Here is a 54,881-nt window from a genome sequence, read left to right on the forward strand (position 1 = left end):
CATCAGCGCGCCCGCCAGCACTTCCTCGACCTCGCCGCACTCGACCCCGACCGGTACCTCGTCCTCGACGCGACCGCGCCACCCGACCAGATAGCGGCCCGGATCAGAGAACGGGTCGAGCCGCTGCTGGTCGATCTCCGCGTACGAGAGACCACCGGTTCGGCCACGGCCGAGGGCGCGGGCGTGCCCGAGGTGAGTGCGACAGCGGCCGGCGACGCGCGTACGACCGGTTCGAACGGCGGGTCCGCTGCAGATGGTGCACAGCCCGAGGATGGCGCGCCGGCTGAGGGCGGTGCCCCCGCCCAGGATGGTGCGCCGGCCGAGGCCGGCGGAGAGGGTGGTACGGAGGGCGAGGGTTCGCCCGGCAAGCGCAACGACCTGCTTCGTACCCGCAGCCGGATCGCTCAGGAGCGCGCGTCGAGCGGCCGAGAGGCACAGACATGACCGAACCACGTGCGGTCACCCAACAGTCAGCCGGTCTAGCCTGCTCGGTGTCCGGGTCCGAGGATCCGCACTGCACCTTGGGCATGAAGCCGACGAAGGAGGTCCCATGAGCGGGCCGGTGCCCGAAGCAGGCCCGCTGACCGACGCTGCCGACGTGGTGGCTGCCGGTGAGGGAGTGTGGGCCGACCTCGTGGGCCAGGAGCCGACGATCGCCGCGCTACGCGCCGCCACGCAGGCGGCCGCTGCCCGGATCGCCGGCCGTTCGGCGGATTCCGACACGGGCCGGGCTGGCTCGGCGGCGGGGATGTCACACGCGTGGCTCATCACCGGCCCGCCAGGATCCGGCCGGTCCAACGCCGCGCGGGCGTTCGCGGCAGCCCTTGAGTGTGAACGCCAGGGGTGCGGCGAGTGTTCTGCCTGTCGTACGGCCCTGGCTGGTACGCATCCCGACGTCACCCTGATTCGCACCGACCAGCTGTCGCTGCGGGTCGACGAGATCCGCGAGCTGGTCCGCAAGTCGGCGATGTCTCCGGTCGGGCGGCGTTGGCAGATCCTCGTCGTCGAGGATGCCGACCGGCTCACCGAACAGGCGGCCGACGCCCTGCTCAAGAGCCTCGAGGAGCCGGCCGCGCGTACCGTCTGGCTGCTGTGCGCCCCCACCGTCGAGGACGCCGTACCCACCATCCGCTCGCGGTGCCGGCTGCTCGTCCTGCGTACTCCTCCGACCGAGGCGGTCGCCGAGGTCCTGCGGCGTCGGTATGACGTCGACGCCGAGCTCGCCAGCTTTGCCGCCCGCGCCTCCCAGGGCCACATCGGCCGCGCCAGGGCGCTCGCCACCAAGCCGGAGGTTCGCGAACTCCGGGCCCAGGTCCTCGCCGTTCCCCGCCAACTCGGCGACCTCGCCGGCTGCATGAACGCGGCCGCGAGCCTGGTGCGGCTGGCCGCCGACGAGGCCCGCGCAGCGACCACCGAGCTCGACGCCGCCGAGAAGGCCGAGCGGGAACATGCGTACGGCATGTCCACAGGAAACCGCGGCGGGCGGGGCAGGTCGCGCCAGTTGCAGTCGGTGCAGAAGGAGCTGGACGACCAGCAGAAGGTACGCGCCAAACGGTTCCAGCGCGACTCGCTCGACCGGGCGCTGCTCGACCTCGTGGCGTACTACCGCGACGTCCTGGTCGTGGCGATGCAGGCCGGTGCCCCGCTCGTCAACGAGGAGTTGCGCGCCGAGATCGAGGCGCGCGCTGCCACGACGCCGCCGGAGGAGGTCCTCCGGCACATCGACGCGATCCTCGCGTGTCGAGAGGCGATCACGGCCAACGTCGCACCTCTCCTCGCCATGGAGTCGATGCTCATCTCCCTCCGGCAGAGTTCCCTCCGGCAGAGTTCAAGCCGGCAGAGTTCAAGCCGGCAGGGCCCGTAGGGTTGCCGGCAGACAGACCAGCCGACCAGGGCGACACATGCCGTCGACCAGGGGCGACAATGCAGCCGACCAGGCAGCCGCCAGCCGCGGCAGAAGGGTGACGTGAGTGCGACGTACGCGGAGTGCAGGTGCCGTCGCGGCTCTGGTGGGCTTGATCGTCTACGCGCTGTTGGCAGGATGCGCCCTGGCACCCAAGGCGGCAGACGCCGGACGTGAAGGGTCAGCGGGCTCGGGCGCGGGACCCGCGGAGCCCACGGTTGCTCCCCGCGACGACCAGCCCGCGCCGGTGCCGTCGGGCGTACCCGCTGATCTGATGCGCTTCTACGAACAGCGGCTCGACTGGCAGTCGTGTGCTTCCGGCGAGTCGTTCGAGTGCGCGACGCTCGAGGTCCCACTCGACTACGCCGAGCCGGAGGGCGACTCGATCGAGTTGGCGGTCCTGCGGGTCCGAGCCCGGGACAACGACAACCGGCTCGGCTCCCTGGTCGTGAACCCCGGCGGCCCGGGCGGGTCGGGGATCGAGTACGCAGCGGCGGCGCCGTTCGTGATCAGCCGCCCCGTGCTCGACCGCTACGACATCGTGGGCTTCGATCCGCGCGGCGTCGGACAGAGCACGCCGGTCGACTGCGTGAGCGACAAGGAGATGGACACCTACCTCGCCGCTGACGGTTCGCCCGACACCGCCGCGGAGCAGCAGAACCTGCTCTCCATCGCCCGCCGCTTCGCCGCCGGGTGCGAGACCCGCAGTGGAGAACTCCTGCCGCACGTGTCGACCGTCGACGCCGCCCGCGACATGGACATCCTGCGCAGCGCCCTCGGCGACGAGGAGCTCACCTATCTCGGCAAGTCCTACGGCACGTTCCTCGGCGCGACCTACGCCGGGCTGTTCCCGTCGCGGGCCGGGCGGCTGGTGCTGGACGGCGCCATCGACCCCACGCTGACCGCACGCGACCTCGGACTGGAGCAGGCCAAGGGGTTCGAGGTGGCGCTGCGTGCGTTCATCACCGACTGCGTACGCCGGTCCGGCTGTCCGCTCGGCACCACGACCGAAGAGGCCTACCGCACACTCGACGACTTGCTCGCCCGGACCGATCGGTCACCGCTGCCGACGGGGGAGTCCCGCCAGCTCACCCAGGCGCTCGCGACCACCGGGATCGTGATGCCGTTGTACGTGAAGGAGTACTGGCCCCGGCTGCGTACCGCCCTCGGCTCCGCCCTCGACGGCGACGGCAGCCGGCTCCTCGCGCTGGCAGACGAGTACGCCGAACGTGGGCCAGACGGTCGATACCGGTCCAACTCCGGCGAGGCGATCCTCGCGGTCAACTGCCTCGACCGGCCCGACCTGACATCCGTCGCGGAGGCCCGGGCCGAGGAGCCGGCGTTCGAGAAGGCGTCGCCCCGGTTTGGTTCGTTCATCCTGTGGGGCTCCCTGACCTGCGCCGAATGGCCCGTCAAGCCGACGGGCAAACCCGCGGCGATCAAGGCGACCGGGACCCGCCCCATCCTGGTGGTGGGCACGACCCGAGACCCGGCCACGCCGTACGAATGGTCCGAACGCCTGGCTGAGCAGCTCGACGCCGGCGTCCTGCTGAGCCGCGACGGCGACGGGCACACCGCGTACATGCAGGGCAACACCTGCATCGACCGGGCCGTGGAGGCGTTCCTCCTCGACGGTAAGCCGCCCAGGAACGGCACCCACTGCCCGGCCTGACCAGGCGGCACGGCGGGGTGAATCCGTGATCACTTCGCCCGCCAGGTATGCTCAACGGCCGTGCCTTCGGGTGCAAGCCGCCTTAGCTCAGTCGGCCAGAGCGACGCACTCGTAATGCGTAGGTCGTGGGTTCGATTCCCACAGGCGGCTCCCACTATCAGCCCAGGTCAGACGGCCTAGACCCTCCCAAGTCACACGCGGTCGGCGTGTCGCGTGGCATGGTTCGTGGCATAAGTGTGCTTAGACTGCGCGCCATGGCACGGACGAACGGTCGTCAGCGACGCCAGCGGGGGAACATCGAGGAGCTCCCCAGCGGCGGCTACCGCGTGCGCGTCTACGCCGGTGTTGACCCAGTGACGAAGCGGCCGTACTACCTGCGCCGGACCATCGCAGCGGGTCGAGATGCGGCCAAGCGGGCGGAGAGGGAACGCACCAAGTTGCTCGCGCAGCTCGACGAGCGACGGAACCCCCGAACCCGGGCGACGGTCAACCAGCTTCTCGACCGCTGGCTGGAGATGGTGGAGCTCGAGCGGACGACGCGTGCCGGCTACGTCGGGAAGATAGAGAAGCACATCCGCCCAACGATCGGGAAGGTCGAGGTCGGCAAGCTCGACGCCGAGACGATCGACTCGCTGTATGCCCAGCTTCGCCGATGCCGGGAGCACTGCCACGGCCGGAAGTACACGGAGCATCGGACTAGTGGACGTCACGAGTGCGACGAGCGGTGCCGACCACATTCGTGCACGCCGTTGTCGGCCGGGAGCATTCGTGTCGTCCATTCGATTCTGAGCGGCTCTCTGAAGCGGGCCGTGCGGTGGGGCTGGATCTCGGTCAACCCCGTGGACCAGGCCGAGCCGCCCGCGGTTCCGAAGCCCGACCCGCACCCGCCGTCCGCCGAGGAAGCGGCCAGGGTCGTGAACGAGGCGTGGAAGGACCCCGACTGGGGCGTGCTCGTGTGGCTGGCCATGATGACCGGAGCACGCCGGGGAGAGATGAGCGGGCTCCGGTGGCGTGACCTTGATATGCCAGGTGCTGTGGTGACGCTGCACCGCAGCATCGCCCAGCTTGGTGGTCAGATGTACGAGAAGGACACCAAGACCCACCAACGCCGCCGTCTCGCGCTGGACTCAGCGACCGTGGAGATCCTCAAGGCACATCGGGCGCGGTGCGAGGAGCGGGCGGCGGCCCTGGACCTGTCTATCCCAGCGGACGCCTTCGTCTTCTCGCTCTCAGCAGACTGCTCGACCCAGATCCGCCCGGACAGCGTGACGCAGCGGTATGGCCGCCTGACCAAGAGGCTCGGTATCGAGACCCACTTCCATGCCCTGAGGCACTACTCGGCCACAGAGCTCATCGCTGCCGGCGTCGACCCACGGACCGTCGCCGGCCGCCTCGGTCACGCCGGCGGCGGCTCGACGACGCTGCGCTTCTACTCCGCCTGGCGAGACGAGTCCGACCAGCGCGCCGCCGAGGCTCTAGCCGCTCGCGCTCCACGCCTTACATTCGAAGAGTCGCCTCCGCCAACTGGTTTGAAGAACAAGGCTCTGCGGAGCGGAGAGTGAACAGATGCCGATGGCGAACAGCAGGCCCTGCATCGATGCGGCGAGCAAGCCGACCAACCCGACACCACACCTGCCCAGCAGCACAGCCGGCCAGCGAGGCTGGCCTTACTGAACCGGTTCGAAGCGGGAGCTGATGGGCTTGTCCAGCGCGTTGCGTATGCGCAATAATCGTACCGCGGCCGCACCGCCGCCAGCGCTTAGATGGATCGCTAGAACGGGTTGTTGATCAGATAGCTAGCTGGGCGTAACTGGCTGCTACCGTAGCCGAGCGGACCCGCCAGGCCCGGCTTCGGGGCTCGCCGTTGTCCGTCAAGTAGGACCGTCGCGGAGGAACCGATGGATGAACGGCGCTGGGTTCAGTGCACTCCCTCGGAGTTCGCTTGGGAGCGGGCCGCTCTCACATACCTCCGCACGCTCCTCCCGGACGGCGAGCCATACCGCGCCTGGGCGAACGCCGAGTTCATCGGCACTGACGGTTCGGTCAACGAGATCGACCTGCTGCTCGTCACACCCAGCCAGTTGATCGTGCTTGAGGTCAAGTCGTGGTCGGGCATCCTGATCGGCGACGCCGGCACGTGGCAACAGACCCACCGCTCCCCGGTCGACAACCCCGTCATCCTCGCGACCCGGAAGGCGAAGAAGCTCAAGTCCCTCCTCGCCTCCCAGCGCGCGCTCCGGGGGAAGCGAGTGCCGTGGATCGAGGGGGCGGTATTCCTCTCCGAGGCAGGCCTCGATGTAAGCAGACTGACGTCGGAGGGTCGCGCACACGTCTACGGCCGACACGGCGACAAGGCGTTGCCGAGCATCTTCGAGCACGTCAAGCGCCCAGGCAGCGTGGACGCCGGCTTCTCCCGCGAGATCGCCAAGGCCGTGGACCAAGCCGGCATCCGCCAGTCTCAGCGCGGACGCAAGGTCGGCAGCCTTCGGCTCGAGATGCCAGCGTTCCAGGAGGGCCCCGGCTGGCAGGACTTCCTGGCGACCCACGAGCGCTTCCCCGATGATCCGCCGCGTCGCGTACGTATCTACCTCGCCGGCCAGGCCGAGGCAGGGGACCGACGTGCGCAACTCATCCGCGCGGCGGAGCGGGAGTACCGCGCCTTGCGCGGCATCGACTACAACGGAATCGCGAGTCCGTCGGACATTGTCGAGCATGATCTCGGCCCAGCGCTCGTGTTCCGACACGACCCGACGTTGGTCAGGCTCGATCACTTCCTCCAGCAGGAGGAGGGGCGTCTCGATCTCGAAGCCTGTCTGACTCTGCTCCGGTCCCTTGCGGAGACGATCGCCTACGCTCACCGCCGGGTGCTCACCCATCGTGGCCTGAGCCCTCAGTGTGTCTGGGTACGGCGAGATGGGGACGGCTTCGTCGTCCAGGTCACCGACTGGCAGACGGCGGGTCGCGGATCGGGGACGACGACGGGAGCCTCCGTCACCTCCACCCAGACCTTCGCCGAACTCGCCGACCAGGGCGCCACGTCCTACTTCGCGCCCGAGTGGCGGTGGGGAACCCAGAACGGCATGGCTCTGGATGTCTTCGGGCTCGGTGCAATCGCCTACCGGATCTTCGCAGGGCACTCGCCCGCTTCGTCCTACAGTGCGTTGACCAAGCGACTGGAGGCGCACGGGTGCCTGGTCCTGGCGGAGCAGGCCGACAACATCATCGAGCCTCTCAGCACGCTCGTGGCCCGTGCCACCGCCGCAGACGCGGCCACGCGTACACCGGACGTCGCCGCATTCCTCCTCGACCTCGACAGTCTGCGCGAGCAGTTGGCGGAAGCGGCCGAGCAGCAACCGGTCGCCATCGACCCGCTCACGGCCGAGGCAGGCGCTGAGCTCGAGGACGGCTTCCGCGTGGTGGGCCGTCTGGGGCGGGGATCGACGGCGCTCGCGTTGTTGGTCGAACGGGACGACAGAGAGGCGGTGCTCAAGGTCTCGCTCGATCCCGAGAAGGACGGGCGCCTTCGGGCGGAGGCGGCAGCGCTCGCACTCCTGGGCGAACATCCGGGCATCGTTCAGCTCCTCGACAGCGAGCCGCTACGGATCGGTGGGCGCACGGCGATTCTCCTGTCGTACGCCGGCCGGGGAACGCTCGCCCAGGTCCTCCAGGAGCGTGGCCGCCTTCAGCCCGAGTGGTTGCACGACTGGGGTGCCGATCTCCTGGAGATCGTCCACCACCTCGAACGCACCGGCGTCGCCCATCGCGACATCAAGCCCGACAACCTGGGCATCGCCGAACGCGGTGGCAAGGGCAAGAAGCGGCGCGTCGTTCTCTTCGACTTCTCGCTGTCGAAGGAACCGCTGGAGGCGGTCGACGCCGGCACTCCGCCCTATCTGGATCCGTTCCTCGGCCGGGGTGACCGACGTCGGTGGGACACCGCGGCCGAGCGGTACGCCGCGGCGGTAACCCTCTATGAGATGGCCACGGCGCGACGGCCCACCTATGGCGACGCGGGCGGCCACCCTGGCTTCGGCGACGCGGACGTCACCATCGACGCGGAACTCTTCGATCGGTCGCTCGCGGCAGGCCTCGCGGATTTCTTCTGCCGGGCGCTGCACCGCGACGCGGGCCAGCGGTTCGATACGGCCGAGGACATGCGCCGGGGCTGGGACGCGGTATTCGCGCAGCCCGCGACGGTGCCGGCCGAGCAGCCGACCTCCCAGCGCATCAGTCGGGCGACGCCGGTCGGCGCCGTTGGCCTGTCACCCCAGGTCCTCGCCGTCCTGGAGCGCCTTGGTGTGACGGACGTGGGCGCAGCGATCGACCTTTCACCGGCCCAGGTGACCTGGCTCCCCGGCATCGGGACCAAGACCCGCGAGCGACTTGTTCGGGAGCTCGGCGACCTCCTCGGGCGTATCGCATCGTCCTCGGAGGAACGGGCAACCGAGCCGACGCTTCTGGACAAGGTGGCAGCGGACCTGGTGCCAGTCTCGGCCGACCGCTCGGTGGCGGAGGCGTTGCTTGGGCTCGGCGACGCTGGTGGCAGCGCCTGGAAAAGCACGCGCGACGTATCCAAGGCACTTGGCCGTGATCAGCGGGTGGTCCGCAAGGCGGTCGAACGGTTGGAGGGCCACTGGGTCGAGCTGGACGGCATGCGCGTGCTCCGGGACGTCGTCGTCGAGGTCGTCGAGTCTGTCGGCGGTGTCGCTTCCGCCGCATACTGCGCGACCACCCTGCTAGACCGCCTGGGCAGTACGGTGGCCGATCCGCTGCAGTCGCGTCTGGCGGAGGCGCTTGTCCGCGCCGCGATCGATGCTGAGCTGGCGGACGAGGCTTTGGACGGCGATCCGCGGCTGGTCTACAGCCGGCAGCGGCGCGGCATTCTCGTGGCGGCCGGACCGCTCGAGCCGGGTGAGGGTGCCTCCACGGCGGACCGGCTTGACTGGGCGTCGAGGCTCGGCAAGGCGGCGGATGCGATGGCGTCCGCGGATCCGCTTCCAGTTCCCGCGCGGGTCGTCGAGACCCTGCGCGAGGTCGAGCCGCCGGATGGCACGGATCCCGGCCTGCTGCCATCGGACCGGCTGGTCGAGGTGGCGGTGCTTGCCGCTGACCGGGCGGCCGCCACGTCCCGGCTCGAGGTCTATCCTCGCGGGCTCGATGCTGGCCGGGCGGTGCGGCTGGCCGCAGGAGCCCTGTATGGCGTGAGCGAGTTGTCCCCTGCTCAGGTCGTCGAGCGGGTCATGGCGCGGTTCCCGTACTCCGCACCACTGCCCGGTCGGCCGGATCTCGACGCGCTTCTCGACGGTGCGGGTGTCCCGCTCGTGTGGAGCGAGGAGCGGTCGGTCTACGTCGCACCCAAGCCGGCCGTGGCTGGGTTGACGTCGTTCGCGACCCCTCGCTCGACTCCGCCGAGGACTACCGGCGGCACAGTGACAAAGGCCGACTGGCGTCGAGTCGAGAGCGTGGTCGTGGAGGTCGACGACCGGCTGGCGCGGTCGCTCGAGGACGGTGGCTGGATCGTGCTGTCCGTACGGCCGGGCCGGCTGGCTCGGGCCGAACGCTGCCTCTCTGCACAGGACGTGACGACGGTCGATGTGGAGCGAGAGTTCCTGGCCGGGCTGCGCAACTACTGCGGGGAACGCCGGGTGCGGTGGGATGTCGTGCTCGCTGCCGATGCGGCCGACCGGTCGTCCCAGGCGTGGGCCCGGCTGACGAGCGTCGTGCAGGCTGGTGGGTTGGCCCGCGTCCGTACGGCGATCCGGGAGGCCGGCCCCTGCGTGCTGCTCACGAATGCTGGTGTGCTCGCCCGCTACGACCCGAGCCTCACCGTGCTGGACGAACTGCGGGACGAGGTCTTCCGGGCCACGGCGGACTCGCCGGTACGCACCGTGTGGTTGGTTGTCCCGTGGGCGGACACGGAGAAGCCTCCGAAGCTCGACGGCGCTGTGGTCCCGGCGCTCGGACCGCAGTGGGTGCGGTTGCCGGAGGAGTGGATCGGCAAGCATGAGGCGGCATTGTCAGAGGGTGGGGCGGCGTGATTGATGCGAAGCGGTTGTTGGCGGATCTGCGGGAGCAGGTCCGCTTGGTGGAGGTTGACCTGCTGCGGATCGTGGACCAGGACGCAGGCGCGGCATCCAGGCTCAGACTGCGCTATCAGGCGGCGTCGAGTGGCAGTCGGACGGGTCTGCCGTTTGAGACGTGGCGTGGTCAGCAGGTGACGCAGGTCGCAGCTGGCTGGGTGCTGGCGTGCGTCTTCACTCGGTTCTGTGAGGACAATCGGCTGTTGGAGCAGGCGATGCTGGCCGGTCCTAGCGAGCGGCTTGTTGAGGCGCGGGAACGCCAGAATGCCTACTTCGGCGACAATCCGGCCGACTCCGACCTGGACTACCTGCGCACGGCGGTCTTCCGGCTGATGGATTCGGAGGTGACCCGAGCGCTAGTGGATAAGCAGAACCCGCTGCACCTGCTTGAACCATCACCGGACGTGGCCACCCAGTTGTTGGACTTCTGGCGGCGGATTGACCCCGAGACAGGTGCACTCGTCCACGACTTCACCGATCCGGAGTTGTCGACGCGGTTCCTCGGTGACCTCTACCAGGACCTGTCGGAGCAGGCCCGCAAAGACTACGCGCTGTTGCAGACGCCGGAGTTCGTGGAGGAGTTCATACTTGACCGGACGCTCGACCCGGCGGTCGAGGAGTTCGGCCTGGCGGACGTGCGCATGATCGACCCAGCGTGTGGGTCGGGCCACTTCGTGCTCGGCGCGTTCGCCCGGTTGCTGCGGCGGTGGAGGCAAGTGGAGCCGGGTGTGGACGTGCGGGTGCATGTCGAGCGTGTGTTGCGGCAGGTCAATGGTGTCGACATCAATCCGTACGCGGCGGCGATCGCCCGGTTCCGACTCCTCGTCGCCGCGCTGACGAGCTGTGGGATTGAACGGTTGAAGGACGCTCCGAACTGGCGGGTCCGGGTGGCGATCGGCGATTCGCTGCTGTTCGGTGTGCGGCACGGTCAGGCTGCGCTGGATGGTGTGACCGAGGCCGTGATGGCCGGCCAGTGTGGTGAAGGCGAGTTCGTCTATGAGTACGAAGACGCCGCCGAACTGGAAGACATCCTCGGCGACCGCTACCACGCCGTCGTCGCCAACCCGCCGTACATCACGGTCAAGGATCCGCTGCTGAACGGCCTCTACCGCAAGGCATGGAGCGCCTGCGCAGGTAGGTACGCGCTCTCGGTTCCATTCGCGCAGCGACTCTTCGACTTGGCCCAGCCCGGCGGCTTCACCGGTCAGATCACAGCCAACTCTTTCATGACTCGGGAATTCGGCAAGCGCCTCATCGAGGAATTCTTCCCGATGGTCGATCTTACTGCTGTTATAGACACATCTCGAGCATTTATACCCGGTCACGCTACGAGCACAGTGATCCTCTTTGGCCGGAACCGTCGGCCAAACAGGATGTCGCTCTTGGCAGTAATGGGCGTACGAGGCGAATCGACCGAGCCGACTAACCCTGCAAGTGGTCGAGTGTGGCGGTCAATTCTGAATGAGATAAGCCGTGGGCCAACGGATAACGACTATGTCTCGTTAGTTGACCTACCGAGAGTTCATCTTTCTTCGCATCCGTGGTCGCTTGCTGGTGGAGGCGCTTCCGCACTCACCAACACGGTGGAGCAGTCGGCGGCGGGGTTGTTGGCGGCGAGGATCGTTGGCTCTATTGGATTCGCCAGCTTCCCCGGGATCGACGACGTCTATATTCTTCCGCGCGACTGTGGGAAGAGGCATCGATTGCCGTGTTCGCTCCTTCGGCCACTTGTTGCAGGCGAGGTCGTTCGGGATTGGTCGCTCAGTATGAGCGATATCGCCCTTGCTCCTTACACGAATTTGCAGGAAGCGATGGACCTTGATAGTTCAAGCTCCTGGGCGCAGTACCTGTGGCCGTATAAGGTGACTCTGGAAAATGTTCGCGGGTTCTCGGGCGAGACGAGGTCGGAGGCTGGTGAACCATGGTGGACCTGGTATCGATGGATTTCTGAACGGTATGATGGCGGTTTGTCTGGTGTATTCGCTGAGGTTGCGACACATAATCACTTCGTAATTGATCGCGGCTGCAACGTATTCAAGCAGACTGCGCCCATGTTCAAGTTGAGGGGCAATCCTTCGGAAGAGGATTACCTTGGCGTAATTGGGTTGTTGAATTCTTCAACCGGTAATTTTTGGATAACCCAGAAGTGTCACGACAAGGGGTCCGGCGGAAATGGTCGTGGACTGGCAACCGAGCAGTGGGAGCATATGTATCAGCGTGCCGGCACGCGAGTATCGCAGTTTCCCTTGCCGGAAGGCGCACCACTCGCATTGGCCGCTAAGCTCAACTCGTTGGCCTCGGACCTCCAGTCGGTGACCCCGGGCGCCGTGGCGGAGAACGGGGTGCCCACTCGAGAGGCTCTGGCTGCCGCACGGTTTGAGTGGTCGCAAATTCGGGCCGAGATGATCTCCGCGCAGGAAGAGCTTGATTGGGAGGTCTACGGCCTCTATGGTCTGCTCGGCGAAAACGTGGGTCTGCTCGTCGGCGAGAACATCAGCAAGCCACCTATACAACTCGGTGAACGTGCATTCGAAATAGCGCTTACTCGTCAGGTTGACACAGGCGACGTCGCGACGCAGTGGTTTGCAAGGCACGGCTCGACACCGATCACTGAGCTTCCCGCGCATTGGTCGGCGGACTATCGGGCGTTGGTGGAGCGGCGGTTGGTAAAGATCGCTGAGGACCCCCACCTGCACTTGATAGAGCGTCCGGAGTGTAAGCGGCGCTGGGCCGCCAAGTCGTGGGAGGAGATGGAGTCCGAAGCGCTGCGCAGTTGGTTGCTGGACCGGTTGGAGGATCGGGCACCCTGGTTCCGTCCCCATCCGACCCTGCGCACGGTTGCGCAGCTGGCGGATGAGTTGCGGGCGGACGTGGACTTCGTGTCGGTGGCGCAGCTGTACGCCCGTGACAAGGATCTGGTGGATGTGGTCCGCGATCTGGTGCGTGACCAGCACGTTCCGGGTGTGGCTGCGTGGCGGCACACGGACACGGGGATGTGGACCCGCGCGGCGTGGGAACGGACGTGGGATCTACAGCGGCGCGAGGACGCGGGCGAGAAGGTCGGCGAGATCCCGGTGCCGCCGAAGTACAAGCAGGGCGACTTCCGCGACCAGTCCTACTGGCGGAAACGTGGCAAGCTCGACGTGCCGAAGGAGCGGTTCACCTCCTACCCGGATGCATCTCGCGACGGCACCCTGCTGCTCTCCTGGGCCGGCTTCGACCACCTGCAGCAGGCGCAGGCACTGGCCACCTACATCTCGGAACGGGTGGAGTTGGACGCCTGGGGCGTCGAGCAACTCACCCCGCTGATGGCTGGGCTGGCTGAGTTGTTGCCGTGGATCCGGCAGTGGCACACCGAGGTCGACCCGGAGTTCGGAGAACGCCCTGCCGACGCCTACGGCCGGTTCCTCGAGGAGCTACTCCTCCAGCTCGGCCTGACCCGAAACGACCTCTATGTGTGGCGACCCCCAAGTCCCACTCGCGGCCGCCGCCGACGCACAACCACCTGAGAGTAGCCGCTATGACGCTGATCTCCGAAGTCATCCAGGTTCCCGATGCCGTCCACAAGGGCGACTTCGTGTTGGACCTCGCCCAGGGTGTGGACAACGCCGAACGGACCCTTCGCGACTACGTTGTTACACCCGAGCTGGCACATCGGTTCGACCAGGCCCTGTCCCTCATCAAGAGTGGCCTCGACGACCGGAGCAGCAAGGCGGCCTACCTCGACGGCTCGTTCGGCTCCGGCAAGAGCCACTTCATGGCCGTCCTCCACGCCTTGCTGCAGAACCACCCGAAGGCCCGGGCGATCGACGACCTCGCCGTGGTGGTTCAGAAGTACGACGCCCTGATTAGCACGAAGAAGTTCCTGCTCGTGCCGTACCACCTGGTCGGCAAGGAGTCTGTCGAAGACGGCGTGCTCGGGGGATACCTCGCCCACGTCCGCACGGTGCATCCGGGGGCGCCGCTCCCTGCGGTCCTCCTCGACGCCCCGCTCCTCGACAGCGCCCGAGCACTTCGGGCGCGTATGGGCGACGAGGCGTTCTTCCCACTGCTAGGCGGCGAGGAAGGGGATGACGGCTGGGGCGACGTCGCCGCCGGATGGGATGCCGCCCGGTTCGACGCCGCTCTCCGCGCTGGCCCCGACCACCCCGACCGGACGGCACTGGTCACGACACTGCAGGCCGTGCTGCCCGGCTTCGCCGACCTCGCACGCGGTGCTCGCTCGGCGTACGTCAACATCGACGACGGGCTGGCCGCGATCAGCCAGCATGCGGCGCAGCTCGGCTACGACGGCCTGGTGCTCTTCCTCGACGAGCTCATCCTGTGGTTCGCCACCAGGATGGGCGACCACACGTGGGTCGCCCGCGAGGCGCCCAAGGTCGGCAAGCTCGTCGAGGCGGCGAATGCCAACCGCCCCGCGCCGATCATCAGCTTCATCGCCCGCCAGCGTGACCTTCGCGAACTCGTCGGCACCAACCTTCCAGGCACCGAACATCTCGCGTTCGCCGACAGCCTCAAGTGGTGGGAGGGCAGGTTCGGCAGTGTCTCGCTCTCCGACAACAACCTTCCCGTCATCGCATCCCGACGGGTCCTCAGGCCGCGCCACGACACTGCCCGCGCGCAGATCCACGCGGCGTTCGCGGCGACCGAACAGGTACGCCAGGACATCCGCTCGGCCCTGATGACGGGGAAAGCAGGGCGGGACGAGTTCCGACTCACCTATCCGTTCAGCCCGGCCTTCGTCGAGACGCTCATCGCGCTGTCAGGAGCGCTCCAGCGGGAACGTACCGCGCTGCGGGTCATGCAGCAGATCCTGGTCGAGCAGCGCGAGACCCTCGAACTCGGCCAGCTCGTTCCCATCGCCGATCTCTTCGACGTTCTCGTCGCCGGCGACGACCCGCTGACCGGAGAGCTGGGGAACCTCTGGCGCAGTGCCCAGAAGGTGTACGGCGACCTGCGCCGGCTCATTCTCGAGATTCACGGACTCAGCGAGGACGAGGTCGCGAGGCAGCCGGCGTCGCACGCGGTCTATCGCGACGACAAGATCGCCAAGACGCTGGTCCTCGCCGCTCTCATGCCTGAGGTGGAGTCGCTTCGCGACCTCACCGCGCGGAGGATCGTCGCGCTCAACCACGGCTACATTCGGTCGATGGTGCCCGGCCAGGAAGCCGGGATCGTGCTCCAGGCCGTACGCCAGTGGGCCGCCCGACTCGGCACCGTCCAGCTCACCGGTGACGCGGCGAACCCGCTGATCTCCGTCCGGCTCGAAGGCGTCGATATTGAGGGCATCCTCGACAATGCCAAGACCGCCGACTCCGCAGGCGCCCGCCGGCAGGTGCTCCGTACGCTGCTCTTTGAGATGCTCGGTGCCCGCGACAACGTTGGACTCGATGGCGTCACGGTCTACACCACCACGTGGCGCGGCACGAAGCGGAACGTTGAACTTCTCTACGGCAACGTCCGTGACCCTGCAGACCTGGGCGACAGCGCGTTCCAGCCGAGCCACGACGGGTGGCGGGCGATCTTCGATTACCCCTTCGATGAAGAGGGGCACTCGCCCGTCGAGGATCTCGAGCGGGTCCGAACGTTGCGCGACCGGCGTCCCGCGCACACCGTGTGCTGGGTGCCACGGCACCTCACGTCCCAGGCGGTGAGCGACCTAGGCCGCTACGTGCGGCTGCAGTACGCACTCGGGCCGAGCTTCGACCAGCTCGCTGGCCACCTGTCCGACAATGACCGAGCGATCGCTCGGCAACAGATGATTGCCCAACGCGACCAGCTGCGGAGCCGGCTGGAGAACGCGTTGCTCCAAGCGTACGGTCTCGGCACCGCCGACGAGACGCTCGTCGACACGGCTCACGGTGGGATCGACATGTTCGCCACTGTGGATCCCAGCTTCACGCCCAAGGTGCCGGCGGGCGCCAGCCTCCAACAGGCGTTCGAGAACCTCATCAACCAGATGCTCACCTTCGACTTCCCTGCCCACCCCATGTTCGGCACGGCGGAGGTACGGGCGGCCGAGCTGCGCAAGGTGCACGCACAGGTGCGGCGGGCGATCGAGGATCCCGGGCACCGCATCATGGTCGAGTCCACCGAACGTGCCGCCATGAATCGAGTCGCCGGCCCCCTTCGGCTTGGGGACCAGCATGCCCAGCATTTCGTGCTCGGTCACCACTGGGACCAGCACCTCACCCGCAAGATCGCCGAGGCCGACCGGGCCGGAAAGCCGGTCACTGTCGGCCAGTTGCGTGCTTGGCTCGACGAACCGAAACGGATGGGTCTGCCGCAGGAGATCGCCGATCTCGTCGTCCTCGTCTTCGCCGAGCAGACCAACCGCAGCGTCCTCGCCCACTCCCGACCGATCGACGTGGGCACGCTCCAGGCACTCCCCGCCGATGCCAGCGTCGTCGAGCAGGCGCTGCCGAGCGAGGAAGCGTGGAAGGAAGCGCGGGAACGCGCACAGGCGATCTTCGGCGTCGGCGACGTCACGGAACTACTGACCGCGCGGAACGTCAGCCTGCTTGCCGAGCGCGTCCGAGCGAAGGTTGCGTCCTACTCGTCCGCCGCCCATGAGTACCTCGCCGAGCTCACCGACAAGGGACCGACGGTGCTCGGCGGCGACGACGCAACAGCCACCGAGCGTTACCGCCTCGCAGATGGCGGGACCCGGCTCTGCGAGGAGATCACTGGTACGAGCGGCGACGTCGCCCTGGTCGAGCGCCTCGCCACTGTCACGTTGCCTGCGGCCGGACTCCACGTGGGCAAGAGCCTGGCCGCGGCGGCGGACCTCGTGACCGCGGTGCGACGAGTGGACTGGAACATGCTCACGACGGTGGCGAGCTGGGGACCGGAGCATCCATTCGGCCTGCGCGCGGCCGAGATCGTCAGGGCACTTGCCGAGGTCTGGAGAACGAACGAATTCGTCAAGCACCTCCAGCCGGCACTGGGCCTGGCGGACCGTAGCGCGCGCCAACTGGTGCTTGAAGCGACCAAGAAGGCAGACCCAACACCCCACCACCCTGTCGATGTTCCAGATGAGCCCGCGCCAACGGAGGGCGAGCTGACGGCTTCGGATCCCGCCGGTGCGCAAAGGATCGCATCGGCCATTGACGCGCTCATCCGGGACGGCAAGCGAGTACACGTGACGTGGAAGGTGATCGGGTGACGCTGCTTGCCACACCTGCGCTCGTGCGTTCGAAGGTGTCCGACGTCCTCCGGCTTGACTCCTCGGCGCGGGTGGTCGCGCTACTCGCCAACCCTTCCTGGAGTTACCCAGAGCACATCGACCTGCCCGGCGGTCGTGGCGCAGTCGTTCGTCCGTGCGTCTCCACCTTGGCGGTCCGCGACGCGCTGAGCGCGCTCGAGGATCTCGCTCCGGCCGATGTTCTCGTGCTGCTGACCGAGGAGGAGAGCGCGGCACTCGGTGACAGCATCAACGCTCGCCTCGCAGGGCAGCGGATCCTCCCGCTCGACCGCTGGCAGCATCTCATGAGTCTGTTTCGGGCCAAGGAAATCCATCCTGGCCTTACCCGGGAGTCCTGGGCGGTCGATGCGCTTCTTGCGTTGACCCCTTCTGACGGGTACCCGGCGGTCCGTAGCGGGTATCTCGACCGCGAAACTGCCCTGGGTGAACTGGCGGCGCGCTCGGCAGGGCTCGGGGAGCTCTACCTCGACCTCGCCGGACTCCTGCAGTGGACGCTCGACCCCGATAACCTCGAACGCTGGAAGACTCTCGATACCGATGTGCGGTCAGGACTGACCTCATGGCTGACCGAGCGTGGAGGTGACGGACGCGTCATCGACGCCGTCCTGCGGTGCATGGGTGGTGACTACGGCGCCGACACGGTTAGCGTGGGGCTGGCGCTCTCCGCGTTGGTAAATCCCAGTGTTCGGGACGAGGCGAAGGTGCCTCGCACGATGCTGGAGACACGCGCCGTCGGGGCGGCGCTCGATGACGATGTCTCCCGAGCGTGGGGCGAGACCGCCGACGCGCTCGTTCAGCGCAGCATCGCGGCCCAGGGGCGTACGGGCGTTGGTGCGGTGCTCCGCAGGGCGGAAGAACTTCTCGCCGAACAGAACGCGGTCGACTTCGCATGCGCGAGCAATGTCCTGGAGGTCTCGCTCGCTCAGCGCACTGTGCGTCTGGGGGAGGAGATCGACAGGCTGCTGCGCAAGCGGTCACTCGCCCCGGCGCACCTCGCTCCCCTCGAGGAAGCGCTAGCGGCCGTCGAGTCGCATGCCCTGGCCGATGATCACGCGGAACGCGTCCGCCGGGCAAGCATGGCAGTCCGGCTCGTCCGATGGGTCGTACGTCAGAAGAGGACGGCTTCGAAGCCGGCACTCGACCTGGCGGAAGCTGCCCGTCGCCAACAGGATATCGACGCCTGGGTGGACGTCGCCCGCGCGCGAGTGTGGGAAGGAGACGTCGACGCGACAGTGGGCTCGGCCTATGGCACGCTCTGCAGCATCGTCGACGGAATCCGAGCCGAGCATGAGGAACGCTTCGCTCGATTGCTAGCCGATCACGCGAAGACTGGCTCGACGCGCACGGACCTTCTCCCGGTCGAGGACGTGCTTGGTGAGATCTTGCTCCCGCTCGCGAAGGTTGAGCGCGTCCTCCTGCTGGTCCTCGACGGCATGTCGACAGGTGTCGCCCGCGAACTCTTTGCTGATTTGACCACGCGAGGCTGGGTCGAGCACGGTGTCGAGCCTGCCCGCCCGGTGCTGTCAGTCCTTCCGTCCATCACGCGGTTCTCTCGGACCAGCTTGATGACAGGTCGACTCATGGACGGGTCGGCGGCAACGGAGAAGTCGGCGTTCGCCGAACGGAAGTGGCCGCTCTTTCACAAGAGCGACCTGACCTCTGCTGGGCCAGGCGACGCACTCACGACTGCGGTGCTCAACGCGGTCAACGGGAATGCTCCGTTGGTTGGGGTCGTGGTGAACACCGTCGACGACGCCCTGGACAAGGGCGGCCGCACACCCTGGTCAGCGGAGTCGGTCGACCGGCTTCTCGACCTGCTCACAGCCGCTGAGCAGAGTCACCGAGTCGTCGTACTGGTGAGTGACCATGGCCATGTTCACGAGCGCGGATCGCGGCTCGAATCGGATGACAGTGCCGGCGCGCGCTTCCGTACGTCCATCCGGCCGATTGACAAGGATGAGGTTGAACTCACGGGTCCCCGTGTTCTCGCCGGGGAGGGCCGAATCGTCGCGGCGTGGAATGAGAAGCTCCGCTTCGGCAAGCAACGGAACGGCTATCACGGCGGCGCCAGCGCACAGGAGGTGGTCATCCCGCTCGCGCTGCTTGCGCGGAGCACACTCGACGTCGTGGGATGGCGCCCTCGTTACCACCCCCAACCCGACTGGTGGGCTGCCTCGGCGCCGGTAGAGGAGCCAAGCACTGCTCGTCCCGCGACGAAGGGGAAGCGTCCTCGCACCTCAGAGCCGGTGATCCGGGACGAAGATGCGCTGTTCGCCGCCGACGAGGTCGAGGCAGCCGGCTGGATCGACCGGGCACTTGCGAGCGACGTGATCCAGGACCAGCTACGTAGGGTCCGCCGTGGAGGCATGCCGGCTGACCGGCTCTGCATTCTGCTCGGGGTCCTGGATGCGCAAGGGGGAGCCGCCACCCGATCGGCGATCGCGCGTGCTCTGGACATCCCGGAAGGACGTGTGCCCGCTCAGGTCGCGGCAGCGCAACGAGTCGTGAACCTTGACGGGTATGAGGTCCTCAAGATGGAGGGCGAGACGATCCGGCTCAATGCCCCCATCCTCAGGACGCAGGTAGGGCAGGCATGAGTATCAGCGAGCAACGGCGACGTGAGGTGATAGACGCCCTCCGCCGCGGGACCGTCCCGAGGCAAGGGCTCGACGTCCTGGCTGTTGGGCTTAGTCGCTTCGAAGCTGCGGTCGATGATGATCTCGACCGCGTCGCCGCGGGGCAAGCCGTGTTCAAGGCCGTACGTGGTGAGTACGGTGCGGGAAAGACGTTCTTTAGCCGTTGGCTGGCCGAGCGGGCCAAACGCAAAGGGCTTGCCACGACGGAGGTGCAGATCTCGGAGAACGAGACGCCTCTCCATAGGCTGCAGACGGTCTTCCGCCGCCTTACTGAGCATCTCTCGACCGCTGAATTCGCGCCGAGCGCTTTCCGACCGGTCGTCGACTCGTGGTTCTTCGCGCTAGAAGAAGATGTGCTTGCCGCCGGGGACGTGCCCGAGGACGAGCTGGAACGGCGGGTCACCAAGCTTCTCGAGGAGCGGCTTGCGGTCGTCAGTCGGGTAGCGCCGTCGTTCGCAGCCGCGCTTCGTGGCTATCGGCGGGCAAGCGTCGATGGTGACTCTGGCGCGGCCGAAGGGTTGCTGGCCTGGCTCGGCGGACAGCCACATGTGGGCGCCTCGGTGAAGCATCGTGCCGGTATCCGAGGCGACCTAGATCACGACGGTGCGCTGGGCTTCCTCCAGGGCCTGTTGGCCGTCCTGCGCGATGGTGGACACACAGGCCTGTTGGTCGTCCTGGATGAAGTGGAGACGCTCCAACGCGTTCGTTCCGACGTACGCGACAAGGCGCTGAACGCCCTGCGGCAACTCGTGGACGACGTCGACTCCGGACGCTTTCCAGGGTTGATGCTCGTCGTTACGGGCACTCCGGCGTTCTTCGACGGTCCGCAGGGAATGCAGCGGTTGGCTCCGCTTGCACAGCGGCTACACGTTGACTTCTCCACCAGTGCCGTATTCGATAACCCCCGCGCTGTACAGATCCGACTCCCGGGCTTTGACAAGAACTCACTGTTGGAGCTCGGATCGAAAGTCCGCGACCTCTACATGCAAGGTTCACCTGACCGCCAGCGGCTCGCCGTGAGCGTAGACGACGGCTATGTCGCCGACCTGGCACGAGCGGTGACGGGCCACCTCGGAAACAAGGTTGGCGTGGCTCCACGCATCTTCGTGAAGAAGGTCGTCGATGTTCTAGACCGCGTCGATCAGCATCCCACCTTCGATCCGCGCCGGGACTACGCACTTCGCGTCACCGGAAACGAGCTGACTGAAGCCGAACGAGGCTCGATGCCAGCGCCGCCCCCACTCGCGCCGGCGGCATCTGTCGACGAGATCGATCTGCAGCTGTGACTGGCTTCGACGATCTTCACCCGGCTGTTCAGCACCACGTGGTGAACAGCCTTCGGTGGTCCTCGTTGCGACCGCTCCAGGAGGCGGCGGTCGAGCCAGTGCTTGCCGGCGATGATGCACTGCTCCTTGCCCCTACAGCCGGCGGCAAGACCGAGGCAGCGCTACTTCCTCTGCTATCGCGCATGGCCGACAAAGACTGGCGCGGCCTGAGCGTTCTATACGTCTGCCCACTTCGGGCGTTGCTGAACAACCTCGAACCGCGGGCATCCGCTATGGCGGGATGGCTGGGACGACGTGCGGCTGTCTGGCATGGAGACGTGACCGACTCCGTGAAGCGCCGGATCGCTAAGGACCCACCAGACATCCTGCTCACGACACCTGAGTCACTGGAAGCCATGCTCATGTCAGCCCGGGTGGACCATCAGTGGCTGTTTGCTGACCTGCGAGCCATCGTGATCGATGAGCTCCATGCCTTCGGGGGAGACGATCGGGGTTGGCACCTACTTGGAGTGCTGTCACGTCTCACCCGACTGGCCGGCCGGCAGGTCCAGCGGATCGGACTGTCGGCGACGGTGGGCAATCCCGAGGCGCTACTGGAGTGGTTGACGAGCGGGTCATCGACTGCACGTCAGGTAGTCAATCCGGAGGTTGACACGTCAGGGGCATCAGTGGATGTCGGTCTCGACTATGTGGGCTCGATCTCGAATGCCGCCAAGGTCATCGCCCGCCTCCACCAAGGCGAGAAGCGACTCGCGTTCTGCGACTCCCGTACGCAAGTGGAGGAGCTGGCGGTCGCGCTGCGCGCCAACGGGGTACGGACCTTTGTCTCCCACTCGTCCCTGTCCTCGGACGAGCGCCGGCAGGCGGAAGCAGGGTTTGCGTCAGAGTCCAACTGCGTCATCGTCGCAACGTCGACGCTCGAACTGGGGGTGGATATCGGCGACCTCGATCGAGTGATCCAGATCGACGCACCTACAACGGTCGCGTCGTTTCTGCAACGGATGGGCCGGACGGGACGGCGCGCCGGGACGACCCGCAACACCCTCTTTCTCGCCACGCGGACGAGCTCGCTCTGGTTGGCGGCAGCGATCCTGCTGCTGTGGGAGAGGGGGTACGTCGAGCCCGTCCAACCGCCCGTTCTTCCGCGCCATATCGTCGCTCAACAGATCCTCGGCCTGGTTCTGCAGGAGCGTCGCATCGTCCGCCACGATCTCTGGGAATGGCTCGACGGCCTTGCCGCAGTGCCAGGGGCCGAAGACGTCCTGGCACATCTCGTGGCGGAGGGGTTCGTGATCGACGATGGCGGACTGGTGTCGATCGGACCGCGCGCCGAGCAGGAGTTTGGCCGCCGCTACTTCATCGAACTCACGTCGGCCTTCACCAGTGAGCCGCTCCTCCAGGTGTTGTGGGGCCGCCAGCTGCTGGGATCGCTGTCGACCCTCTCAGTTGTGACCCGCCCGGACAAGGGGCCGACGCTGGTACTCCTTGGCGGCCGCTCTTGGGTGGTCACGCACATCGACTGGCGTAAGCGGCGGGTGTTCGTCGAACCGAGCGACCAGCGCGGACGATCGCGCTGGAGTGGCGGAGGCCGGAGCCTCTCGTATGCCTTGGCACGGGCACAGCATGATGTCGCCGCAGGTGAGACACCCGCGACTGTGTCGGTCTCTCGGCGGGCCGCCCAGGAGCTGAGCCAGATCCGGGAAGACCATGACTTCGTGTCTGCCGGCGACCGGACCTACGTCGTGCGTGATGCGGCAGGCCTCGTCCGGTGGTGGACCTTCGCCGGTCTCGCGGCCAACTCGATGCTCGCCGATGGGATAGCCGATCTAGTCGATGACCGCTCAGCTGCTGGCGATATGCGAATCAGGCTCAAGCCTCACGTCGGCTCCGCTGAAGTGCGGGAGGCCCTCGATCTGCGAGGGGAGGCAGTCCTCGCCGAGCAGCCGGCCATCGACGACGCGGCGCTTGACGGTCTGAAGTTCTCAGTGGCAGTTCCGGCGGGTCTGGGCAAGGCCACGCTGGCAGCACGTCTCAGAGATGACGCCGGAACGTACGCAACGCTGAACGCACCTTTACGTGATGCGAGCTACTGATCGGCGTACATGTTGCCAACGTAGGGGAGCGGCTACTTTGTATGCCAATGCGTGTCGGTTGAGAGCGAAAGGATGTGCCTCAAGCGTGAGAGATGATCTTCGCCAGTCGCGCCGGGTTGTGGCGACTTCCGGCAGTCGGGTGAGCGTTCAGCCATTGTGATGATCGACTCAGAGCTCGCCGAACTTGCTCGTTTGCTCAGAGGGCGCAACACCATCGATGTCCGCATTGGGCAGCTCATCAACCGACCCATGACCTCCGGGCATGCCGGCGAGTGGATCGCGTCGCGTATCTTCGACATCCAGCTTGAGCCAAGTGCCGTGGCCAGGGCCATCGACGGCCGCTTCCGCACGGGCCCGTTGGCAGGCAGGAGCGTCAACGTCAAGTGGTACCTCAAGCGCGAGAACATCCTCGACATGACCGAGTCGACCGTCGTCGACTACTATCTGGTGCTGACTGGGCCCAAGGCGTCTGCGAAGGACGCCAAGACTCTTCGACCGTGGTGCATTGACTCGGTGTACTTGTTCGATGCCCAGAAAGTGTCAGCCCACCAGCGGGTGCGCGGCGTAAAGAGCGGGATAGCCGCGAGTATCCCGGAAGCACAATGGCGAGCAGCCGAAATCTACCCCAATCCAACATGCGAATCCCTCCCGCTGACCATTGAGCAACGCAGGTGGGTCGCGCTGTTCGCCAATTGACTGTTCCATATTGATCAGCAAACATCGGCCGTTCAGTCGCACGGTGAGATACCGTCACGCCCGTCCAATGTCTCCACGGTCACCGCCCCTCGGGAGACGTCGCTGAAGCGGGCCGTGGGTGCCCCCACCGGGGAAAGATCGGTTAGCGGGCCACTACTGGCGCCACGCTTGCGGCGAGACGTGCAAAGCGGCGTCCGCGATCCGTTGCGCAGTCTTGGTCTGAAGGGCGGCTCGAGACGAGTCGATCCAAGCTTGGACATCTTGGTAGCCCGCATCGCGGTACTCGAGCGCTTGGACGAGGCACTCGAGCTTGTCGGCATCGTATGCGCAGCGCGCCTCAAGCGTCTCACGCGCTTCGTACTCCGCCACGGCGTCCTGGACGGTGCTCGCTGCTGGCCCGGGTAACGTGTCGGTCTGATCGGCTGTGATCTTCTCTGCTGCCTGAATCTGCAGGTACTTCTTCCCGGTGTGCGGGATGTCTCCCGTGCGCGTTTCCTGGGAGTCGTGCCAAACGCCGAGGTACGCGGCACGTGCGGGATCAGCGCCTTCCGCGGCTGCGATTAGGCCGGCGAGCTGAGCTACGCGCAGCGAGTGCTCTGCGACTGACTCCGGATCGCGAACTCCGACGTGCCACCAACCCGCCCGACGGAGTCGCTTGAGGACACCCATCTCGAACGCGAAGCTTGCCAGCGCACCGGCATCCTCAACGGTTGCTCTCTCGTGCCGATTCACTGTCCCTACTCTCTTTCCGCGATCCTCAGCGCATATTGTACGCTACGCAATTTTTCCTTTGTTTGGGCGCACAGGTCATCATCGACCAACTTCGATACTGCCGATTGGGCTGCATTTCGTACACTGGAGTGCTGCCGTGCCAATGTTGGCCTCACCAGTAGCAGCGTCCACAGTGAGTGAATGTTGAGTTCTTGATTGACTGGATCGTCAAGATGGGTGGCAAGGTGCGTGAACATGCGCGTGCCGCTCCATGCCGTGGCGTCCATCGAGAAAACGAATGAATCATCGGTTTGTAGCTCTTCGGATTCGCCAAGATAATAGGCCCAGTAGTTGAGGTTGGCGAGGACCTCACGATCTCCAGCCGTGTGGTAACGAATGAAGTGTTGCAGTGGCTCGGGATCGCCGGCCCTTGACAGCGCGATGGCTGACGACCTGGCGGCAAGCCACGCGGCCGGGTCGCCGAGTGCGCCCGTCACCGGACGATGCTCGTCAAGCAGCATCCGCTTGGTCGACGGTCGCCGATCGAATCCCAGCAGGAACGTAGCCTGGCGCCGTAACAGGAGGTCACCTGCGGAACGCTCTACCCCGCCCCGTAGGTTGTCGAAGAACTGGAGTTGCAACTCAGAGCTGAGGGTCGGGGCCTTGGCGACGGGTCCCCGCCGGCGACGTGCCCTGGGGAGGCTCCTGAGCTCCGGTGGCATGACGTTCGTTAGTGGCCACGCGATCAGCTTTGTAATCCTACGCTGATGTACTACACCAGCGAGCGGATGATCCGAGCCCACTCCAGAGTCGCCGCCAAGGACTGTCGCTGTGATGGCGAGGTCGGCTTCGATGGCGTCGGTCAGCAAGTGCACCGGGCCTGGCTTGGCACCAAGTCTGATGAGGCGACGCTTGAGCCTGGACAGTTCCGAGGTGCGGACGGCGGACAAGGGACGACGCCCAGTTTCCCAGCCCTGGACGGTGGCTACGTCGACGTCGAGCTGTTCGGCAAGGGAGACTTGTGTCGCCGGTAGGCTCTCGCGGACGACCTTGAGCACGTGTCCAGACACGATGCCGAGCGTGCTCGGCGAACTCCGACCGGCGTGCAGGGTTTCCAGGGAGCCCGACAAATGATCACCCCGTTGAGTCGTCGTTACCTGCGCATTGAACTTGTACTGCTGGTGAGTTCGTTCCGACGGCGTACAGCAATAGCGTCGATGACATGACTGAGAGACCGATTGGCGAAGGGGTGGACCACCAGCCCGAAGAATGTGCTGTGGGACGACTGGGCAGGAGGGTGGCGGCGCCAGCCCGCGCGGCAACTACGACAGCACGCGCCTCGGCGTTGGTCGAGGCGCGATTCCAGAACCGCGAGCACATAGTCATCGGGTTGTTGAAGTCTACTCAAGATGATGATGCTGGTAAGCCCGGCGGTGACGACTTGAGTGTCGTGTGCGCGCGGATCGACGTCATCTCAGCCCGTTTGGAGCGGGCTGAGGGGCGTGTTAGCGCGCTGATGGCCGAGGCTTCTTCGTGCCCTTCCGGAGAGCCTCAACCTGCTCCTCAAGCTGCTCGAGACGGTCAAGCATCTCGTCGAGGCGCCGCATGATTGCCGCGACATCGGACTGTTGGCTGCGGGCGGGGACTGGCTGTCGACTGCGTACGAACGTTCCGCGCCCCTGCCACGTGGTGATGAGGCCGTCCTCACGGAGTACGCGTAGAGCCTGTTGCACGGTTCCTGTCGAGACGCCGTACTCGCCTGCAAGGTCACGCACGGAGCTGAGCTGGTCGCCGACGGGGATCGAGCCCGACGTGATGGCGACCCTGATGCTGGCCGCGACCTGCTGGTACGGCTGCTGGGGGTCCTCGACATCGAGCGGCTTGCGGCTCACATCTAGAGGTTAAGGGAGCGGGCTTGTGCCTAGAGACGCGCCTCACATCACTATGTCGATAATGTCATCACTGTTGATACAGTGGCGATCGTTGACTGCCGAGTCTTCTGGAGGAGCATCGTGACTGCAGTGCTACGTGGTAAGGGAGAGGCGGCTGCCGCGGAGCCGCGCAGGTTCTTCAGCGTCGCTGAGGTGGCGCGGATGCTCGGCATGTCCGAGATGACGCTGTACCGGGCGATCCACGCTGGGGAGTTCCCGGCCATTCGGATCCGCGGCCGGCTGATCGTGCCGGCGAAGGCGCTCGACGAGATCGTCGACCAGGCGCTGAACCAGCGGGCAGTCGTCGACGCCGCGGACTGGGCTCCAGCAAGTGGTGTTGCGGGATGACTGGCACCCGGCTGGACCTCCAGGAGCAGCACCGCGCAGTCGACGCGATCGCGGCGGTGGCAGGTGAGCTGCGTCGGATGGCGGCACGCCGTGAAGAGCGTGCCCGGGACCTGTTCGCGCGTGCCGGGTATTGGCGGGCAGATCCTGACGCCGTCGAGCACTCGGCGGTGGCACGAGCTCTGCGCGCCGAGGCAGATGCGATCGAGGCGCGTGGGTCGGTTGAGGGAGGTCCGGCCTGATGGGGGTCGTTTACTGCGGTGCGTACGCCGACCTGATCGGTGATGAGCACGAAGGTTACGCCGCTCGACGTCTGGCGGACGGGACGCTGACAGGCACCTGGACGGCAGCAACGGCGGAGTTCAATGCGTATGTCGGCGCCTGCGGGTGTGGCTGGCGCGCGCCTGTTGAGCGCGAACCGAATGAGGCCGGGGAGGCCGCCGCACTCGAGGACTGGGACCGGGAGCACCTGCAGCTGCTGATCGCGCAAGCCCGTCGCGCCTGGTTGCCGTGGGCTGAACGGGTCGGATCGCGCGCGAGAACCGTCGCCGGCCACGTCGCTGAGGGCCGCCTTGATCTCGCTGTCTCGGTCGCCGAACGGCTGGAGGCCGACATCGCCTTCTGGCGGCGCATCGCCGAGGGGCTGGTCGAGGAGGCGCGGCGGTGAGCGTTGTGGCTCTGAGCACCGAGGTCGTGTTCGACGGCGTCGCGGTCGAGGCCGAACGGCGGGCGCTGGTGGCCGAGCTGGCTGCCGAGAGGTTCGGATCGATTCACCTGCACCGCGACGGCCGGCCCTACGCCAAGGAGGTCGAGGCTGCCCGGCACCTGGAGCGGGCGGCCGAGTTCGCTCGCGAGGTCGCAGAGCATGAGCGCCGACGCTGCGCTGCTGAACACGCCTCACGCCGGGACGAGGCGCGAGGGGAGGGCATGGCGTGACCTCCACGTCCACCGACTTCAGCACTCGCGTGAGCGCCAGCCATACGCCGGTCCGCCCGGGAGGGCGGTACCGGGCGTACGTCGCCGCGCTCGGCATCGTCGCCCTCGGCGCCGGCGTTTTCTCGTGGGACGGCTGGCTGAGCCTGATGACCGCAGCCGACCTGTCGCTGCCGTGGCTCGCGGCAATTGTCCTGGACGTCTACATCTTCGTTGGCATGGCTAAGGCTCTCGATCCGACCGCCGGGCCCCGCCTCCGCCGGTACGCGTGGTGGACATCGCTGTTGACGATGGCGGTGTCGGCTGCTGGCTCCGCCATCGGGCACTTCATCCAGGCCCAGCACATCGACCAGATCGGATGGATGGCGGCCGTCGTGGTTCCGGTCGTGCTTACCGCGTTGTTTGCCGCCTCGGCGCACCTGATCAGCCTGATCCGCTCCGACACCGGCAACCACGACGCAGGAACCCAGGATGGTCGTGTTCGGCGGGTCGGCAAGGCCCGCTCGCCCGGACGTACCACCGGGACCGCCCGGCAATCCTCGGCAGCCATTGCTAAGGACGCAGATGGCCCTGCCGACTCTGTCCCCTCGACTGCCGGTGGTCGCTCCCGGCAGTCGAGGGCTCCACATGGCGACGTCACCAGCGACGTCGCCGCCGGCGAGGTCGTACAGATTGGCAGGCACCGCGGTCGCGGCAACCGTTCGGTGCGGGGCGAAAAGGCTCCGCTGGTGAAGGCGTACCGCGATCGGGTGATTGCCGCCGAAGGCCGGGAGCCCGGCACAGCGGAGATCTCCCGTGAGACCGGCGTCTCTGACCGCACTGTCCGCGACGTCGTAGCGAAGCTGCGGGCCGACGACGACCCGGCGGAGGGCCGGACCTCGGATGAGACCGCTGCTACTGCGGGCGACCAGACCGGCTCGGCGCGCCGCGAGGTGAGCACATGACAAGTCCTCTGACGGCGGGCGCCGGTCGTGACACGACGTGTGGGTGCCGGGTGGGGAGCGGCAAGGTACGGGCGGGCACCGGGCGGAGGCGGCGCTGGTCTTCGCCGGCAGCCGTCCGCACGGCCGCCGCCGGCAACGCCGGTGCTGTCGGTGCTGTCGGTGCCGGGCGGCAGGACGGCGACCGGCAATACGCCGCTATCGCCGTGGCACATGCCGGCGCGGAAGGACCGGCAACCAGCTGTGACTGCCAGTCCGGTGTGCGGCTGACGACTTGGCGTGCCGGCTACTCCACGGCCGGCACCAAGGCAGACGCGTTCGCGACGGGGGAGGGCAGCTGATGGCAGGTCGGCGAAACAGCCGGGACGCAAGGGAGGCGCTGGTGGCGCGCCACCGAGCGCGGTCGATGGCGCTCGAGCGCAGGCTCGGAGGTCTGGCGGGCCATCCAACCGGACAGGTCTCTGCGGCCGCGGACTACCTGCGAGGGGCGATCACAAGGACAAGCCGCGATGTTCCGTCCGAGGCCGCCGCAACTGCTCGGGAGGCCGTGGCGCTGCTCACCGAGCTCGGAGATCAGCTGTTCAAGGCCGCGATCCAGAAGAGGAGGTCAACGCGATGAGGACCACACCGAGCGGAAGCGCCCGGACGGGCGACGAGGAACGTCCCATGTTGCGAGCCGTGCATGAGCAGGCGCCTTCGAGCCAGCGACATCCAGCGACAGACGGTGAGGTTCCGATCGGAACTTCCGATGGTGCCCGTGTGTCGGAAGACCGCCCGACGCGGGGAACACGCGTATACGCGCACGCGAGGAACGCGGTTTCGGCGGCCAGCTCACGGGTCACAGATCGTGACTTGTGGCTGCGAGTGGCGCGGTGGCTGTGGGGAGAGGCGAGTCCCAACGGCGACCCGGGGGTCGGCGGGTTGTTCCGTCCCCCGGATGTCTGGTCGAAGGACCGACCGAGCCTGCGTCGGCTCTTCGCGTACGCCCGCTGGGGCGTCCAGCACCCAGCCAATGGCCCCCTGCGCGGGCTCAGTATCACGTACGCGGTCGTTGGTTTCGTTGTTCAGGCCGGCCTGTATTACGCCGCCTGGCTTGTCGAGCGGCCAGCCCGCCTGGTCGCGGGCTACGTACTGGTTGCCCTGCTGATGCAGATACCGCCAGTCCGCGACGTCGCAATCGCCGTGGTCGCCGTTCTGATCGCCCCACTGACCTGGCTTGCCTGAGCAAAGCAGAGAGGAGACACGCACATGTCATTGACATTGGGTGCCGCCGCGGCAATCGGGTTCGCGCTGGCACTCCTCTTGATGCGGAAGAAGGCGTGGCCGCGGGCAGTGCCGTGGTTGATGTTGATTGCCGGCCTGGGTGTTGCCGGCCTCCTCGGCAACCTGCTGCACCGGTTTGCCGGGGCGGCGGAACGCGTGACTGGTGCCGGCACTGCCGCCGTGTTTGGTGTCGCGGTGCCGGTCCTCCTTGCCGTGGTGATGGGTGCCTACCTGTTCATCCACCTCAAGCCGAAGGGTGCCCCACCCACGCGGGTGACTGCGTGGACGGCATTGCTGTTCCCCGCGGTGCTTACTGCCGTCGGCGGAGCGTTTGCCGGCGTTGCCGCAGTTGCCGAGGGAGCTCTCGGCACTGTCGGGCAAACCGTCGGCTCGCTCTTCAACGACGTGATCTCCGGACTGGGGGCCTGATGGAAACCGTCATGTTGTGCCTGCTGATCTCTGCGGTCGTGATGCGCAAGTCGGTCGCGGACATTCCGTTCATGGTCCGCGGAAAGACTCCGCCCTCACACGAGCTGCGGATGGCCGAACTCCGGCGCCGCGAGGGCCTCGAGGAGCGGCGTACGGCCGTACGCGCAGCGAAGGCCGAGGCTCGCCGGGCTCGCGGCCGTCCGGGACGGGACTACCTCCGGGCGCTGTACGACCACTCGATGACTCAGGCGATGCGGCGCCGGAAAGCCAAGTGGCTGGCTATCGATCCCGTGAAAGCGGAGCGGTACGAACGAAGGATGGCGGACCGCGCCACCCGGATGCGCGACGCCGCAGCAGCTCGGGAACGCGGCGAGAGAGTCGGCCTCTCCAGGAAAGCCGCTGCGTTCCGATCCGCTTCGAAGGGTTGGCTGCAGCGGCACAACTTCGTCGCCGGTCCAGCGTCGCCGGAGCGGGCACCTGTGACGGAGGCGTCGGTCGACGATGCAGCCCCGCAGGAGACCACCACGACGACGGACGACTTGGGTGACGGTCGCGACAACAGGCCGACGTGTGACGAGCGACGCGTCGACGATGACGAGGAAGTGCAGGAGCCCGAGCCGGTGATGTCCGCCGCCGAGTGGTTGTGGCAACACGCCTTCGCCCACGCGAAGTCGGCAACAGATGACGCGAAATTCGCCTACCGCTACGCGTCCGGATACGTCGATCGCTACGCAGATACGCCGCTGACGGAGCGGCCGGCGCACGACGCAGTCTGCCTCGGCGAGTGGCTCGAATACCTCCGGGACCGCAGCCGCACAAGCATGGGCCAGGCACCTGAACAGAAGACGGACGCTGCACTTGGCGCCATGAAAGGCACCGCCCCTGGTGCCGACCAACACATCCCCACCCAGGAAGGAAACCGTATGTCTGCTGCAACTGGTGAGACGACGACCCTGAGTCAGACCATCGCCTCGATCGAGGCGTGGGAGAAGGAGACCCAGAACGCCATTGGCAGCTTGGAGATGTCTATGGCAAGCCTGGAAGGGGCTGAGGTCGGCCCGTCTGTGACAGGGGCGATCGCCGAGGCCCGGGAGGCGTTCGCGACCGCGGCAGCGGCATTCGCGAAGGCAAAGGGAGCGCTGGAGCCGTCGCAGCAGATCGGCGACCTGTACAACTCCGCGCCCGATGCGGGCTCGAAGGAGTTCGTGAAGAACTAACCCACAGTCGCCCGGTCGGCGGAAGTGCTGGCCGGCCGGGCGACCCATCCGCCTCACCAACGACGAAGGGAAGGACGTACGTGATGCCGCGGAAAGCCATCAACGCCAGATTCGACGAGTCAGGCGTGCGGATCTCCCGGCAGGCAGTGGACCGCCGTGTCCCTGCCAGCCTGAAGTGGCGCGGTCACGGACGACGAGGCGGTTCCAGCCTGGACCAAGTAGTGGAACGTCTGCGCGCCGAGCACGAGGCCGGACGATCCACTGCGTTCCGCAACCGCCGCCAGCTTGTTCCGCACCTGATCGCCGCCGGACTGTTCGCTGTCAACGCCGTCCTGCAGCTCCTCGTCTGGCTGACGCAGAGCGATACCTGGGCGTCCTCGATCGTCTTCTACGCCACCATGGCGGGCCTCGCCGGCGTCGGCCTGGTGGCTGTCTTCGCGGCGGTACCGGAGAGGTGGCGGACCCGGGCGGGCGTCGCGACGCTCGCCAGTACGGCCTGGCTGACCTGGGCCGCACAGGCAGGCATCGGCTGGGTCACGACGGCGGTATTGATGTGCGGCTACTACCTGCTCGCAGCCAGGTGGTGGCAGTACTGCCGACCCGACTATCCCGACGGGCCCCAGACCGCCACCCCCGTACCAGTAACGAAGCCGTCGACAGGCCCGGACCGGCACGACATCGCCGGCCTATGGCAGGCGTACATCGGCAGCAAGAACGGACCGCTGCCCGGCTCCTCGCTGCACAGCCGAGTGATCGACGAGCATCGCGAGTCGTGGACGGTCGAACTCGTGCCCGGCCAACAGTCCCTCGACAAGGCGCTGGCCGCCCTCGACCGGATCCAGACCGGCCTACGCCGCGCCCAGGAGGAGATCATCATCGAAACGCATCAGTCGCGAGACTCCGCCCAGCTGACGTTGACCGTCATCACCCGCTCGCCGATCAAAGACACGGTCAGCTTCGACGGCCCGCAGTACTTCTGGGACGCCGAGCGGGAAGAGGGCTGGATCGAGCCCGGCTGGTACGCCGACGGCGAAGGCCGGGTCCGGGTTGGCCTGTACGCTCCGAACTCCGCCCGCCACCTGGTCATCTTCGGCGGCCAGGGCTCGGGCAAGACCGCACTACTGAACTCACTCGCATTGTCGGCGAAGGCCTCCGGGCACACGGTCGTCTGGTACCTCGACGGCCAGGACGGCACCAGTTCGCCACAGTTGCTCCGCTACGCCGACTGGGCACCCACCGGAGTCGATCGCGGTGAGCAGATGCTGGCTGCGCTGGAGCGGGTGTTCGCGATCCGCGGCAAGATCATGCAGGCGCGTCGGGTCGCCGGTCTCACACCGAGCCCTGAACTGCCCGGCCTGATGGTCGTCATCGACGAGTGTCACCTGATCTTCGACCACGCCCGGCCCGACCTGGTGCGCCGTTGGGTGAACCTCGCCAGCCTGGCCCGCAAGCTGTGCGTGTCGTTCGTAGCGGCGACGCAGCATCCGGAGCTCAAGTCGTTCGGTGACTCCGACAAGCTCCGGTCACTGCTGCAGCAGTACACGACCTTGGTGCTGCGTACGACCAGCGGTGTAGCGAACAACATCCTGCGCCTGCAGGTCGACCCGTCCAAGCTGCCCTCCCTTCCCGGTTACGGCTACCTCGTCGCGGGCGACCAGGCCAGGGGAGTGCGGTCTGCGCCGTTCCGTGCCGACTTCCTGGACGACCGCAACGGCGCCGCCGATACCTGGTTCGAAGCGCATCCCGGCGTCGCGCTCGACAAGCCGTCCGCGAAGGCCGCAGGACCGGTTTACCACGACCGTGCCGCTATCGCGGAGCAACACCATCGTGACCTCGAGAACGACCTCGCCTCTTGGCTGGCCGACGTCGATCTCGACGACGAGGCCTTCGCCGCCCTCGTTCCTACGCAACGCCACGCGGATAGTGACACTGGCATCGCGGACGGGCCGCTCGAGCTCGCTCCTGTTGTCGCGTTCCCTACAGCGATTGTTGCGCCCGGCAAGTTCGGGCACGAATCGAACCGACACGACGGCGAAGCACCGGTTGTTCCCGACGGCCTCACCGAATCCCAGCTGGCGGCATACGTCGCGATCTGCAACGGCAACGACCGGGCCACTGACGTAGCTGCCGCAATCGATCTTGGCCCGTCCCAGACGTACAAGCTGCTCGGCGAGCTCGTCGACGCCGGACACATCTCCAAGGCCCGCCACGGCCGCTACCAAACCAATGCCCGTATAGGTCAGGAGGAACCGGCCAGATCGTTCTGAACGCCCGTGGGGCGCGGCACCAGCCGCCAAGCAAGTCCGCGCTCCACGGCGAATCGCCCCCGCGATGAAAGGAAGGCACTACCAGTGAACCGCAACCGAACCCGACGACCGCGCGTCCCCTGGCACGCCCGCGTGGCACACCTCCCGATGACTTGGACACCGCCGACCGTGTACGCCCGAGACATCTGCCACCACCTGAACCACGGACGTCAGGAGGTGGAGTCCTGATGGCCTCCGAGCCGCTCACCCTGACCGATCTGTTCGGCGACATGAAGCCGAGCGCCATCGTCGAGGACATCTACGGCGACGGCACCGAACTGCTCATCGGCCACCTGGACGTCGCGGAGATCAACGCGCGGACCCGGGACCAGGAATGGTGGCGTCCGTGCCTGGCGGTCGACGAACTCACCATCGACCACACATGGGTGACGTTCGACGTCCATTCGCCGTACTGCGACGCTCCGGACCCCGCGAACCCCGGCAGCGACTGCGACTGCTCATGGGAGCCATGGATCGTCTACCACTGGCGCGACGCCACACCAACAACGCCCGGGGCCGTCGCCGTCACCTTCGTACGCGTCGACCAGGCGGCCCCGGCTATGCAGTACCGAGAGGGGGCAGCGGCGTGACATCCGTTCCAGGTGTCGGTTCCCTGTTTGATAGCGCAGCATGGACCGTCGACGCGGTATGTGGGCAAACGGACCCTGAGGCGTTCTTTCCGGAGAAGGGCAATTCGGTCAGGGAGGCGAAGGCGCTCTGCCGACGCTGTGTAGTCCGTGCAGAGTGCCTTGAGACCGCGCTCGCCAACAACGAGCGGTTCGGGATCTGGGGCGGCCTGTCAGAGGTTGAACGACGCCGCTTCAGGCGTCTGCACATCATCGAGATCCAGGGCCAGAAGGGAACGGCGGCGTGAGCACGCATCGCACAGAGGTGAATACCGACGAACTGACCGCTCTCAAGCTCCTGGCGGCCGGACACAGCATCGGATTCACGGCCGCAGCGAGCGGCCTGTCCGAAGACGCGATTGCTGCCGCCGTACGTCGAGTCGACCACCGCGGCATGGAGGCGCTTGCTGAGGCAGCGCAGGCGCTCCAGGAACACCTCGAACGGGCCTTGGTCGACGAGCCGTCTGACTCGGGGTTGGAACGCCCTGACCATAAGGCTGACCGGCTGGCCACCATCTGATCCCGGGAGACAAGACGGATGCCCTGGTTCAACGTGTGCGACACCTTCGCGTTCGACGAGAAAGCCGTCGCCGCAGGCAATGCGGCGATCGGCCTCTGGACTCGCGCTGGGTCGTGGAGCGCGCAGCAGCTTACCGACGGCTTCGTCCCCCGACACATGGTGGCGGCTCTCGGCGGAAGCACCAGCCAGGTCCGCAAGCTCGTCGACGTCGGCTTGTGGGAGAAGGCTGACGGCGGATACCGCTTCGTCGGCTGGGATGGCGTCCAGTCCACGCGGAAGGAGGTTGAGCAGCAACGCGCCGCGGCGCGTGAACGGATGCGGCGGATGCGAGCTGGCAGACGTTCGGACGAACGGCAGGGACCCGTTCAGGACGAAGTTCGCGCGAACATCTCAAGCGCGGAAAGAGGAGCGAAGAAAAACTCCCAAGAGCCGCCGACAAGTGACACGACCGTGACCACTGATGCTCATCCGACTGCATCAGAACCTCGAACGCTATCTGCGCAGGTCACAGACTTGCGTTCGGGTGGGGTTCGGCCGAACACCTCGCGAACGTCGCCTGCAGCGACACCAACCCCTACCAGACCTAGTCCTACCTCCTCCCCCTCCCCTCCTGAGCCCGACGGCGCGTCCGCAAATGAAGACGGAGGAGGAGGCTCGAGTGGACGCAACGCCCCGCCGCTGTCCCCGGCGGCCGCGGAGGTACTCGACGCACTCGGACCGCCATGGCGCATCGGCCCGCAGGCGGCTGAAAGGTTGAAGCCCGCCGTGGCCGCAGCGCTCGATGGCGGGTGGGCTCCGGGGGACCTCGCTGCCCACCTGCGGGCCAGCCCTGATGGTGTTCGCAACTCCTACGCAGTTCTGGCGGCGCGTCTCGCGGACCTTCCGCGGCCGCCGACGCTACGACCTGGGCGACCCGTGTGGTGCGGGGACTGCGACGAGACAACTCGCATGCGCGAGGCGGACGACAATCGTCCGTACCGATGCCCTGCCTGCCATCCCGCGATCGCCAACGTCGATCCATCCCTAGGACGCGATACGAAACCGGGCGCAGCGTGAACGGCATCGAATCCTCGGGCCCCGTGGCCATCAGGGCTGCTTGTTCCACCTATCTTCAGGCAGTTCAGTGGGCAGCCACTAAGGCTCACGTACCTGTGGATTTCGTACGCAGCAAGACTCGCGATACGGCACACTTGATGCCCTGGCTCGGTGGGATCACGCCGGATGCGCCCGTCAAGCGCCCCACATCGAGGGATCCGGGGACCGCCCCGGCGAAGGTCACCGAGCCCACAACGTCTGTAGTCCAAAGATGCGCACCGCCGCCCGCTGGTGGGCTGCGAACGCCGCGGTCACGCGTGATGTGGCCCTACCAGGGATCCTCCGACACACCAGAAACCGTGAACTCCAGCCAACCGCGCTCCAGCGACTTCACCTCGAGCTCGTACTCGCCCAACCAGCGGCGGGACGTGTCCTTGTTAGCCCAGGAGCGGGCGAGTTGCTCGAGATGCGTCAACAGGGCAGGGACGTCGTCGGGGTCGGCGTGGATCCGGTACGGCTCGGACCGCGCCCCGTTCTCCCGCCACTTCACCCTGACCTCGAGGTTCTCCTCAGCCACCTGCATCCTCCGTTCGAGCAGCCGTCATCGCCCTGATGATTCACCTCCCTGGCGCCGTGGAGCAACGTCTTCCATGATCGGCAGAGGTTGGTGATGTGACTTGTCACACATGCTAGGCTGCGAGCCCGCGCGGGCTCATCTTCACGGCGCCAAATGCGCTGGTGGCAGACCATGTTCAGGCCCAGCTAACGTGCGGCGGCATGGTCGAACGCGTGATTGCGGCAACGGATGGATCTGCCCAACCAAATCCGGGCCCGACGGGATGGGCATGGGTGCTCGCCGACGCGGAAGGGACCCCGTGTCAGGGGGCGTCGGGGTTTCTGGGCGACGCGACGAATAACGTCGGCGAGCTCACCGCTGTAGCCGAACTGCTCAAGGCGACGGCCCCGGTGGTGCCGCTGGAGATCCGCATCGATTCACAGTACGCCATGAATGTCGTGACCGGGGGCTACCGAGCGGCCAAGAACCGGGAGTTGGTCGCGCGCATCAGGCGGATGGTGTCGGGCCGCGACGTGGTCTTCACCTGGGTGCGAGCACACCAAGACGACGGGGACATGCTCAACGCGATCGCCGACCAGACCGCCGATCAAGCCGTCGCCAACCGGCACGGCCAGACCTGGACCGGTTCGCCGCCGAGTATGTCCACAACACCGAGCCTGCCAGCAACACCGCGCCCGACCGATTCACCCGACATACGGTCTATACGGGTCGCGGCAACTACACCTGCTCGATGCCGCGCCACTACCAAGACCGGGAAACCCTGCACGATCGACCCGCGCCCCTCCGAGCTGTGCCACGTGCACGACCCGCAGGTGCAGTGCCAAGCGATCACCAGGACCGGACGTCGGTGCACTGTGGCCACGGGTGGGGGACGCTGCCCCCGGCACCGCGACCAACTCCTATAGGCCTCTACTGCGGCAAGTTGTCGAGTGATGCCGGATTCACGCGGTGTCGTGGACGCTCGTTCACAACACACACGCCAACAGCCCGCAGACGGCCACAGAATCACCGGGCCTTTGCGCGCTGCGCGATAGGTGTTTCTATCGACGTTCGTTCAAAGCCTGCTCAGCGGCAGTCGCTGATGCTTCAACATGTGCGAGGTAGTCCCGCCACCAGGCTTCCTCGGACCAATCGGGTACACAGGGGTTGTTGTCCTTCGAGCCGCCGATCGAACCGTCGATGAGTTCGCGCACGATGTCAGCGTGCCCGGCGTGACGACTGGTCTCATGAATCATGACCACGAGTGCTTGCCGGAGAGTGGTCTTCCCCTCTGTGTCAAGCTCAGGTGAGGCCAGATCAGGTCCTGAAACTCTGTCCTGAGGGCGAGCGAGGAGTTCATCTCTACTACAAGAACCTCCTCGAAGCCGAGCGCGGCTTCCGCGACCTGAAATCCAGCCTGCTGCTGCGGCCGATCTTCCACCGCCTCGAACACCGCATCCGCGCCCACGTCCTACTGTGCTGGCTCGCCCTGCTGCTCACCCGCGCCGCATAACGCCGAACCGGCTTGACCTGGCGCCGCATCGCGACCGAACTCCAACGAGTCCACGCCGTCGCCCTCACCGGCAGCGCCGGCACCGTCGTACACACCACCCCGCTCAGCACCGCCCAGGCCGGCATTTATCGCGAGTCCCCGCACCACCCGCGATCACCGCTCTAGACCCGGCCTGACCTGGCAATACACCGCCAAACCCAGCCCGAGAACGCGTAGGCAACCCCACTTCTCCGCTGTCTCCCGCTGAGTGGCCAGCTGAGTCAGAACCTGCACGAACACTTCATACTTCTCCGACGGGGCCAGCCGCTTACGCGACTCCGGCCCGGCCTCGGCTGGGACACTGCAACCTCGTGAACGGGTGATCAACTTACCCGTCCAGTGGCTGGGTATTGAAACCCCGATTCTGGTGCAAAGACTCAGACGCGGAAGGAGAAATGCGTAGGTCGTGGGTTCCGTTCCCACCGGCGGCTCCCGTCGTCACCAGGTCAGACGGTAGGAACTCTCTCTTGTAACAGGGAACTCTGCCCGGTAGCGGGGGCCGTTGCTGGAGGAGCTAGCGCTGGCGTCGCGGACCGGCCGGCGCGGCAGTTGAGTCGACCGGCTCAGCGAGTGAGCGCCCAGATGGCCGCGGCTGGTGCTCAGGGATCGGCTTCCCGGTCTCGATCACCACCTGCACCGCCTCAGCCACGAACTGCGGGTTGAACAGCCAGCGTTTCTCAGAAATGGACTGACATCCTCTCCGACAGGAGCTCTGTCCTCGATTTTCGTACATCCACCGACCGATGTCCCGCACCATGCGCGCCTCCGCAAGTAACGACAACCCTGCCCGCGATGCCCTTGTCCAACTCTGCCCAAGGAAAATCTGTCATGCCGGCTGGGCGTGATGTCGGATCAAGACGAATCGGGCGACCGCGGACTAGGAATTAGAGGCCTCGGGGGCCCAAGTTCATGGAGCCAGGTACGCCTCAATCGTCTCCTGAGCCACTCCTCGTTGCTATTCGTCAATGTGTTGAGGATCGACACGTTACCGAGGCCATTGGGGAAGTCGCGCCGAAGTTGTCCTTCGACAAGGGTCGTGAATCCCTCCACTCTGTGCAGGCACCGAAGGTCAGGATCTACCGCAATCCATTCGGATGGATGGTCGAGGTCACACTCGGGATCTGTGACAAGCCTGCCGATGTGCTTGACCGCCGTCGCCGCCGCCGCATCGTGGGATGGGCAGGCTTCTTCATGACACTCGACATTCTTCACGGCATACAGGCAGACTCTGTTGTACTTCTCCTGCCACGAGACGGGATCGCGACCAGCAAGCCACGCGAGGAGTCGCTGATCGGCTCGGGGCCGCATGTCCGGTTCGGCCTCTGGCATCAGTGTGCTCGAGCATGTAGGGCATCCCTGAGAGGACGGCGTAGGCCCGCCAGCGCACCAGTGAGGACCGACGAGTCGAGCCTGCACGATTTGGATTGCAAGCCTGGCGAGATGTCGACGATCCCATCGCTCGAGAATGGCGCACGGCGTCACTCCAATGGTTCCTCGTAAGTCGGAGCGCCACTCTCGGCGCGTCAAGTTCACCCATACGCGACGCCGCCACCTTGTGAAGTCGCGATACCTGCCCAACTCAATCTGTGCCATCTGAAGCAGCTCAAGCCTTACCTCGTCGATATTTCGAGGATTAACCAAATCGCGTCCCTCGAACTGCTTCGTTAACATCCCCGCATTCGACAGGTATTGAAACATGTCGGAGCGAATGCGCTCGGCCGTCTCGGGACCTGCCTCAGACGCCGTTGACCCTTGCCATTTTTCTTGGAACCATCTGTTAGCCAGCATCGAGAGACTCATGCCGAGCCTACAGGGTGTGCGGGTGCCGAAGGATCGATCTATCCCTTTCGCCAGATTCTGCGAGACGCCGGCGTGCGCCCGAGTCAGAGCATGCAAGCGGACGGCGTCGAGTTCTTCACCTTCCAGTTCATGAAGGGAAGCCAACTCGTATCTAGCGACGTCTGCAGCGGGTCCGTCGGTCGCATACGGCTTGAGTAGCTCGATCCTATCCCGCCGATTCTGGAGCATTGCCTCGTACGTCAACTCGAGGCGACGTGGCCGCAGACTGAGCAGATACGCAGTGAGATCGTCACCGTCCCATCTTCCTCTGGTTACCCATTTCGGCTTGGACGGATCATTGGAGAACAGCCTACTGGCCACGAAACCGGCCGCGCGGTCGGCGGCTTGCCCGAAGGGTACTGGTGGAAAGGCCTTTACTGCCAGGCTGTCGCCGGAGCCCTTGTCGCGGAGATCGACAATGAGGTCAATGGGCGTGTCATCGCGTAGTGGTCCGGATTTGGTGGGCTCGGCGCGCAGACGTGCGATGTACGTGGGCGGCGACGGTGTGATCCACTCGGATAGCCGCATGACCGCAGCCATTACTCGGCCGCCAGTTACATCGCTCGCTTCGACCACGGTCGCCAGATGTGCGCGGTGTGATCCGCCTGGCATCGTCGGCGGTGCGGGAACGGCGATCGCGGGCAGCTTTACCTTCAATCTATTGAGTAGGCGTCGTGTTGCCGGTGTGTCATTCCTGTCTGGACCGTCGACGTTGACGCGCGGTGTTTCACGACGAGCTGCGGCAACTTCAAGGCGCCAATACACTATTCCAAATATTAGTAAGAACGCAATCGAGGCTGATCGACTGTGTGGTACGTCGTGAAGCTCGTATAGCGGAGAGAACAGTCGCGATGCGATCTCGTCGTACGCGCTAACGGTGCGGCGCTCCAGCGTCTCTGTTCCTGCAGTCGCACCCGCCGGCGAAGATCCTAAGTTTAGGCCGACGCCGATACCTATCGCGGCTAGAACCACGACGAAAGTCGTCAGACGCAACGTCCATCGGCTGAAGTTGCGGGCAATGGAATACAAAAACCCGATGATGAGCGCCGTCACAAGGATGGTTACGATCGCTACAGTCATGATTCTCTGCTTTTAGCCCACAGCTGGTACTGGACTCCTACCTCACCAAGAGGTCCTCTTCGGGTGCCGAATATGGCCCTAAGCAGAGGAAGCGACAACGGTTGAGCCTCGAGGCCGCGCTCTGGTCGTGATCTCCACGGCACTGGCCTCCGCTCGCTTCGGCTCGACATCTCTCGATACAGGATGCATCAGACCGATCAAGTCCCTAGTGTCCTCCGCCTGAAATTCGTCGGGTAAGTGTAGGTTTGGTGGATGGCGAGGACTGGGCGGCCGAAGGCTGAGCTTGTGTTGAGCGATGAGGAGTGCCAGACGTTGACGCGGTGGTCGCGTCGGGCGAAGTCGTCGCAGGCGTTGGCGTTGCGATCGCGGATTGTGCTGGCGTGTGGTGAGGGGGCGAACAACGTTGAGGTCGCTGCCCGGCTCGGGGTGAATCCGGCGACGGTGAGTAAGTGGCGTCGTCGCTTTGTGGACAAGCGTCTTGATGGTTTGGTCGATGAGCCGCGGCCGGGTCGGCCGCCGTCGATCCTGTTGGACAAGGTTGAGGAGGTTATTACCGCGACGTTGGAGGAGACGCCGAAGAGTGCGACGCATTGGTCGCGGGCGTCGATGGCTGCCCGTTCGGGGTTGTCGGAGTCGACGATCGGGCGGATCTGGCGGAAGTTTGAGCTCAAGCCGCACCTGAGTGATGGGTTCAAGCTTTCCACCGATCCGATGTTCGTCGAGAAGGTGGTCGACGTGATCGGCCTGTACCACAACCCGCCGGAGAAGGCGGTGGTGTTGTGTGTGGATGAGAAGTCCGGCGTGCAGGCCCTGGACCGGTCCCAGCCGGTGCTGCCCGCGATGCCTGGGATGCCGGAGCGATGCAGCCACGATTACGTCCGCCACGGGGTGACCAGCCTGATCGCCGCGTTCAACATCGCCGACGGCACGGTCATCTCCCAAACCCACCGACGACGCCGCGCGAGTGAGTTCAAGAAATTCCTCGTCGGGATCGACAAAGCAGTACCGGACCAGCTCGACGTCTACCTCGTCTGCGACAACCTGTCCACCCACAAGACCCCCGCCATCAACGACTGGCTCGCCCGCCACCCACGCTTCCACATGCACTTCACCCCAACCGGATCCAGCTGGATCAACCAAGTGGAGCGCTGGTTCGCCCTCCTCACCGACCAACTCCTACGCCGCGGCGTCCACAAAAGCGTCCAAGCGCTGGAGAAAGACGTCCGCGAGTGGATCAACAACTGGAACGAAAACCCCAAGCCCTTCATCTGGAAGAAGACAGCCGAGGAGATCCTCGACTCCCTCGCCCGATATATCGCACGAATGTCAGGCGGAGGACACTAGCTGCTCGTCGGTGATCTCTGTCGCACCAGCTGCCGATTCGCCGATTGCGCTGCCGGGTGCAGCCAAGATGCCCAGCCGACCGTAGCGATGGATCATTGTGCCAGCCGTCCACCCCCGAGGTGCTGGGATCGCATGCCTGCTAGACGGCCGTACACCGTCCAGCTCGACCAGTTCCCTAACGCCAAGGTCGCCTGCCATTTCACACCTCACAGAACTCGGTACTTCCTAGATGCTGCGAACGAACTACTAGCGCTCGCGGGCAGGCGGATCGGGAGGACGGCGGCCGGGCGCATCCCACGGGAGGCCCTCCCCCGGCCGGGCCTTGGGCTGCCCCCGCGCTACCCACGCTGCGACAAACAGATGCTCCTCGGGCGTCAAGTCCGAAGGGAGCTCGCCAGGGGAGTCCTCGTGGATACCAAGCACACCCTCGATCCGAGCGGCACGTGCCGTAGTCTCCCGATCCGCTCGGACCAGTGCCATCCGTGGCGTGAGGACTTGCGTGACACGGGCGATGGCTCGCAACTGAGAGAGCGCGCTATCGGCACTTCTCGGCTCCAGTAGGACGAGAATCTCACGTTCCGGATCGGGCATCGACATGCACTTCCGACTCAGAGTGCCTGCACGGCGAGTCCACCTGGTCGCTGTGGCGAACGCCTCGGACAGAGACATCGAAGTCCTGCCCCAAGCGCATTCAACGTCTCTGGTGCTGAGTCCCGCCGGAACAGGTTGGCGGCACTGCCGCACCGTCAGGTGTCCAATTAGGGTTGAGCAGGTGCATTCCTGTCAGCTCGGTTCACGTGTCTCGAACGACAACTGGAGTCGCCGCCGATGTTCGCGCATACCAGCTTACTGTTCAGGTAACCCGTGGTACCGAGCACTGTCAAGTGGAACCTTGTGCCCTTTTCTGAGATGCGGTCTGGATCTGCGTGGAGTGGTGAGCGTGGGGTCGGCAGTCGAGCAGCTTCCTGACGGGCTCGCCGCACAGGTCGCCCACCGGCTACACGTTGACGTACGGGCGCGCCGACCGCGACGCTGACGGACACACCGACCCCACACACACGCCGTCGTCGTGGGCAGCCACTCACACCGCTCGAGCAGGTCGGCACTTGGCCTACGAACTTGCCCACATCGCTCGAGCTACTCGTGTGCGAGCCGCTCGAGCAGGCCGCTGTAGGTCACCACGAATCGGGTATGGGCACTGGGCGAAATGCGTACCGCGATAGGTGAACGTCGGCCCTCGCACTGTCGCACTGTTATACGAGGCGAAAGTCCGCGTTCTGAAGACAACGGCCCTGCTATGAGTGAAGATGGAAATATTGTCTGGTCGGGACATGAACTGGGGGACCGCGCATGGCACCGACCCCATCCGGCTCGGCGGCTCTCGCCTCACTGCCTCCAGGACCCAACGACGAGCCAGCCCGGTTTGCGCTGGAACTCAGTGCCGACCAGGAACCAGTCGCGGCCGTCGCGACGGCACTTGGGGACGTTGGCGCGCGGGTCGCTCCTCTGTCAGCACTCGAGCAGCGCGTTCTCGTCGTAGGGGCGCCGGGGCGGACGCTCGACACGGCAGGGCTGCCGGTGGCGTTCGAGACCGGCCATGTGCTGGCCAGCGAGTTCGATGCCGAGACCGGTGAGCCTAACGTCCCGACGCCCTTTTTCCTCCAAGAGCCGCCGGGTGGCGTCCGTGGCTTGGCAGCGGAGACCGCCAGCGGTGGCCTACCGGGCAGTTGGGTGCCGAGCGAAGCTGGGCTGGAGGCATGCCCGCGGTGGGCGCTCGAGACGATCCGTGCCCCTGAGGCGTGGAAATTCTCGACGCAGGAGGCGCGGCCGAGCGGGGGAGTAGGCGTCATAATCGCGCAACCCGACACCGGAGTGACGCAACACGCTGAACTGGATGGGTCGTCAGCGCCAATGGCGCCGACATCCTGGATATGGCGATTGGGGCCCGACCGACCTACTGCAGGGGGCAACGTCGGGCACGGGACAGGAACTGCAGCGTCGTCGTGTCGCCCGAGAACCGAATCGTCGTGGGGTCGGCACCCTTCGCGGCGCACATGCCGATCCGCGCGATCAAGAGCGTGATCCGGATGCGGCAGGTGTCGGTAGTGGCGAATACGGTCTTGCTTGGGACACCTGCTTGTCGACATCCCGCTTGTTGGCATGTCGACGGCGAACTCATATCTGGTCGCATGAGCGCTCCGCTTACGAAACCTGTCGCCGCTGTAACGGTAGCGTCTGCCGAACGAAAGGACAGTTGTCATGGCCAGAGAAGTCGATGTTCGCACCGAGGCGGCCAGAGAGCGCACGGTCCCCGCAGAGCGCCGTGCGGAACTGCATGCGGCGGCCGAAGCGGCGTCTGAGGAACTGCCGGGCGATCACGACGTCCAGATCGTCAGCTTCGACGCGAGCACCGGCAACCCCGCTGTGGTCGTGTCACGGGACGCTCCGCCCTCGGACGGCAACTATGTGCGTCGAGCCTTGGCACACGTGCAGGAGGTCGGATCGGTGCTAGGTCTGGCTCCGCAGCAGGCACCGGAGTACCTCGTCGACCCTGGCTATCAGATCACTTCCTCCGACGGGGTCGCCGTGCACCTGAGGCAGCAGTACAAGGGCATCAGCGTGTACGACGCGAGCGAAACGGTCCGCTTCGACCCGAGCGGTCAATTGTTAGAGGTGGCCGGGCGGTCGTACACGATTGCGGAAGATCTCGCCGTCGAACCGTCGATCCCGGCGTCGCGGGCCGTTGAAGTGGCGGCAGCGCATCTCGCGGCAGGCGGTGACGAGGTGGAGCCTGATCCATTCAATCAGACTGTCGCCGAGCCGGTTTCGGATGTCCATTCCATGACGGTGCGGCTCGTCACTGCGCCGATCGACCGACTGGACCGCGCCACGGTCTTCGAGGTGAGCGGTTTCGCCCAGCCGGTGACAGTGTCGCTGATGTGGTTCCCTCTGGACGGAGGGTTGCGGCTCGCGTGGCATCTACGGGTTCAGATGCCGGATGCACCGGAGTACCGGTTCCTGATCGACGCCGCAGATGCACGAATCCTGCTGTGCCTGCGGCTGGTGCATGGGCTGGGCGGACATGCCCAAGTGGTACTGCGTTCCGGAGAGGGACGCCAGAAGGTCGATTTCCCGCTGCCGTTGACGACGTACGGTCTGCCTACGCCAGCCGGGCTACCGGCAGGATTCCCGGATCCCTGGCTGCTCGACGAGACCACTGTTGGCGCTTTGGTGCGTGCGATCGACGCCACTACGGGCCGCCCAGTCTTGGGTGCGCGCAACGCAGACGGCGTGGTGTTCGCGACGCCCGTTCAGCAAGATGCGCCAGAGCAGCTCGTCTTGAACGTGTTCTCGTACTGTGCCTCGATGCATGACGCCCTGTACTTGCTGGGGTTCCGGGAGGCCGATGGCAACTTCCAACGCAACAATCTCGGGCGCGGCGGCCGGTCAGGAGACGCTGTACTCGCTCTGGTGCACCCAGGCGTGGTTTGGGGTACGGCGAACATGGCTACGCCGGCCGATGGATCGGCGCCGAGGATGAACATGGGACTGGTCGCGTCCACCCAGCGACACACCGCGCTGGATTCGGACGTGGTCTACCACGAGTACACCCACGGGCTGTCGAACCGCCTCGTCGGCGGGCCGATGGACGACACCTCGCTCGACGCCATCCAGTCGGGCGGGATGGGCGAAGGTTGGAGCGACTTCGTGGCGTGCTCGTTGCTCGGGAAAACCGTCGTCGGCGACTGGGTGGTCGACCGCGCCACTGGGATCCGCCGCCACCCTTACACCGAGGACTATCCCGGCACGTACGCTGAGCTCGGTTCTCCGCGGTACATCCAGGTACACGACATCGGGGAGCTGTGGTGCGCGGTCTTGATGTCGCTCGCCCGGCGTCTCGGCCGAGCCGAGACGCTGCAGATCGTCGTTGACGGCCTCAAGCTCACGGCCGCCAACCCGAGCATGCTCGCCGCGCGTGACGCGACTCTGCTCGCGGCGCGCCAGTTATCGGTTGCACGGGGGGACAACGACGAGGCCGCCGCCGGCTTGGTGCACTCTGCCTGGGAAGTGTTCGCCCGTTATGGGATGGGGCCGGGCGCGAGGACCGACGGCCCGCAGCTGACGGGCATCGTCGCGGACTTCGAGCCCCCGCCGGGCCCGTCGAGGGACGCCAAGTGAGGGCCGCCGACCCACAGCGTTCGCCTGGTGTTAGGGACCAGGCATCACAGCTCAGCGCTCACTCTCGCAGTCCAACGATTCAACTACCCAAGGGCGGCGGCGCCATCCGAGGCATGGGCGAGAAGTTCGCCGCTAACCCCGTCACAGGCACCGGCTCGCTGACCGTGCCGATCCCCACTAGTCCCAGCCGCGCGGGGTTCGGCCCACAGCTCTCGCTCTCGTACGACTCGGGGTCGGGCAACGGCCCCTTCGGGTTCGGGTGGTCGCTCTCCCTCCCGTCCATGACGCGCAAGACCGACAAGGGGCTGCCTCAGTACGACGACGCCGGCGAGTCGGATGTATACGTCCTATCCGGTGCAGAAGACCTCGTGCCCGTCCTCGATGCGGACGGCAGCAGAGCCAAAGACGACGTCAGCGCTCCGGGCTTCACGATTCATCGCTACCGCCCGCGCGTGGAGGGACTCTTCGCGCGCATCGAGCGATGGACCAACCGAGCCACCGGAGAGATCCACTGGCGATCGATCACGCGCGAGAACGTCACGACCCTCTACGGGCGCGACAACAACTCTCGCATCTTCGATCCAGCGGATCCGGATCCAACGCATCCGACGCGGGTCTTCACCTGGCTCATTTGCGCCAGCTATGACGACAAGGGCAACGCGATCGTCTACGAGTACGCGGCTGAGAACGATGCTGCAGTCGACCGGACGCTGGCCAACGAGCGCAATCGAACCCGCACGGCCAATCGTTACCTGAAGCGGGTCAAGTACGGCAATCGCGTCTCGCGCCTCGTTCAGCCGGACCTCTCGCTTGGGACTTGGCTCTTCGAGGTGGTATTCGATTACGACGAAGGCCACTACGAGGAGGGTCCTCTCGCCCAGGGGCAACCTACAGACGAACAGCACAAGTTCGTTCGCGCCTCGTGGAAGACAGACGGCACGTGGACAGCACGACCGGATGCGTTCTCATCGCATCGAGCTGGCTTCGAGGTCCGCTCGTACCGCCGTTGCCGTCGCGCGCTGATGTTCCATCGCTTCCCGGAGCTGAACCAGGACCGCCTTGCGGAGCTCGGCAACGAGCCCTGTCTCGTTCGCTCGATCGACTTCGAGTACAAAGATCTCGACTACTCGAAGTCTCCAGTGATCGACATCGAACTCAGCCACCAGGGCAGCACGCGATTCGCGTCGTTCATTCAATCCATCACGCAGTCCGGGTTCGTGCGCGACGACGGCCAAGCGGTCGTCGAACGCGGCGGCGTCAAGTACATCACCTATCTGAGGCGGACTTTGCCGCCGCTCGAGTTCGAGTACAGCAAGGCAAAGATCCAAGACGAGATCCGGCACGTCGATGCCACGGCAGCCGAGAATCTCCCCGTAGGCGTCGATGGCTCCGCTTACCAATGGGTCGATCTCGACGGAGAAGGCCTTTCGGGAATCCTGACAGAGCAGGCTGGTGCGTGGTTCTACAAGCCAAATTTTGGAGAAGGTCGTTTCGGAGCGCTGCAGGTCGCTCGCACCAAGCCGTCACTGTTCGCGATGGCGAATGGGGGGACGCAGATCCTCGACCTATCGGGTGACGGCCAGCTCGACGTCGTCTCGTTCAGTGGACCAACCCCGGGCTTCTACGAACGGACTCTGGAGGAGAGCTGGGAGACCTTCCGCACGTTCCGCAAGCTGCCGAACCTCAACTGGAACGAGCCCAACCTTCGTTTTGTCGACCTCGACGGTGACGGCCATGCGGACATCCTCATCACCGAGAACGACGTCTTCGCCTGGCATCAATCGCTCGCGGAGGATGGATTCGGTCCTGCGCGGCGGGTGCATCAGTCGCGCGATGAGGAGCGCGGTCCTCGCTTGGTGCTCTCCGACCAAACGCAATCCATCTATCTCGCCGACCTCTGCGGCGACGGCCTCACCGACCTGGTGCGGATTCGGAACAGCGAGGTCTGCTACTGGCCGAACCTCGGCTATGGCCGCTTCGGCGCCAAGGTCACCATGGACAACGAACCATGGTTCGACAACCCCGACCAGTTCGAGCAGCGGCGCATTCGGCTGGCCGACATCGACGGCTCGGGAACGACCGACATCATCTACCTGCACCGCGACAGCGTGCGCGTTTACTTCAACCAGTCGGGCAACCGCTGGAGCAAGGCGCGCCATCTTCCGACCTTCCCGCGCATCGACAACCTATCGTCGGTATCGACAGCCGACCTGCACGGAAACGGAACCGCCTGCTTGGTCTGGTCGTCGTCCCTGCCTGCCGACTCGCGACGTCCGCTCCGATACATCGACCTGATGGGGCAGAAACCCCACCTGCTCATCCGCTCAACGAACAACCTCGGCGCCGAGACGAAGGTCGATTACGCATCCTCGACGAAGTTCTATCTAGAGGACAAGGCTGCGGGCAGACCGTGGATCACGCGTCTGCCGTTCCCGGTGCACGTCGTCGAGCGCATGACGACGTTCGACCGCATCAGTGGAAATCGCTTCGTCACCTCGTACAAGTACCACCACGGCCATTTCGACGGCGTCGAGCGCGACTTCCGCGGCTTCGGAATGGTCGAGCAACGGGACACCGAGGAGTTTGCCGCATTCGCCGCAGCAGCACCGCCCGGGGCCGCCGCCATCGATGCGGCATCACACGTGCCGCCGGTGCTGACGAAGACCTGGTTTCATACGGGCATCTACCTTGGTCGCAACCACGTCTCCGACTTCTTCGCCGGCCTCCTCGACGACAAGGACGTTGGCGAGTACTACCGGGAGCATGGGCTGATCGATGACCAGTCGAGGGAGCGGCTGCTTCCAGACACGGTTCTTTCGGACAATCTGACGCTCGAGGAGGAACGCGAGGCGTGCCGTGCGCTCAAAGGCATGATGCTGCGCCAGGAGGTGTACGCGCTCGACGCAACCGACACCTCTTCACCCGAGGAGAAGAAGCGCGCGGCCACGCCCTACACGGTCGTCGAGCAGAATTTCACGCTCGAGCGACTACAGCCGCGGCTGGGCAATCGCCATGCGGTCTTCTTCGCTCACACGCGCGAGGTGCTCAGCAGCCACTACGAGCGCAACCCGGCCGACCCGCGCGTCAGCCACGCGCTCACGCTGGACGTCGACCCCTTCGGCAACGTCTTGAAGTCTCTCGCTGTTGCTTATGGTCGTCGCACCCCTTCGACAGACTTGGCGCTAACAGCAGAAGACAAGGCGAAGCAATCTGCGCTGCTCATCACCTACACCGAGAGCAGCTACACGCAGAACGAGATTCCTCCGACTGTTCTAGCGGCCGGGCATCATCGCGCACCAATCCCAGCCGAGACTCGAACCTACGAGTTGACGGGGTTCGCGCCAGAGAAGGGTGCGCGGTTCAGCTTCGAGGAATTGTCTCGGAACACCTTTGCGCTGCTCGCGTCGGCTGCGGAGATTCCATACGAGCTCAAGGCCGACGTCACCAAGAAGCAGAAGCGCCTCATCGAGGATGTGCGCACGCTCTATCGTAAGAACGATCTGAGCGCCCTGTCGCCGCTCGGCAAGGTTGAGACTCAGGCGCTGCCAGGCGAGACCTACAAGCTGGCGCTGACGCCTTCGCTCCTCGCTCAAGTCTTCACGCGAAAGCAATCCGGTCAGCCCGACGAGCCGCTGCTACCCACCGCGAGCTCGCTGTTCGAAGGAAAGGGGAACGATCAAGGTGGGTACGTCGCTTGGGACGGCAACTGGTGGACACCGTCCGGCAAGGTCTTCTTCGATTCCGCAGCGAACACGAGCAGTCCGGCGCTCACGGCCGCCATCGAGCTGAGCACCGCGCGCCAGCACTTCTTTGTTCCGCGGAAGGTCGCCGATGCCTTCGATCAGACAACGGCTGTCGATTACGACGCCTACGATCTGCTCGTCACGCGGACCACCGACCCGGTCGGCAACTCCGTCTCGGCCGCGAACGACTATCGCGTGCTCCAGCCTCGAGAGGTCACGGATCCAAATCGCAATCGCTCGGCCTCGGCCTTCGACGCACACGGGATGGTGGTCGCAACCGCGGTGATGGGGAAGCAGGGGCAGCCGCTCGGCGACTTGCTGGAAGGCTTCAGTGCGGATCCGACACTCGCCAAGCTCCGCGCATTCATCGCCGATCCTCAAGGTGAAGCGGCATCCCTCCTGGGCAAGGCGACGACGCGAATCGTGTGCGATCTCGATCGCTACACGCGAGTGGGGCAGCCACCGTTCGCCGCCACGCTGGCTCGCGAGACGCACTTCGGTCCGGCACGCGACGGTCAGACCAAGATCCGGCTCAGCTTCTCTTTCTCGGACGGGTTCGGTCGCGAGATCCAGAAAAAGATTCAGGCAGAGCCGGGGACAGCCCGTAAGCGTCACAGTCACGTGGCGTTGCCCTCAGGCGACATTGAGCCCGGCAAGCTCGAACCAGGAGAAGCAAATGCTCCCCGCCGCTGGGTCGGCTCAGGTCGGACGATCTTCAACAACAAGGGCAAGCCCGTCAAGCAGTACGAGCCCTTCTTCAGCGCGACGCACCTCTACGAGAGCGAGCCCGAGGTTACGGATACCGGCGTCAGTCCTGTGCTCTTCTACGACCCGGTCGAGCGCGTTGTCGCCACGCTGCATCCCAATCACACATACGAGAAGGTCCTCTTCGATCCCTGGACGCAAACGACCGTCGATGTGAACGATACGGTCGCCGCAGCGCAGGGCCGGCCCGAACTCGCAACTCGAAACCAGACCGGCGATCCGCGGACTGATCCCGATGTTGCGGGTTATGTCCGCGAGTACTTCAAGAGCCAGCCGGTGAACTGGGAGACCTGGCACGCGCAGCGAATCGGCAACGCCATGGGCGCGGCGGAGCGAGACGCGGCCCGAAAGGCCGAAGCACACGCGAACACACCGACCACGGCACACCTCGATGTCCTCGGCCGTGTGTTTCTTACGCTCGCGCACAACAAGGTGGTCTGTCCCGGCCACGCACTGGATGGCAGCGTCGACCGATTCGCGACCCGTGTAGACCTCGACATCGAGGCTAACCAGCGAGCGGTGCGCGACGCCGCCAAGAATGGGCTCGACGCGCAAGGCAACGCGATCGTCGACGAGCTCGGGCGCATCGTCACGCGCTACGACTACGACCTCCTCGGCAACCGCATTCACCAAGCCAGCATGGAGGCCGGTGAGCGCTGGATGCTAAGCGATGCGGTCGGAAGGGTCATTCGTGCTTGGGACAGCCGGCTCTTTTTGCGTCGCATGACCTACGACGAACTTCGCCGTCCCACGGACCTCTTCGTGACGGGGAACGGCGCCGAGCGGCTTGCAGAGCGCACGGTCTACGGCGAGGGCCAAGGCGATGCCGCCAACCACCGCGGCCAGATCTTTCGACGCTACGACGGCGCGGGCAAGGTCACCAACGTCGCCTACGACTTCAAAGGGAATCTGCGGGAGCACAAGCGGGAGTTGCTGCCGACCTACAAGGTCGCGGTGAACTGGCTGCAGAACCCCGCGACCACGGACGGTACCTTTACGAGCAGCACGACATTCGATGCGCTGAACCGCACGCTCACGGTCACCTCACCGGACGGCAGCCTCTATCGGCCAACCTTCAACGAGGCCAACCTCCTCGATACGGTCGAAGTAGAGCTTCGCGGCACTGGCGTAGCCACGGCCTTCGTGACGAACATCGACTACAACGCCAAGGGGCAGCGCGAGAAGATCGACTACAGGAACGGCGCCACCACGACGTACGAATACGATCAGCTCACCTTTCGCCTCTCGCGTCTGAAGACGACCCGGCCCGCCAACTCCGACGCGACCGCATCACAGCTCTTTAAAGACCCCTCGGTGGTGCAGGACCTGCGCTACTCGTACGACCCGGTCGGTAACATCACGCGGATCGAAGACGTCGCGCTCAAGACCATCATCCGGAACGGGCAGAACGTCGAGCCCGTGGGCGCGTACACGTACGACGCCATCTACCGGCTCATCGAAGCCGTGGGGCGCGAGCACATCGGACAGAACGCGTTCGACTTCGATCCGCCGAACGGCGACTACCGCAACTACCCATTCCTCGGCCATCGCGCAAATCCCAACGACCTGCAGGCGCTGCGCAACTACACCGAGCGATACGAGTACGATCCGGTCGGCAATTTCGCGGCGCTCGCACACCGCTTCAACGGTGCCGGTTGGACGCGTCGCTACGAGTACCAGGAGAACAGCCTGCTCGAGGCCGGCAAGAAGAGCAACCGGCTGACCAGAACCACCGTGGGCAACGGGCTCAACCAGGTCGAGCACTACACGCACGACGCCCACGGCAACATGACCTCGATGCCGCATCTCGCGGCGATGGTCTGGGACTTCAAGGACGAGCTGCAGCAGGCCGATCTCGGAGGCGGCGGCACGGCTTACTACGTCTACGACGGCGCCGGACAGCGCGTACGCAAGGTCATCGAGTCGCAGAACGGCGCGCGACAGAAGGAGCGCCTGTACCTCGGTGGATTCGAGATCTATCGCGAGTACAACGGAGCCGCGATCAGTCTCGAACGCGAATCGCTGCATGTCTTGGACGACAAGCAACGAATCGCGCTGGTCGAGACCCAGACCATCCAGAGCGGAAACTCGGTCAACGTTCCGGTGCCGCTACAGCGGTGCCAACTCCGAAACCACCTTGGCTCCGCGAGTGTCGAGCTCGACAGCGATGGCGCGCTGATCGCGTACGAGGAGTGCCACCCGTACGGAACGACGTCGTTCCAGGCCGGCCGGAGCGCCGCCGAGGTGAGCCTCAAGCGATATCGATACACCGGTAAGGAGCGCGATGATGAAACGGGGTTCTGCTACTTCGGGGCGAGGTACTACGCGCCCTGGGTGGCGCGATGGACTACTTGTGACCCAGAACTCTGGAATACTGTAGGCGGGTCCATGTACGAAGCTGTCTCAAGCTGCCCAACCGTCTTGGTCGATCCCGACGGTCGGAAGCCGCTGATCGCAAATCAGTACAAGGATCTCGCAGCCCTCAAGAAGGACGTTGACATTTCATACGATCCGGGCGGTCGTTTAAGCTCGGCATCCGTCGCGGTTGCCGACAAGTCCAAGCCCGGCAAGGGCTTGAATACCTTATCGGCAAGCAACCCTGGGCAGTCGTCCCTCAAGGCAGCGGCTTCAGGGGGTATATTGGACAAGGCCGGTTTCGCGCTATCGAACCCTAGCATCGCTTTTCACAAGGGGGATCTTGAGGCAATCGAGAAACTGTCTTTCGTAAAAAAGAACACGTCTGGGACTGCGATCGGGCGCATCTCCGACGAGATGTTCAAGCACATGCGAGCATCTCCTGTGGGTCCCACTGTTTTCATCGGCAAGGACAAGGTTACGATGGCGGACGCGACGAAGAACATGCTTCTTCATGTCTTCGGGCAGGCTGTCATTACAACACTTCGAGGGCGAGCTGCGGCCGACTTGGCCGGAGACCTCCACGAGCGAGACCAAGCGTCGCTAATCACCGGATCGATTCCAAAAAGGGAGGAGAGACAGGCAATTGATAACTACGTCGACATGGTTAACAATCTCTACGGTCAGGATATCGGTGAGCGAGTTGCGCTCGGCGTCGGCCCAGGCACGGCGTGGACGCCGGCGATGACTGCCAAGTATCTGAACGCTGTTCAAGGCGAAATCGCAAAAGAGATGGGCTGGAAGGGGATGAGGTCCTTTGGCGCAACAGGTGCCGAGGTGAAGAAGTTTGCTGCCCTGTTGAATGAGGTACAAGGCACAACGCCACCTTCGACTCCGAGTTCGCCGGGTACTGCCACCAAGAAGACCGGCCAGGACCCAACGCGAATACACATCGGAAACAAGTTGTAGTGACGGGGCTCAGAGCAATGGGTGCGTCCAATCTCTTCTTCTTTTCCCTGCGCCTCGTTCACAGCCAGTCCACGACGGCGGCGTAGTCGCGGGCGAACTCCCGGCGAACATTTGTGAGATTCCCTTCGAAGTCGTACGCGACGTACGTCACGACCCCGCCTCGTCGCAGCTCTGGAAGAGGCGCCCACGGTGGTTCGCAGCATCCTCTGCGCCTCTCCCCACATGGTGAGCTCCGCGAGCCGCTCGACACCGCCGTCCGAGACGAAGACCCCGAGGGCCCGTCGAAGTGCGTCACAGGTGCCCCGGCGGACGAACCCGCGATCATCCCACGAGCGGATCGGTGAGCCGGCCGCATCCGCGAGCAGCCACTGATCGCCCGCGTCCATGCTCTGCTCGAGGAGCACATTGCCGAGAACGTCGTATGCGCAGCGCAGAACGGTGCGGCCACCCGTCCGCACGATCTCGGTGCCCGCTAGATCGTTGATCGGAAATTTTGACCAGGTCGGGACATGTGTGCGACACGCTGGGTCTGACCTGGGGTGATAGGGCGAAGGGTGTCCAGGATCGGCGTGTCTACACACGCCGACTTGGAGGTCTTCGTGATCGCCGACCTGGACACCCTTCTGATCGCACTTTACGTGGAACTGACCGACCGCATCATCCCTGCGCATC

At 65.5% G+C, this 54,881-nt stretch carries 35 protein-coding genes and 1 tRNA gene (1 of these 36 cut by a window edge); 30 read left to right on the forward strand and 6 right to left on the reverse strand.

The features are described from left to right. The 12 genes from tmk to ABN028_RS15930 all read left to right on the forward strand — a co-directional run. Positions 1-444 carry the 3' portion of a dTMP kinase gene (tmk, locus tag ABN028_RS15875; RefSeq protein WP_349325675.1) on the forward strand. 1,881 nt of this gene lie to the left of the window's left edge, so the window shows 444 of its 2,325 coding nt (coding positions 1,882-2,325); its start codon lies beyond the left edge, outside the window; its stop codon occupies positions 442-444. A 106-nt stretch (positions 445-550) separates the two neighbouring features. After that, entirely contained in the window at positions 551-1,864 is a 1,314-nt protein-coding gene (locus ABN028_RS15880) for a DNA polymerase III subunit delta' (protein ID WP_349697096.1), read from the forward strand. Between the two features lie 106 nt (positions 1,865-1,970). Next, a complete protein-coding gene (locus ABN028_RS15885) occupies positions 1,971-3,575 on the forward strand; it encodes an alpha/beta hydrolase (protein WP_349697097.1) in 1,605 nt (534 codons plus the stop codon). A gap of 76 nt (positions 3,576-3,651) precedes the next feature. Then, a tRNA-Thr gene (locus ABN028_RS15890) sits at positions 3,652-3,725 on the forward strand. Positions 3,726-3,829: 104 nt separating this feature from the next. After that, positions 3,830-5,137 (forward strand): site-specific integrase, encoded by a 1,308-nt coding sequence (locus ABN028_RS15895; protein ID WP_349697098.1) that lies wholly within the window; start codon positions 3,830-3,832, stop codon positions 5,135-5,137. Between the two features lie 336 nt (positions 5,138-5,473). Beyond that, complete coding sequence (gene pglW / locus ABN028_RS15900; RefSeq protein ID WP_349697099.1) at positions 5,474-9,613, forward strand: BREX system serine/threonine kinase PglW; 4,140 nt, start codon at positions 5,474-5,476, stop codon at positions 9,611-9,613. Further along, complete coding sequence (gene pglX, locus ABN028_RS15905) at positions 9,610-13,164, forward strand: BREX-2 system adenine-specific DNA-methyltransferase PglX (RefSeq protein ID WP_349697100.1); 3,555 nt, start codon at positions 9,610-9,612, stop codon at positions 13,162-13,164. The genes pglW and pglX overlap by 4 nt, the downstream gene beginning before the upstream one ends. An 11-nt stretch (positions 13,165-13,175) precedes the next feature. After that, positions 13,176-16,820, forward strand: a complete 3,645-nt coding sequence (locus ABN028_RS15910) for a DUF6079 family protein (RefSeq protein WP_349697101.1) — start codon at positions 13,176-13,178, stop codon at positions 16,818-16,820. Beyond that, complete coding sequence (gene pglZ / locus ABN028_RS15915; protein ID WP_349697102.1) at positions 16,817-19,456, forward strand: BREX-2 system phosphatase PglZ; 2,640 nt, start codon at positions 16,817-16,819, stop codon at positions 19,454-19,456. The genes ABN028_RS15910 and pglZ overlap by 4 nt, the downstream gene beginning before the upstream one ends. Continuing rightward, positions 19,453-20,781 (forward strand): BREX system ATP-binding protein BrxD, encoded by a 1,329-nt coding sequence (gene brxD / locus ABN028_RS15920; RefSeq protein WP_349697103.1) that lies wholly within the window; start codon positions 19,453-19,455, stop codon positions 20,779-20,781. Before pglZ ends, brxD begins: the two co-directional genes overlap by 4 nt. A 41-nt stretch (positions 20,782-20,822) precedes the next feature. Further along, entirely contained in the window at positions 20,823-22,874 is a 2,052-nt protein-coding gene (locus ABN028_RS15925) for a DEAD/DEAH box helicase (protein ID WP_349697104.1), read from the forward strand. A 159-nt stretch (positions 22,875-23,033) separates the two neighbouring features. Beyond that, entirely contained in the window at positions 23,034-23,570 is a 537-nt protein-coding gene (locus ABN028_RS15930) for a hypothetical protein (RefSeq protein WP_349697105.1), read from the forward strand. A 153-nt stretch (positions 23,571-23,723) separates the two neighbouring features. Here ABN028_RS15930 and ABN028_RS15935 read toward each other — a convergent pair whose 3' ends face one another. The 3 genes from ABN028_RS15935 to ABN028_RS15945 all read right to left on the reverse strand — a co-directional run bounded on the left by ABN028_RS15935 (position 23,724) and on the right by ABN028_RS15945 (position 26,173). Continuing rightward, entirely contained in the window at positions 23,724-24,302 is a 579-nt protein-coding gene (locus ABN028_RS15935) for an HD domain-containing protein (protein WP_349697106.1), read from the reverse strand. Positions 24,303-24,307: 5 nt separating this feature from the next. Then, the gene (locus ABN028_RS15940; protein ID WP_349697107.1) at positions 24,308-25,351 is read right to left on the reverse strand and encodes a helix-turn-helix domain-containing protein; all 1,044 of its coding nucleotides are present in this window, start codon (positions 25,349-25,351) and stop codon (positions 24,308-24,310) included. Positions 25,352-25,786: 435 nt separating this feature from the next. Further along, positions 25,787-26,173 (reverse strand): GntR family transcriptional regulator, encoded by a 387-nt coding sequence (locus ABN028_RS15945; RefSeq protein WP_349697108.1) that lies wholly within the window; start codon positions 26,171-26,173, stop codon positions 25,787-25,789. 120 nt (positions 26,174-26,293) lie between these two features. Between ABN028_RS15945 and ABN028_RS15950 the strand changes: the two genes are divergently transcribed. From ABN028_RS15950 to ABN028_RS16010, 13 genes are all read left to right on the forward strand, one after another. Next, positions 26,294-26,560: a helix-turn-helix domain-containing protein gene (locus ABN028_RS15950; RefSeq protein ID WP_349697109.1), complete on the forward strand. Its 267-nt coding sequence runs from the start codon at positions 26,294-26,296 to the stop codon at positions 26,558-26,560. After that, positions 26,557-26,799 carry a hypothetical protein gene (locus ABN028_RS15955; protein ID WP_349697110.1) on the forward strand — a complete coding sequence of 81 codons (243 nt, stop codon included), beginning with the start codon at positions 26,557-26,559 and terminating at the stop codon, positions 26,797-26,799. Before ABN028_RS15950 ends, ABN028_RS15955 begins: the two co-directional genes overlap by 4 nt. Then, positions 26,799-27,224 carry a hypothetical protein gene (locus tag ABN028_RS15960; protein WP_349697111.1) on the forward strand — a complete coding sequence of 142 codons (426 nt, stop codon included), beginning with the start codon at positions 26,799-26,801 and terminating at the stop codon, positions 27,222-27,224. The genes ABN028_RS15955 and ABN028_RS15960 overlap by 1 nt, the downstream gene beginning before the upstream one ends. Further along, positions 27,221-27,493 carry a hypothetical protein gene (locus tag ABN028_RS15965; protein ID WP_349697112.1) on the forward strand — a complete coding sequence of 91 codons (273 nt, stop codon included), beginning with the start codon at positions 27,221-27,223 and terminating at the stop codon, positions 27,491-27,493. The genes ABN028_RS15960 and ABN028_RS15965 overlap by 4 nt, the downstream gene beginning before the upstream one ends. Continuing rightward, positions 27,490-28,434 carry a hypothetical protein gene (locus ABN028_RS15970; RefSeq protein ID WP_349697113.1) on the forward strand — a complete coding sequence of 315 codons (945 nt, stop codon included), beginning with the start codon at positions 27,490-27,492 and terminating at the stop codon, positions 28,432-28,434. Before ABN028_RS15965 ends, ABN028_RS15970 begins: the two co-directional genes overlap by 4 nt. After that, complete coding sequence (locus ABN028_RS15975; RefSeq protein WP_349697114.1) at positions 28,431-28,772, forward strand: hypothetical protein; 342 nt, start codon at positions 28,431-28,433, stop codon at positions 28,770-28,772. The genes ABN028_RS15970 and ABN028_RS15975 overlap by 4 nt, the downstream gene beginning before the upstream one ends. Positions 28,773-29,283: 511 nt before the next feature. After that, entirely contained in the window at positions 29,284-29,655 is a 372-nt protein-coding gene (locus tag ABN028_RS15980) for a hypothetical protein (protein ID WP_349697115.1), read from the forward strand. A gap of 24 nt (positions 29,656-29,679) precedes the next feature. Beyond that, complete coding sequence (locus ABN028_RS15985) at positions 29,680-30,123, forward strand: hypothetical protein (RefSeq protein ID WP_349697116.1); 444 nt, start codon at positions 29,680-29,682, stop codon at positions 30,121-30,123. Next, complete coding sequence (locus ABN028_RS15990) at positions 30,123-31,340, forward strand: hypothetical protein (RefSeq protein ID WP_349697117.1); 1,218 nt, start codon at positions 30,123-30,125, stop codon at positions 31,338-31,340. Before ABN028_RS15985 ends, ABN028_RS15990 begins: the two co-directional genes overlap by 1 nt. Positions 31,341-31,423: 83 nt before the next feature. Beyond that, positions 31,424-33,607 (forward strand): hypothetical protein, encoded by a 2,184-nt coding sequence (locus tag ABN028_RS15995; RefSeq protein ID WP_349697118.1) that lies wholly within the window; start codon positions 31,424-31,426, stop codon positions 33,605-33,607. 227 nt (positions 33,608-33,834) lie between these two features. Further along, positions 33,835-34,236: a hypothetical protein gene (locus ABN028_RS16000; RefSeq protein WP_349697119.1), complete on the forward strand. Its 402-nt coding sequence runs from the start codon at positions 33,835-33,837 to the stop codon at positions 34,234-34,236. Continuing rightward, positions 34,233-34,520: a WhiB family transcriptional regulator gene (locus ABN028_RS16005; RefSeq protein ID WP_349697120.1), complete on the forward strand. Its 288-nt coding sequence runs from the start codon at positions 34,233-34,235 to the stop codon at positions 34,518-34,520. The genes ABN028_RS16000 and ABN028_RS16005 overlap by 4 nt, the downstream gene beginning before the upstream one ends. Next, positions 34,517-34,792, forward strand: a complete 276-nt coding sequence (locus ABN028_RS16010) for a hypothetical protein (protein WP_349697121.1) — start codon at positions 34,517-34,519, stop codon at positions 34,790-34,792. Before ABN028_RS16005 ends, ABN028_RS16010 begins: the two co-directional genes overlap by 4 nt. A gap of 1,363 nt (positions 34,793-36,155) precedes the next feature. On the opposite strand, the gene ABN028_RS16015 is transcribed toward ABN028_RS16010, so the two are convergent. Further along, the gene (locus ABN028_RS16015) at positions 36,156-36,404 is read right to left on the reverse strand and encodes a hypothetical protein (protein ID WP_349697122.1); all 249 of its coding nucleotides are present in this window, start codon (positions 36,402-36,404) and stop codon (positions 36,156-36,158) included. 200 nt (positions 36,405-36,604) lie between these two features. Here ABN028_RS16015 and ABN028_RS16020 point away from each other — a divergent pair, with 200 nt between their 5' ends. Further along, the gene (locus ABN028_RS16020; RefSeq protein WP_349697123.1) at positions 36,605-37,309 is read left to right on the forward strand and encodes a ribonuclease HI; all 705 of its coding nucleotides are present in this window, start codon (positions 36,605-36,607) and stop codon (positions 37,307-37,309) included. A gap of 135 nt (positions 37,310-37,444) precedes the next feature. Here the strand turns inward: ABN028_RS16020 and ABN028_RS16025 are convergent, their stop codons facing one another. Next, positions 37,445-37,699 carry a mycothiol transferase gene (locus ABN028_RS16025; protein WP_349697130.1) on the reverse strand — a complete coding sequence of 85 codons (255 nt, stop codon included), beginning with the start codon at positions 37,697-37,699 and terminating at the stop codon, positions 37,445-37,447. On the opposite strand from ABN028_RS16025, the gene ABN028_RS16030 reads away from it, so the two are divergent. Further along, positions 37,690-37,896, forward strand: coding sequence for a hypothetical protein (locus ABN028_RS16030; protein ID WP_349697124.1), 207 nt, complete (start codon positions 37,690-37,692; stop codon positions 37,894-37,896). The two genes, ABN028_RS16025 and ABN028_RS16030, sit on opposite strands and share 10 nt — an antisense overlap. 891 nt (positions 37,897-38,787) lie before the next feature. On the opposite strand, the gene ABN028_RS16035 is transcribed toward ABN028_RS16030, so the two are convergent. Beyond that, positions 38,788-40,854 carry a hypothetical protein gene (locus ABN028_RS16035; protein ID WP_349697125.1) on the reverse strand — a complete coding sequence of 689 codons (2,067 nt, stop codon included), beginning with the start codon at positions 40,852-40,854 and terminating at the stop codon, positions 38,788-38,790. Between the two features lie 252 nt (positions 40,855-41,106). Here ABN028_RS16035 and ABN028_RS16040 point away from each other — a divergent pair, with 252 nt between their 5' ends. From ABN028_RS16040 to ABN028_RS16050, 3 genes are all read left to right on the forward strand, one after another. Continuing rightward, positions 41,107-42,198, forward strand: coding sequence for an IS630 family transposase (locus ABN028_RS16040; RefSeq protein WP_349697126.1), 1,092 nt, complete (start codon positions 41,107-41,109; stop codon positions 42,196-42,198). A gap of 2,487 nt (positions 42,199-44,685) precedes the next feature. Further along, on the forward strand, positions 44,686-46,377 hold the full coding sequence (locus tag ABN028_RS16045) for a M36 family metallopeptidase (protein WP_349697127.1): 1,692 nt from the start codon (positions 44,686-44,688) through the stop codon (positions 46,375-46,377). Between the two features lie 113 nt (positions 46,378-46,490). Then, on the forward strand, positions 46,491-54,209 hold the full coding sequence (locus ABN028_RS16050; RefSeq protein WP_349697128.1) for a SpvB/TcaC N-terminal domain-containing protein: 7,719 nt from the start codon (positions 46,491-46,493) through the stop codon (positions 54,207-54,209). Positions 54,210-54,881: the final 672 nt, after the last annotated feature.

It is taken from the genome of Actinopolymorpha sp. B17G11 (genome assembly GCF_040196095.1).
Taxonomy (GTDB): Bacteria; Actinomycetota; Actinomycetes; order Propionibacteriales; family Actinopolymorphaceae; genus Thermasporomyces.

What these genes read in the sequence shown, in the direction of transcription:
- ABN028_RS15995 (WP_349697118.1), top strand. Translation starts at nt 31,424, where the DNA reads ATGCCGCGGAAAGCCATCAACGCCAGATTCGACGAGTCAGGCGTGCGG.
- ABN028_RS15910 (WP_349697101.1), top strand. Translation starts at nt 13,176, where the DNA reads ATGACGCTGATCTCCGAAGTCATCCAGGTTCCCGATGCCGTCCACAAG.
- ABN028_RS16020 (WP_349697123.1), top strand. Translation starts at nt 36,605, where the DNA reads ATGGTCGAACGCGTGATTGCGGCAACGGATGGATCTGCCCAACCAAAT.
- ABN028_RS16040 (WP_349697126.1), top strand. Translation starts at nt 41,107, where the DNA reads ATGGCGAGGACTGGGCGGCCGAAGGCTGAGCTTGTGTTGAGCGATGAG.
- ABN028_RS15975 (WP_349697114.1), top strand. Translation starts at nt 28,431, where the DNA reads ATGACAAGTCCTCTGACGGCGGGCGCCGGTCGTGACACGACGTGTGGG.
- ABN028_RS15895 (WP_349697098.1), top strand. Translation starts at nt 3,830, where the DNA reads ATGGCACGGACGAACGGTCGTCAGCGACGCCAGCGGGGGAACATCGAG.
- brxD (WP_349697103.1), top strand. Translation starts at nt 19,453, where the DNA reads ATGAGTATCAGCGAGCAACGGCGACGTGAGGTGATAGACGCCCTCCGC.
- ABN028_RS16050 (WP_349697128.1), top strand. Translation starts at nt 46,491, where the DNA reads ATGGGCGAGAAGTTCGCCGCTAACCCCGTCACAGGCACCGGCTCGCTG.
- ABN028_RS15960 (WP_349697111.1), top strand. Translation starts at nt 26,799, where the DNA reads ATGGGGGTCGTTTACTGCGGTGCGTACGCCGACCTGATCGGTGATGAG.
- ABN028_RS15990 (WP_349697117.1), top strand. Translation starts at nt 30,123, where the DNA reads ATGGAAACCGTCATGTTGTGCCTGCTGATCTCTGCGGTCGTGATGCGC.
- ABN028_RS16035 (WP_349697125.1), bottom strand. Translation starts at nt 40,854, where the DNA reads ATGACTGTAGCGATCGTAACCATCCTTGTGACGGCGCTCATCATCGGG.
- ABN028_RS15880 (WP_349697096.1), top strand. Translation starts at nt 551, where the DNA reads ATGAGCGGGCCGGTGCCCGAAGCAGGCCCGCTGACCGACGCTGCCGAC.
- ABN028_RS15930 (WP_349697105.1), top strand. Translation starts at nt 23,034, where the DNA reads ATGATCGACTCAGAGCTCGCCGAACTTGCTCGTTTGCTCAGAGGGCGC.
- pglW (WP_349697099.1), top strand. Translation starts at nt 5,474, where the DNA reads ATGGATGAACGGCGCTGGGTTCAGTGCACTCCCTCGGAGTTCGCTTGG.
- ABN028_RS15985 (WP_349697116.1), top strand. Translation starts at nt 29,680, where the DNA reads ATGTCATTGACATTGGGTGCCGCCGCGGCAATCGGGTTCGCGCTGGCA.
- ABN028_RS15955 (WP_349697110.1), top strand. Translation starts at nt 26,557, where the DNA reads ATGACTGGCACCCGGCTGGACCTCCAGGAGCAGCACCGCGCAGTCGAC.
- ABN028_RS16000 (WP_349697119.1), top strand. Translation starts at nt 33,835, where the DNA reads ATGGCCTCCGAGCCGCTCACCCTGACCGATCTGTTCGGCGACATGAAG.